The sequence below is a fragment of the Stenotrophomonas sp. SMYL41 genome (genome assembly GCF_036319965.1).
GTDB classification, from domain to species: Bacteria; Pseudomonadota; Gammaproteobacteria; order Xanthomonadales; family Xanthomonadaceae; genus Stenotrophomonas; species Stenotrophomonas maltophilia_R.
On sequence record NZ_JAWIRX010000003.1, the window covers coordinates 1 to 56,709 of the forward strand.

A 56,709-nucleotide genomic window follows, 5' to 3' on the forward strand; every position below is an offset into this window, starting at 1 on the left:
TCGTCCATCTGCACCACGGTCTGGTTGACCTGCTCGATGCCGGCCGACTGTTCCTGCGAGGCCGCGGAGATCTCGGCCATGATGTCGGTCACCCGCTGCACCGAGGCGACGATCTCGCCCATGGTGCTGCCGGCCTGGTGGACCAGGCTGGAGCCTTCGGCGACCTTGCCGACGGAGTCGTCGATCAGGCCCTTGATCTCCTTGGCGGCAGCGGCCGAGCGCTGGGCGAGGGTACGCACTTCGCTGGCGACCACGGCGAAGCCGCGGCCCTGTTCACCGGCACGGGCGGCTTCCACGGCGGCGTTCAGCGCCAGGATGTTGGTCTGGAAGGCGATGCCGTCGATGACGCTGATGATCTCGGCGATCTTCTTCGACGAGGCTTCGATGGCCGACATGGTGGTGACCACCTGGCCGACTACTTCGCCGCCCTGCGAGGCGACGCCATGCGCGCCGATCGCGAGCTGGTTGGCCTGGCGGGCGTGTTCGGCGTTCTGGCGCACGGTGGAGGTCAGTTCCTCCATCGAAGCAGCGGTTTCTTCCAGGTTGGCCGCCTGCTGCTCGGTACGGCGCGACAGGTCGCTGTTGCCGGAGGCGATCTCGCCGGCCGCCGAACTGATCGCGCGGCTGGATTGCTTGATGCGGGTGACGATCTCGCTAAGCTGTGCGGCGGTGGCGTTGGCATCGTCGCGCATGCGGGCGAACACGCCCTGGTAGTCGCCGTGCATGCGCACGGTCAGGTCACCCTGCGACAGTGCGGCCAGCAGGCCGGAGATCTGTTCGATGCTGCCGGCGTTGGCGTCGAGCAGGCCGTTGATCTGCTGGGCCAGCTGCAGGAAGAAGCCCTCCTTGTCGCTGGCATCGATGCGGCCGGACAGGTCACCGGCGGCGGCCTGGGCGATCACGCGCGCCACTTCGGCTTCCACCTGCGCTTCCTGGGTACGGTCGCGCCATTCCACCACGTAGCCGACGGTGTCGCCGCCTTCATTGCGGATGGTCGAAACCACCTGGGCGAACTGGGCATCGCCGTACTGCATCGGGCGACGGGCCACGCCGTGTGCCTTCAGGTTGCCCAGCAGGACCTGGTCCATCTCGCCGCGGTGTTCAAGCACGGTGACCGGCTTGCCGATCAGCGAGGCCTGCGCATCGAAGTCCGGCAGGTCGCGGCGCACTTCGTCCTGGTACTGGCTCAGGGTCTGCTGCAGGGCGCGGTTGCTGTAGACGATGGTGTTGCTGGTGTCGGTCAGGTAGACGCCGGTCGAGCTGTAATCCAATGCCGTGCGGATGCGCAGGTTCTCGCGCGCCACGGCCTGGTCGGTTTCAATGCGCTCGCGCAGGTCGCGCTGCATGCGCTGCATGGCCTGCATCAGTTCACCCACTTCATCCTGGCGGCTGACGTCGATGTGGCCATCGAGCTTGCCGCCGGCAACGTCGTTGGCAACCGATACGGCGCCGCGCACGCTGCCGACCAGGGCGCGGGCGAACAGCCAGACCAGCACCAGGCCGAGCGCGGCGCCGCCCAGCAGGGCGATCACGGTCAGCACGGCCGAGGCGGAGTAGGTGGATTCGGCCTCTTCGCGCGACGCGCGGGCGAGGCGGTTGTCTTCGGCGATCAGTGCTTCCAGCGCCGATGCGGCCTTGCGGTGCTTGGTGCGGGTCTCGCCGACGAAGGTATCGATGGCATCGTCGGGCAGGTCCAGTTCCAGCATCTCGGTGACGCTGTCATAGGAGGCCAGGGCGTCCTTCCACTCCTTGGCGAAGCTGTCGAACAGCTTCTTCTGTTGTGCGTTGTCGACCAGCTTCGGATAGTCCTTGATCGACTTTTCCATGCTGGTACGCAGGTCGACGGTCTGCTTGCGTGCATCGGCCTTGACGTCGTCGCTGGCGCGGATCAGCTGCTGGTAGGCGGCGTTGCGGTATTCCCCCAGCATGCCGCGCATCTCGCCGGCCATGCGGATGCTCTCCATGCGAGAACCCGCCAGCTCTGTGGTGACGTTGTTCAGCGAGTGCAGGCCGCGATAGGCGACGATGCCCTGCAGCAGCATCACCAGCAGGAGGACACCGAAGGTCAGCAGCAGCTTCGGCATCAGTTTCAGGTTGTTGATCCACGGCATGGGCGTTGCGAGCTCCTAAGGCAGACGCGCCCGGGCATCGGGCCCGGTTGCAGCAGAAACCACGCCGGCACGAGGTGCGGCGTGGTTCGACGGACAGCGGATTACTTGATGTTGGCCAGCTTCAGTCCAGCCGGCGAGCTGACTTCGATTTCCGCGCGCGAGGCGTCGCGCTGGATCTTGCCGATCACGCAGACGGTCTTGCCTTCCAGGGTTTCCAGCGGGAAGGAGAACTTGCCGCGGTTCTCACCGGCGATGCGGGCCGAGAAGGTATGGCGCGGGAAGGCGCCGCCCATGTACAGGAAGGTCGGCTGGCCTTCGGAACCTTCTGCGTAGCGGGCCTTTTCGACCTTGCCACAGACCATGCCGTCCTTGCCGACCGAACGCGGCGCCAGTTCCGGCGGGATCATGTCGGCCGACTGGGCGAACGCGGAGGCGGCGGTGGTGGCCAGGACAGCGGCCGAAACGAACGCAAGCAGGGACTTCATCGAGGGGTATCTCCGGGGATGGTAACGGTCGGGCCGGTCATGCGCGCTCCTGCGCGACCGGCGTCTGTCCCCCTATCGGCATCGCCGGGGGGAACTGAAGGGTTTTGTGACTGGAACGTGAAGCAGTTCCGTTTGCTCAGGCAGCGGCGTCTTCGGCGAGGCTGGCCTGGCCCATGTCGGCGCTGTCGAGCAGGGTCTCGATGTCCAGCAGGATCAGCATGCGGTCGTCGTGGGTACCGATGCCGGAGATGAAACGGGTGTCGACGGCAGCGCCGAATTCGGGGGTCGGGCGGATCTGTTCGGCCGACAGCGGGATCACGTCGGAGACACTGTCGACGACGATGCCGACCACGCGGTCTTCCACGTTCAGCACGATCATCACGGTGAAGGCGTCGTAGCGGGCGTTGTCCAGGCGCAGCTTCAGGCGCAGGTCGATGACGGGCACGATGGTGCCGCGCAGGTTGATGACGCCCTTGATGTAGTCCGGGGCATCCGGCACGCGGGTGACGGCGTCGTAGCCGCGGATTTCCTGCACCTTGAGGATGTCCACGCCGTAGTGCTCGGCACCGAGGGTGAAGCTGAGGAATTCGCCACCGGCGCTGGCGGCGGAGCTGGTCTTGTCGTTCATCGAGGGGTCCTGGTTCTGCCGGAAGTCCCGGTGTCAGGCTCGATATCGGCCCCGCTGGGGGGGACTTTAGGTGCCGGGGAAGGCATCCACGCATGGCGTGGATCTACCGGGGAGGGTGCGTGGATGGGGTCAGATCCCTTTTCAGGGAAAAGGGATCTGACCCCGGAATACGTTCCAGGGTTGCCGGCCAGCGGCCGGCACTGCCGGTGGGACGGCCTCAGAGCTCGCCGTTGCGGCGTGCCTTGCGCTGGCGGTCGATGCGGAAGATGTAACGCTGGATCGCGCTGTCGGCGCCGCGCGGCAGGCTTTCAAAGCGCATGCCCACGCGCTTGACCTCGATGCCATTGGGCTGGCGCTGCGGCAGCAGGTTGCAGACCACCAGTTCGATGTCCAGGTCGGGGCCGTCGGGCAGCGACAACCGCGCCGGATAGCGCTTCTGCAGGCCGAACACCGCGCAGTCGTTGGGAACCACTACGGCCAGGCCACCGCCGCTGATGTCCACCACGCGCATCGACAAGGCCTCGGCCCGCGCTTCCCCGGGGGGCAGCAGCAGGTGCGGCGAGTCGGTGACCGGTGTTTCCAGCCGGTAAAGTTCGCGGCGCTGCAGGTGCACCAGTTCGTGCGGCAACGGAGCGCGGAAGGCGACGTGGCCGTCGTTGTCCACGCGCTGCAGTTCGTGCAGGCGGAACCGCACCAGCACGCGTTCGAGCTGGGCGAAGCACAGCAGGTGGTCGGCCTGTTCGGCGGCGCGGTTGGAGGCTTCCTGCGGGCTGCCATCGAGCAGCAGGTAGTCCTCGTCCTCGTCGAGATCAAGCAACGCGGTAGGGAACGAGCGGTCGCGGCCGTCGATATGCGCGTTGATCAGTGATCGCTGGTCGATCAGCGATCGCAGCAGCTGGCGCAGCTGGCGCGGGTTGCGGACCAGGAAGCGTTCGTCGGCGGCATCAGCCGCGTGGACATCATGCACTGCAGTGTCGTTGCCGTCGGACATGGAATCTACGGTCAGGGGCGGGCGCCAGCACGCGTTGGCGCGAGGCTCAATGGGGATATCGGCCTCTGCACCGGATTATGAAGTGAGAATTACATCACTTTCCATGCGTAAGGGGTCAGATCCCTTTCCCGCGGGAAAGGGATCTGACCCCGTGGTTCTGTCAGAATTCCTGCCAGTCGCCGTCGGCGGCCAGTGCCGGTTGCGCTGCCGATGCACGTAGCGGGCGTGCGGGGGCGGGCCTGGCAGCCGGCGCTGCCGCTGCGACCTGGCGCGGTACCGGTGCCGCCAGCGGGCGGGCCGGGATGGCGGTGGTGCCCTGCGATGCCAGCCGGAAGCGGGCCACGGCTTCGCCCAGCTGCACGGCCTGGTCTTCCATCGCACGTGCGGCGGCGGTGGCTTCTTCCACCAGCGCGGCATTCTGCTGGGTGGTCTCGTCCATCTGCACCACGGTCTGGTTGACCTGCTCGATGCCGGCCGACTGTTCCTGCGAGGCCGCGGAGATCTCGGCCATGATGTCGGTCACCCGCTGCACCGAGGCGACGATCTCGCCCATGGTGCTGCCGGCCTGGTGGACCAGGCTGGAGCCTTCGGCGACCTTGCCGACGGAGTCGTCGATCAGGCCCTTGATCTCCTTGGCGGCAGCGGCCGAGCGCTGGGCGAGGGTACGCACTTCGCTGGCGACCACGGCGAAGCCGCGGCCCTGTTCACCGGCACGGGCGGCTTCCACGGCGGCGTTCAGCGCCAGGATGTTGGTCTGGAAGGCGATGCCGTCGATGACGCTGATGATCTCGGCGATCTTCTTCGACGAGGCTTCGATGGCCGACATGGTGCTGACCACCTGGCCGACCACTTCGCCGCCCTGCGAGGCGACGCCATGCGCGCCGATCGCGAGCTGGTTGGCCTGGCGGGCGTGTTCGGCGTTCTGGCGCACGGTGGAGGTCAGTTCCTCCATCGAAGCGGCGGTTTCTTCCAGGTTGGCGGCCTGCTGCTCGGTACGGCGCGACAGGTCGCTGTTGCCGGAGGCGATCTCGCCGGCGGCGAGGGTGATGCTGCCGGCGCTGGCCTGGATCTGGCCGACGATCTGGGTCAGCTGCGCGACGGTGGTGTTGGCGTCGTCCCGCATGCGCGCGAACACGCCGTTGAACTGGCCGTCCATGCGTGCGGTCAGGTCGCCGGCGGCGATCGACTGCAGCAGCTGCGAGAGCTGGCCGAGGTTGCCGTCGGCCACCTGCATCATGCTGTTGAGCTGTTCGATCATCACGCGGAAATCGTGATCGAAACGCTGCGCATCGCCGCGCTGGCTGAAGTCACCGGCGGCGGCTGCCGAGGCCAGCTGCTGGATCTGCGTGTTGATGGCCAACAGGCTGGCCTTGGCCGCATCCATCGACTCGTGCAGGATCGCACGGCTGCCCGGCAGGCGGCGTGCATCCGGGGTAAGGTTGCCGGTGGCGTACTGGTTGAGCACGTCGATGGCATCGCGGATCGCGTCGAGATGTTCGAAGATGACCGTGTTGATACCGCTGGCCAGCTGTCCGTAGACGCCCGGGAAGTCTTCCGGAATGCGATGGCTGATGTCCGGACCGGCGTGCATCTGCGCCATCAGCTGGGTCTGCTCGGAGAAGCGGCGCAGCATCGCGGTCATTTCGGTGGTGGCGGCGAGCATGCGGCCCGCCTCGTCCTTGCCGGTGCTCTGGGTGGTGACGCTGAGGTCGCCGCGTGCGACGGCCTGGATGGCGTTGACCGCCTTGCCGAGCGGCCCGACCACGGCGCGCGAGATGACCACCGCCAGGGTAGCGGCGACCACAACCAGCAATACGATGGCGGCAATGATCGCCAGCATGCTGTTGCGGTGGGTGGCATTGGCGTTGTCGATCTTGCCCTGCATCAGCGAGCTGCTGTACGCACCCAGTGCCTTGAGGTCTTCAAAGGCCTTGCGGCGCAGCGGACGCGACTGGTCGTCGGAGATCTGGCGTGCGACGACGCCATCACCGGCGGTGGCCGCTTCGCGCAGCTTGGCATTGGCTGCAAAGTAGCCATCGATGTCGGCCTGCACGGCACGGTAGAGCTCCCGCTCCTTGGCACCGGCCGGCAGTTTGGCGTACGCGGCCAGCTGCTCGCGCACGACGGCGGCAGTGTCGTCCATTCGCTTGTTGTAGTCGGCCACCTTCTCGGGTTGGTCCAGCATGCTCAGCTGGGCCAGCTCATAGGTGCGGAACTCACCCAGCTGCGAGCGGACTTCGCCGAGGTACTGCACGGACGGAATATCGTTGGACGCCATGGCACTGAGCTGCGCGTTGGCCTCGCTCAGGCGCAGCAGGGCGAATGCGCCCAGCACGACGGTCATCAGGGTGGTGAGAGTAAACCCCACGGCCAGCTTGCGGGCGATGGGCAGATCGTGGAACCACTTCATGCAGGGTGCTCCAGGTGGGCAGGGCGCCGGCGTCGTTGCGTCGGCTGGGGGTGGTTGCAGAGCGAACGGTGGTGCCCGGTGGGGTTCGGTGACGGCCGTCAAAGCGAAATAGCGGCGCGGTTCGGATGGACTTTATGGACGCAGTTCACATTCGGATGCGTAGGGAGTGCAGCGCGAAAGTGCTGCAATGGCGGGCTGTCCGCTTCGGTGGCGTGGTTGCGAACGAAACCAGCGCGGCGACGGAGATCACGGAATGGGTTCGGGCGCGGATTGGGGTCAGATCCCTTTTCAAAGAAAAGGGATCTGACCCCAACCACACATGGCCGGAGCGCGCGCAAACAAAAACCGCCGCCCCGAAGGGCGGCGGTCCAGTGCACGCATGCAGCGTGGATCAGGCGGCCTGCGGCATCCGCAGCGAACGCACCAGCCCGCCGATGTCGACGATCAGGGCCACGCGGCCATCGCCGAGGATGGTGGCACCGGATACCCCGCCGATGCGGCGGTAGTTGTTCTCGATGTTCTTCACCACCACCTGCTGCTGGCCGACCAGCTCGTCCACTTCCAGCGCGATCTTCTGGCCATCGCCTTCGACCACCACCACCAGCGATTCGCTGCCGGGTGCGCGGTTGCCGTAGCCGTAGTACTCGCTCAGCGACAGGATCGGCAGGTACTCGCCACGCACGCGCAGCACGCGGCCTTCGCCGGCCATGCTGCGGATGTCCTCGGCCTGCGGCTGCAGCGCCTCAAGCACATAAGCAAGCGGCAGGATCAGGGTTTCACCCGCCACCGCCACGGTCATGCCATCGAGGATGGCCAGGGTCAGTGGCAGGCGGATCAGCGTGCGGGTGCCGGCGCCGAGGCTGCTTTCGATCTGCACCTCGCCCCCCAGTGCCTGGATGTTGCGGCGGACCACGTCCATGCCGACGCCACGCCCGGATAGGTCGGTCACTGCATCGGCAGTGGAGAAGCCCGGCTGGAAGATCAGGTCCCAGACCTGCGAATCGGTCGGGTTGTCCGGCACCGCCAGGCCGCGTTCGTAGGCCTTGGCCAGGATCTTGGCGCGGTCCAGGCCGCGACCGTCGTCGCTGACTTCGATGACGATGTGGCCGCCCTGGTGCGAGGCCGCCAGGGTGATCGTGCCGGTTTCGTCCTTGCCCGCACCGCGACGCACGTCGGGCATTTCCAGGCCGTGGTCGATCGAGTTGCGCACCAGGTGCACCAGCGGATCGGCGATCTTCTCGATCAGGCCCTTGTCCAGTTCGGTGCCTTCGCCGACGGTGCGCAGGCGCACCTGCTTGCCGAGGCGGCTGGACAGGTCGCGGACCAGGCGCGGGAAGCGGCGGAACACCGCATCGACCGGCAGCATGCGCACGCCGATCACCGCTTCCTGCAGGTCGCGGGTGTTGCGTTCAAGCTGGTCCAGGCCGGCGAACAGGCTCTCGGCGTGGACCGGATCCAGCGCGTGCGAGACCTGCTTGAGCATGGCCTGGGTGATGACCAGCTCGCCGACCAGATTGATCAGCGCATCGACCTTGTCGACGCTGACGCGGATGGAGGTTTCCGCTTCCTGGGCGGCACCACCGCTGGCGGCAGGCGCGGCGGGAGCCGGCGGTGCTGCTGCCGCCGGAGCGGGAGATGCTGTGGCCGGGGCCTGGGTAGCCAGGCTCGGTGGCGCGGCCGGACGGATGTCCAGCTCGCAGTCGTCCAGCACCCAGGCGAACGTGTCTTCGATCTTGCTGCGCGGCACCTTGCCGACCAGGCCCAGGTCCCACGCCAGGTGGGCTTCGAGTGGATCGAGCTGGGCGAAGCCCGGCAGGCGTTCCATGCGCGCGGCGACCTGCAGCGAACCGAGGTGTTCCAGTTCGCGGATGATGCGCAGCGGGTCGTTGCCGCTCATGAACAGTGACGGCGCCGGGGTGAAGCCGATCTGCCAGGCTTCCGGGGTGTCGTCCAGCTTGGCTGCGGCGGCGGTCGGGACGCTGGTGGCGGCCTGGCCGGAGAGCACGGCTTCCAGGCGGGCCTTCACCGCGGCGACTGCGGCGGGATCGGCGGCCTGGCCATGTTCGGCTTCGCGCAGCAGGGCACGCAGCACGTCCACCGAGGACAGCATGGCGTCGACGGCGTGGCCTTCCAGTGCCCGCTTACCGGCGCGCAGCTCATCGAGCAACGTCTCCAGTACGTGGGTCAGGCCGGCGATCGCGTCGAAGCCGAAGGTGCCGGCGCCGCCCTTGATCGAGTGGGCAGCGCGGAACACCGAATTGATGATCTCCGCGTCCTGCTGCCCCGATTCCAGGGCCAGCAGGCCAGCCTCCATCGCGTCGAGGCCTTCGCGGCTCTCCTCGAAGAAGGTGGCGTGGAAGCGTTGCAGGTCCATGCTCATGGCAGTGGTGGTCCGGAAGCGAAGAGGGGGAGCGGTGCCGGGCGATCAGCCCAGCACTTTCTGCACGGTGGCGACCAGCTGTTCGGGATTGAACGGCTTGACCAGCCAGCCGGTGGCGCCGGCGGCCTTGCCTTCGGACTTCTTGTCGGCGGCCGATTCGGTGGTCAGCATCAGCAGCGGAGTGAACTTGTAGTCCGGCAGCTGGCGCAGTTCGCGGATCAGCGCGATGCCGTCCATGTTCGGCATGTTGACGTCGGTGACCACCGCATTGAAGCGTTGGCCCTTGGCACGACCGAGCGCGACCGCGCCGTCTTCGGCTTCTTCGACGGCAAAACCGGCCGAGGTGAGGGCGAAGGACACCATCTGGCGCATCGACGCCGAATCGTCCACCACCAAGATACGTGCGCTCATGCAGCGTTCTCCACAGATTTCAGGTTGTCATGGGTTACGTCCAGGCCCAGGGCCTGGGTGACGCCCAGCAGGCGCGCGGCGTCACGGAAGGTTGCGGTGCAACCGTGGAAGCCGGTGCCCAGGCCTGCCTCGCGGCGCGCCTGCACGAACGCACACAGCACCTGCACGGCGGCGGTGTGGATGCGGGCGACCTGGCTGGCATCCAGGGTCAGCTCGCCTGCCTGCTCCACCAGTGGGGCGAGGCGGTTCTTGAGCTCGGTAGTGCTCTCGATGCCGAGATCCCCACCCAGTTCGACAGTGCTCATCGTTGCTCCGGACAAACGGTTCCGTGATCCATAACGGCACCCCGGTGGGGTTCTTTAGGGGAATCGACGCGGTGCGCCGATGCGGTGCTGTTCGGGTCGCCGTTGAAAAGGGGACGGAGGGAATTAAGTCGCAACTGGCTCGGCGCTTTGCGCCGACGCGGTGCCTGTTGGGGACGCAAGGAGTTGATCCGTTGGATCAATACCTTACGTCCCCACTGCGCGGTCGCCGTTGCCGAGGGGGCTGCAGTAGAGCCAGGTCGATTGCGACTTAATCCCCTCCGTCCCCTTTTTCGTTACGGCTCAGCTCAGCAGCCGGGTGGCGTCGAGCAGGATCATCGGGCGCTGGCTGACCCGGGCCACGCCACGGAACAGATCATTGGAGATCTGGCAGATGCGTGCGGTATCGGGCGGTTCGATCTGCGAATCGGTGAGGTTGGCGACGTCTTCCACTGCAGACACGCGCAGGCCGATGGTCTCGCCGTTTTCTTCCAGGACCACGATACGGGTCTGGGCGTCGTCCTCGGCAGCCGCCGCGCCCAGGTGCAGGCCCAGGTCCATCACCGGGACGACCTGGCCGCGCAGGTTCATGATGCCCAGCATGGCTGCGGCGGTGCCACGCAATGGCAGCAGTGGCACCGGCAGCACGACCTCCTGGACCTTCAGCAGTTCCAGGGCATAGGCCTGGGGGCCGCAGCGCAGGCGCAGCCAGCGCGACGTGCGTTCGCCGGCGCGACGGTTCTGCGGATGCGGGCTGCGGGCCGGTTGCTGGGCTTGCGCCTGCAGTTCCTGCCAGGTGCCGGGGCGGTTGCCTGCGGGGGCGTCGACGGCGACGCGCGGCGGCGGTGTGGCGGCGGCGCGTGCGGCCGGGGCCGGTGCAGGACGTGACGCCGGTGGTGCCACCGGCGCTGCGACCACGGCAGGCGGCGGCGTGGGGACGTCTTCGCCGCCGGCAGCCGCCTCGAACGCGGCCTGCAGCCCGGGGCTGTCGGTGTGGGCGAGGCGCTGGCTGTCAGCCGGATCGGTCTCGTAGATCACTTCGTCCGGCAGATCGTCCCAGGTGGGCTCCGGGCCGGTGCCTGCAGCGGGGGCCGGCGCGGGCTCGTGGATGACGTCGTCAGGCAGGTCATCCCAGGTCGGCTCGCGTTCTGGGGCTGCGGTGCTGGCCGGTGCGGCGGCGGCCTCGAAGGCAGCCTCCAGCGCGGCGCCATCGTCGGCCGGGACTGCGACGAGGGCGTCCGTTTCGTAGATCACTTCGGCGGGCAGGTCGTCCCACGTCGGTTCGCGTTCTGCATCGATCACGCTGACGGGCGCGGAGGCGGCCTCGAAGGCGGCCTCCAGTGAGGCGTTGTCCACGGAAGCGGCAGCGGCGATGGTCTCGGTTTCGTAGATCACCTCGGCCGGCAGGTCATCCCAGGTCGGCTCGCGTTCGGCAGAGGCTTCGCTGGGCTGGTCCGGGGCGGCGCTGACCGGCGCGGGCAGGGGAACGGCGGCCGGGGCGATCGCCTCGCCGAGCAGTTCGTCCAGGTAGTCGTCGAGGATGCCGGTACTGTTCATGCGGCCTGCTCCAGGGCACGGGCATCCTCGCCGAGGATCCAGTTCAACGCGCGACGGTAGGCGGCGAGGCCACGGCCCGGGTAGTCCTCGCCGACGCTCGGCAGGGTCAGGCCGGCGGCGTTGCTGATGCGGGTGTCGATCGGAATCGCGTCTTCCCACACGCGGCTGCCGTGACGATCCTGCATCGTGCGCAGCGACTCGTTGCCCGCGCGGGTGCGGCGGTCGAACAGGGTTGGCAGGATCGAGATCGGCAGCGGGCGGCGACGCGAACGTTCGACCATCTCACCGGTGCGGACCATGCCGTCCAGACCATGCAGGGCCAGCGGTTCGGCCTGGGTCGGGATGATCAGGCGGTCGGCGGCGGCCAGTGCGTTGATCATCAGCAGGCCAAGGGTCGGCGCGCAGTCCAGCAGGATGTAGTCGTGCTGGCCCTGGTGGCGCGCCAGCGCGTTCTGCAGGGCCAGGCCGAGGCCAGGCTGGTTGGCGCTGCGGCGCTCCAGCGTGGCCAGCGCGGATTGTGCGCAGACGTAGTCCAGGCCATGGATGTTGCTGGCATGGCACAGGCTGGCGAGGTCGGCTGGCGGTGCGCCGAACAGTTCCAGCACGCCGGCCGGCGGTGGATCCACCGGCACGCCGAAGGCGCGGCTGAGCGAGGCATGCGGATCGAGGTCGATCAGCAGCACGCGATGGCCGAGCGCGGCCAGGCCGCGGCCGAGGGCGAGGGTGGTGGTGGTCTTGCCGACACCGCCCTTCTGGTTGGCGACTGCCCAGATGCGCATCGGGTTACTCCTTCATTGCCGGGGGAACGGCGGCGCCGACGCGGCTGCCAGCCGGCACCGGCGGCAACGTCACCGGTGCGATGGGGGAGGTGGGAGCGCGGGCCGGCGTTGCGGCGGCCTGTTCGGTGGCGGTGCTGTCAGTGGCGCCGGAGGCCGCGTTCAGGCGTTGCCCAAGCGGATCCACCGAGTGCGAGGTGTCGGCCAGGATGATGACCATCACCCGGCGGTTGCGGTTGCGGCCCTGCGCGCTGTCGTTTTCTTCGCGCGGGCGGAACTGGCCATAGCCGACCATCGCCAGGCGCGATGGCTGCACGCCCTGGTCGGCGAACAGGTGCACCACGCTGGCGGCGCGTCCGGCCGACAGCTCCCAGTTGGACGGGAAGGTGGCAGTGGCGATCGGCACGTTGTCGGTGTGGCCTTCCACGCGCACGCTGTTGGGTACGTCGCGCAGTACCTCAGCCAGGCTGGCCAGGGTTCGCCGCGCGTGCACGTCCAGCGCGGCCGAGCCGGTGGGGAACAGGATGTCGCTGTTGATCTCGACTTCGATCCACAGCTCGGTGCGGCGCACGCTGATCATGCCGCGGTCGATCAGCGGCGCCAGCGCGGCGGTGAGGCGGTCGGCGATGCTGTTGAGCTGGCGCTCGGCGCGCGCGATCTGTTCCTGGTTGTGTACCGAAACCGGCATGCGCATCTGCGAGGCCATCGACGGCAGCAGGGTCGGGTCGTGCGAGGGTGCCGGTGCGGACGGACCGATCTTGGTGCCGGACTTGATCACCGAGGGGCTGTCCCAGCCGCCGCCCTGCACCTGCTTGTTGCCGACCTGCACCGGATTGATCGTGCGCGGCGCGCCACCAAAGGCATCGGTGAGTGCGTCGGCCATGATCCGGTACTTGCCCTCGTTGACCGAGGAAATTGCGTACATGACCACGAAGAAGGCGAGCAGCAGCGTCATCAGGTCGGCATAGGGGATCGCCCATGCTTCGTGGTTGGCATGCTCTTCGTGGTGCTTGCGGCGGGCCATGTCAGTGCAGGAAGCCGGAAAGGTTGGTTTCGATGTTGCGCGGGTTTTCGCCCTGGGCGATCGAGATCAGGCCTTCGATGACCATTTCGCGGTCGCGCGTGTTGTGCGAGATCACACTCTTGAGCTTGGCGGCGATCGGCAGGAACAGCAGGTTGGCCGAGGCGATGCCATAGATCGTTGCGGTGAACGCGGCGGCGATGCCGTGGCCGAGCTTGCTCGGGTCGGCCAGGTTCTTCATCACCGCGATCAGGCCCAGCACGGCGCCGATGATGCCCAGCGTCGGTGCATAGATGCCCATCGCCTCGAACACCTTGGCGCCGGCCTGGTCCTGGTGTTCCTGGCTGCCCAGTTCGATTTCCAGCATGTGCCGCATCGATTCGGGCTCGACGCCGTCCACCAGCAGCTGCAGGCCCTTGCGCAGGAACGGGTCCTGCTGTGCTTCCACCTGCGATTCCAGGCCCAGCAGGCCCTGGCGGCGGGCGATGTTGCTCCACTCGACGATCTGCTGGATCAGCTCGCGGCGATCACTGTGGGGCGGGCGAACCACCCAGCGCACGATCTTGAACGCATGCTTGAACACCGCCGGCGAGGTATGCAGCAGGATCGCGGCAACAGTGCCGACGATGACGATCACGAATGCCGCAGGCGACCACAACGACGCCAGGCCGGCGCCCTTGAGGATGCTGCCGCCGACCAGCGAGGCCAGGGCGAGAAAGAGTCCAATGAGGCTGAGTCTATCCATGGATCCGGTATCGGCTTGTATGAATGGGACTTGAGACACCGGTACGGGCTACTGGTGCGACTTCACAGTTTTTCGGGTTCAGCAAACGGGTCAATCGTGCGGGCTGCGCAGGCCGTCGACATCCAGGATCAGGGCCATGCGACCATCGCCGATCAAGGTTGCACCGGCATAACCGCGCAGGCCGCGCAGCGCTTTCGGCAGTGGCTTGATGACCACTTCCTCGCGCCCACGCACCTGGTCCACCACCAGACCGAAGCGCGCTTCGCCGGCCTGCAGCACCACGATCGTCAGCAGGGTCGACGCAGCGGGCGTCACATCCAGCCACTGGCGCAGATCGACCAGCGGCAGCGTGTGCGAGCGGCGGTCCAGCACGGCGCGGCCATCGAACCAGCCCAGCGAGGTGCGCGGTGCGTGCAGCACTTCCATCACGCGCGCCAGCGGCAGCGCGTAGACGTCCTCGCCGGCCTGCACCAGCAGGGTCGGCAGGATCGCCAGGGTGAGCGGCACGCGGATCAGGAAGCGGCTGCCGCGGCCCAGCTCCGACTGGATCTGGATCTGGCCGCTGAGTTCGCGGATGCGCGACTGCACCACGTCCATGCCAACGCCGCGGCCGGAAATATCCGTGACCTGCTGCTTGGTCGAGAAGCCGGGCAGGAACACCAGGTGCAGGCACTCCTCGCTGCTCAAGCGGGCAGCGGCTTCCGGATCGATCAGGCCCTTCTCGCGTGCCTTCGCACGCAGCTTTTCCGGGTCGATGCCGGCGCCATCGTCCTGCACCTCGATACTGACGTAGTCACCTTCCTGCTGTGCCGACAGCCGCACATGGCCCATCCGCGGCTTGCCTTGTGCTTCGCGCAGGTCGGGCATTTCCACGCCATGGTCGATGGCGTTGCGGACCAGGTGCACCAGCGGGTCGGCCAGCGCTTCGACCAGGTTGCGGTCGAGCTCGGTCTCGGCGCCGATCAGCTCCAGGTCCACTTCCTTCTTCAGCGAGCGGGCGACGTCGCGGGCGACCTTGGGGAAGCGCGAGAACACCTTGCCCACCGGCTGCATGCGGGTGCGCATCACCGCCGACTGCAGGCGTGCGGTGGCGATGTCGAGGGTGGACACCGCACGGTCCAGTTCCTCGTCGCGCAGGCGTGCACGCAGGGTCTTGAGCCGGTTGCGCGACAGCACCAGTTCGCCGATCAGGTTGACGATCGCATCCAGGCGCTTGGTGTCCACGCGCACGGTGTGTTCGGCTTCGGCCAGCGGCTTGGCGGCCGGCTTGGCCGCCGGTGCCGGTGCCGGTGCGGCCACCGGGCGCGGGGCGGCGATCGGTGCCGGCGCCACCGCAGCCACGGGCTTGGCGCCGGGTGCGGCGCCACCATGCAGCTGGTCGAGCAGGGCTTCGAACTCGTCTTCGCTGATCAGCCCGTCGTCGGCCTTCTTTGCCGGCGCCACTGCGGTCGGTGCGTTGCCGCCGTGCAGCTGGTCGAGCAGCGCTTCGAATTCGTCGTCGGTAATCAGGTCGCTGCCACCCGCAGCGGGTGCTGCTGCGGCGGCGGGTGCGGCCACAGCACTGCCATGCACGTCGAACTGAGCGATCAGGTCCGGCGGCGCATAGCCCGGCTCGGTGCCGGAAGACACCGCATCCAGCATCGACTGCAGGTAATCCAGCGATTGCTGGGCGGCGTCGAAGTGATGGGCCTGCAGCACGGCCTGGCCGGCACGCGCGGCGCCCAGCGCTTCCTCAGCGGCATGGCACAGCTCGACCATGGCGGTGACACCCAGGAAGCCGGCGCCGCCCTTCAGCGTGTGGTAGCCCCGGAACACCGCATTGAGCTGTTCGGCGTCCTGCGGTGCCTGCTCCAGCGACACCAGCTGTTCGCCGAGGCGATCCAGGATCTCCTGTGCCTCGATGATGAAATCGGCAGTGATGTCGTCGGATACAGCGCTCATGCTTACAGCCCCAGATCCGACAACAGGTCGTCGGCGTCGTTCTGCGAGACCGCGTGGCGGTCCAGTCCCTTCAGTGCCGGCCCGGCCAGTTCCGGGTCGGTGCGATGCTGTTCCGGCGGCAGGCCGAGCGCGCCGAAGCCTTCGTGCACGCGGCGGACGATGCCGACCACGCGACGGATGATCTGCCCGGTCAGGTCCTGGTAGCTCTGGGTCAGGGCGATCTCGGTGAGGTTGTGGCGGATGCGCTCGAGCTGCGCGTCCTGGCCCGGCTGCAGGCCTTCGGCGCGCAGCTGTTCGGTCAGGCTGCGGCATTCCTCGGCCAGGTCCAGGGTACGGTGGGTGGCCTGTTCGGTCATCGCCACCACGTGGTCCAGGCGTGCGCAGGCATCGTCCAGTTCCCCGGCTTCGCTGGGCACGGTCGGCAGTTCACCCAGTGCCTGTCCCAGCTCGCGGGCCAGCCGCGACAGGCCACTCATCATCGGCTGCGTGCGCAGCGCGACCAGCCCATCGATGCGCTGCCGCCACGCGGCTTCGTCACCGGACTCCAGTGCGTCCAGGGCTTCCTGCAGGCGCAGGGCGAGGGCGTTCTTGTCGACCGTGGTATCCATCAGGCGCTGGCTGCCAGGCGTTCGAAGATCTTGCCGAGCTTCTCTTCCAGCGTCTGCGCGGTGAACGGCTTGATGATGTAACCGTTCACGCCGTTCTGGGCCGCTTCGATGATCTGCTCGCGCTTGGCTTCAGCGGTGACCATCAGCACCGGCAGGGTCTTCAGCTTGGCGTCGGCGCGGATCGCCTTGAGCAGCTCGATACCGGTCATCACCGGCATGTTCCAGTCGGTGACCACGAAATCGAACGACTGGCTCTGCAGCAGCGACAGCGCGGCATGCCCGTCCTCGGCTTCGGCGGTGTTGGTGAAGCCCAGATCGCCCAGCAGGTTCTTGACGATTCGACGCATGGTCGAGAAATCGTCGACGATCAGGATGCGCATGTTCTTGTTCAAAGCAGAGTTCCTTTGTTGTTCATTCCGGGCGGCCGGGGGCAGACGCCTCGGGGATGTTCATTCTTCGAGGCCGGCATCGGCGGCCTCGAATATCTTCAGCCGGCCGCGCAGGCGCAGCACGGCCTGGCCGTGGATCTGGCAGACCCGCGACTCGCTCACGCCGAGCACGGCGCCGATCTCCTTCAGGTTCAGCTCCTGCTCGTAGTAGAGCGAAAGCACCAGCTGTTCGCGCTCGGGCAGGTGGCCGATCGCCTTGCCCAGCTCGCGGCCGAATTCGCCGCGCTCCAGGACCTGCTGCGGGGTCGGGCCGCCCTGGGCGACGGTGTCCAGTTCGCCCTGGTCTTCGATGCGCGATTCCAGGCTCAGCACCTGGCCACGTGCGGCGTCTTCCATCAGCCGCAGGTACTCGGGCAGCGGCATCTCCATCGCGGCGGCGACTTCGGTGGCGCTGGCAGCACGGCCCGTGCTCTGTTCCAGGCGGCGGATGGTGGCGGCGGCGTCGCGTGCACGACGGTGCACCGAGCGCGGCACCCAGTCGCCACGGCGGATCTCGTCGATCATCGAGCCGCGGATGCGGATCGAGGCATAGGTTTCGAACGAGGCGCCCTGGTCGGCGTCGTAGCTGCGCGAGGCTTCGATCAGGCCCATCATGCCGGCCTGGATCAGATCGTCGACTTCGACGCTGGCCGGCAGGCGTGCGGCCAGGTGGTGGGCGATGCGCCTCACCAGGTCCGAGTGCTGGGCGATGACCTCGTTGGCCGCCGAGCGCTGGACTTCCCTGTACTGGGCTGCGCCTTTCATGCGGCCACCCCGCGCTGTTTGAGAATGCGCTCGAGGAAGAACTCGACACCGCCACGCGGTTCGGTCGGTGCCTGCCAGCGCGCGGTGCGGCGTGCGATCTCGGTGATGGCCAGCGCCGATGGGCTGGACGGGTAGGCCTTCACCACCGGCTGCTGGCGCTGCACCGACAGGCGCAGCCAATCATCCTGCGGCACGCAACCCAGGTAGTTCAGCGAGACATCGGCGAGGAACTTCTCGCAGACGCGGGTCAATTTTTCGTACAGCACGCGGCCCTCGTTCGGGTCGCGCACCATGTTGGCCACCACCTGGATACGGTCCACGCCGCGCTCGCGCGACAGCACCTTGATCAGTGCGTAGGCGTCGGTGATCGAGGCCGGCTCATCGCAGACCACCACCACGGTGTCCTGCGCGGCCTGGCAGAAGGTCAGTACGCCATCGGTGATGCCGGCAGCGGTATCGACCACCATGATGTCCAGCTCGCGTTCCAGCTCGGAGAACACATTGACCAGGCCGACATGCTCGGCCGGGGCCAGTTCGGCCATGTGCCGGCGGCCGGAGGCGGCCGGGACCACCAGCACGCCGTTCGGGCCTTCGACGATGACGTCGTCCAGCGAGCAGCGGCCGGCAACCAGGTCGGCCAGCGTAAAGGTGGGGTTCAGCCCCAGGATCACGTCGATGTTGGCCAGGCCGAGGTCGGCGTCCAGCAGCAGCGTGCGCTTGCCCATGCCGGCCAGCGCCACGGCCAGGTTGGCCGACACGTTGGTCTTGCCCACGCCGCCCTTGCCGCCGGTCACGGCAATGGTGCGCACAGGGCCCAGCGGCTCGCTGCGGGTGGCCGACAGCGGGAAGGTCTTGGTCAGCTTGGCGTACTCACGCGACGGCATGGTTCAACTCCGGGTTGCAGGGCATATCGGCCGCTCGGCGCAAATCTTCAAGGCGAAGTACAAGATTGGCTGCACTGGCCCGGTGCAGGTCCTCCGGGACGTCCTGGCCATCGGTCACCCAGGTGATCGGCAGGGCGTGGTCCACGGCCACCGACAGGGCGTTGCCGAAGCGGCCGGTCTCGTCCAGCTTGCTCAGCACCAGGCCCTGCAGGTTGGCCGCACCGAAGCGGCGGACCACCTCGTCCATGTCGCCGAAGCTGGTGTTGGCCGGCAGCACCAGCAGCGTGCGCACCTGGCGGGCGGCGCGCAGCCACTGCAGCTGGGCAGCCAGGGCGCGGTCGCGCGGGCCCAGGCCGGCGGTATCGATCAGCACCAGCTTGTAGTCCTTCAGGCGTTCCAGCAGCTGGTCCAGGTCGGTGCCGCTGTTGGCTTCGTGCACGGCGATGCCGAGCTGGCGGCCGTAGCCATACAACTGTTCGCGGGCGCCGATGCGGGTGGTGTCGGTGGTGACCAGGGCGACGTCACGCGGCGCGTGCTTCTCGGCGAAGCGCGAGGCCAGCTTGGCGATGGTGGTGGTCTTGCCGGCGCCGGTGGGGCCGACCAGGGCGATCACACCGCCTTCTTCCAGCGGGTCGACCGGGGCGATCGGCAGCTTGCGCGAGATCAGCCCCAGCATCAGGCCGCGGCCGCGGTGGGCCTCGGTCTCCAGCGGGATCTGCATGGCCACGTCGCGGGCCAGGCCGGCATCGAAGCCGTATTCGTCCATCAGGTCCAGCGCGGTGGCGCGCACCGGGCAGCCACGCAGGCGCTCGTCGGTGAAGCGGTTCATCTCGCGCTCGATCACCTGGCGCATGCCGGCCACTTCCTGGCGCAGCTGGCGGATCTCGGCGTCGTCCTGGGCGACCACGGTCAGCGTCGGTGCCGGGGCCAGCATGGGGGCCGGGCTGGCGTCGACGGCGGCTTCGGCCGCTGCCGGTTCGCTGCGGGCGACCTCGGGCTGCGCATCGGTCACGGCAGCGGTCGGCAGCGGCGGTGGCTGCACGGCCGGTGCGGCGCTTTCGTGATGCGCCTCGTGCGGCGGGTCGATCTGGAAGCGGGCGCGGTTGGCCGGCGTGGCGCTGGTGGCCGCCGGTGCGACGATGGCTTCGGCAAACGGGGCGTAACTCTGTTCCGGCAGTGCCGGTTCGTTGACGGCGGCGCGCGCCAGGGTGGCGGCGAAGCCGGTGCTGCCGCGGGTCGGCACGATTTCGTCGGCGCTGTCCAGGGTGCGGCCGGTGGCACCGACGGCGGCACGGGCGAGGGCGGCGACGGCCGAGGTGGTGGCGGCGACCGGTTCCGGGGCCGGGGTGCTGCTGCGGCGGCGGGTGACCGCGGCGATCACCGCGTCGGCGGCGGTGCGCGGCCTGGGTGCCGGCGGCGGCGCCACGTCGCGGCGCGAGGCTTCCAGTGCACGCTGCACGGCGCTCTCGTCGTAGTTGGCGGCGGCGACGATCTCGATGCCTTCCTCGATCCGGCGGTTGGACAGGATCACGGCGTCAGGACCATGTTCCTTGCGCACCAGGTTCATGGCCGAGCGCATGTCGGCGGCGACGAATCGTTTGATTTTCATGCTGTGGTCACGGGACGAAGACGGCGGGGTGGCGGTCGGGGAACTCGGGTGGTCGGTGGTCTGCACGGTGCGGGTTCCCCTTGGTATCTGTCTGGTGCGTGGGTTCGAAAGTGGTGTCTGTTTTCTGGCGCATCGGAGGGCGGCGTCAGCTGATCGTTCCGACCAGCTTCAGGCGCTTGTCCTCCGGCACCTCGCTGTAGGCCAGGACCGACAGCGACGGAACGCTGTGGCGGACCAGGCGGGCCAGCGCGGCGCGCACCGGGCCAGGTACCAGCACGACCGCGGGCTCGTTGCGGGCTTCCTGCTTGCTGACACATTCGGCCAGGCTCTGGTGCAGTCGCTCAGCGAGTCCGGGTTCCAGCGCGGCGCCGTTGCCCTGCGTGGACTCCTGCAAGACACGTTCCAATTGCGGGTTGAGGGTGAACACCGGCAGCTCCGCCGACATTCCGGCGATCTCCTGCACGATGAAGCGGCCCAGCGCGGTGCGCACGGCGGCGGTCAGCACGGCCGGGTCCTGGCTGTTCGGAGCGTGTTCGACCAGTGCTTCGGCGATCTTGCGCAGCTGGCGGATCGGAATGCGCTCGACCAGCAGGTTCTGCAACACGCGCACCACCGCCGACAGCGGCAGCGCCTTCGGCGTCAGATCTTCGACGAGCTTGGGCGCGCTCTTGGCCAGGTTGGCCAGCAGGTGCTGCACTTCTTCGTGGCCGAGCAGTTCCGGCGCGTGTTCGCGGATCAGGTGCGAGAGGTGGGTGGCGACCACGGTGGCCGGGTCGACCACGGTGTAGCCCAGCGTTTCGGCCTGGGCGCGCTGGTGCGGCTGGATCCAGGTGGCATCCAGGCCGAACGCGGGGTCCTTGCCGGCGATGCCTTCCAGCGCGCCGAGGGCGCTGCCCGGGTCCAGGGCCAGCTCGCGGTCGGGGTGGATCTCGGCGGTGGCCACCGGTACGCCGTGCACCAGCACGCGGTAACCGTTGGCCGGCAGTTCCAGGTTGTCGCGGATGTGCACCGACGGGATCAGGAAACCAACATCCTGGGTCAGCTTGCGGCGCACGCCCTTGATGCGTGCCATCAGTTCGCCGCCCTGGTTGCTGTCCACCAGCGGAATCAGCCGGTAGCCGACCTCCAGGCCCAGCGGATCGACCGGGCGCAGTTCGTCCCAGCTCAGTTCGGCGGTCGGTGCCGGTGCCGCCGGGCGGCCGAGTGCGTTGAGTGCGGCAGCATCGGTGCCACCGCCTGCCGCGTCCGCAGCCGGGGCCTTGCCCTTGCGGTACACCTTCCAGGCGATGAAGCCGAGGATCGCCGCCAGCGTCAGGAAAGCGACGTTGGGCATGCCCGGCACCAGGCCGACCACGCCGATGATGCCGGCGGTGATCGCCAGCGCGCGGTACTGGCCGAACACCTGGCCGGTCATGGCCTGGGCCATGTCCTGCGAGCGCGATGCGCGGGTAACCAGCATCGCCACGGCGCTGGAGACCAGCAGGGCCGGCAGCTGCGCCACCAGTCCGTCACCGATCGACAGCAGGGTGTAGGTGGCAGCGGCGTCGCCGAACGGCATGCCATGCTGCAGCACGCCCACGGCCAGGCCGCCGAGCATGTTGATGAACAGGATCAGGATGCCGGCGATGGCGTCGCCGCGGATGAATTTGCTGGCACCGTCCATTGCGCCGTAGAAGTCGGCTTCCTCGCGGACCTCCTCGCGGCGCAGCTTGGCTTCTTCGCGCGTCAGCAAACCGGCGTTGAGGTCGGCGTCGATCGCCATCTGCTTGCCGGGCATCGCGTCCAGGATGAAGCGCGCGGTCACCTCCGAGACGCGGCCGGCGCCCTTGGTGATCACCACGAAGTTGATGATGGTGAGGATCGCGAAGACCACGATGCCGACCGCGTAGTTGCCGCCGATCACGAATTCGCCGAACGCGGCGATGACCTTGCCTGCGGCGTCGTGGCCGTTCTGGCCGTTGAGCAGGATCACGCGGGTGGAGGCCACGTTCAGGGCCAGCCGCAGCATGGTGGTGATCAGCAGCACGATCGGGAAGATCGTGAAGTCCAGCGGGCGCTTCACGTAGACCACCGCCAGTAGCACCATCAGCGAGATGGCGATGTTGAAGGTGAACAGCGCATCGAGCACCGGCGCGGCCAGCGGCACCACGACCATGGCCAGCAGGGCCAGCACGATCAGCGGCGCGCCAAGGCCCTGGCGGATCATTTCCAGGGCGCGGCGGGTGTTGAAACCGGTGGCGGGCTGGGCGCTCACGGGCGGCCTCCCTTGCCGAATTCATCCACCTGGATGTGCGGGGCGTCCGGCATCGGGCCAGTGCGCCAGGCGCGCAGCTGGTAGACGTAGGACAGGACCTGGGCGACGGCCGAATACAGTCTCACGGGGATTTCCTTTCCGAGTTGGCCTTCCCGATACAAGGCGCGTGCCAAAGGCGGCGCGGAGACGATCGCCACCTTGTTGCCGTCGGCCACTTCACGGATGCGCAGGGCGGTCTCATCCACGCCCAGGGCGACTACGGTGGGGGCGTTCATGGCGCCGCCCTCGTACTTCAGGGCCACCGCGTAGTGGGTGGGGTTGACCACCACCACGTCGGCGGTGGGCACCGCCTCCATCATCCGGCGGTTGGCCATCTGCTGCTGCAGCTGGCGGATGCGGCCCTTCACCTCGGGGCTGCCCTCGCTTTCCTTCATTTCCCGGCGCAGCTCTTCACGGGTCATCTTCAGCTTGCGCATCCAGTTCCAGCGCTGGTACGGCGCATCGATGGCGGCCAGCACCAGCATCGCGCCGGCGGTGGCCAGCAGCAGGCGCAGGGTGAAGCCCAGGCCATCAGTGATGGCGGTCTCCAGCGGGTGGTGGATCAGCCCGCGCAGGGTGTCGAAGCCGCTCCACACCACCAGCCCGGCGGCGACGCCGACGAAGGCCACGCGCAGCAGCGATTTGGTGAACTCGGCGATGGCTTCCGGGCCATACAGGCGCTTGAGCCCGCTCATCGGGTTCAGGCGGTTGATGTCGGGCAGCAACGCCTTCTGCGACCAGCGCAGGCCGCCCATCACCAGCGGTGCGACGAAGCTGGCCAGCAGGCAGACCAGCACCAGCGGCGCGATCACCAGCATGAACTGCAGCAGCAGGTCGCCGAAATGGCCGAACAGTGCCTTCGGGTTCTGCCGCAGGCTCTGTTCCGGGCTGAGCGCGTGCTTCATCCAGGCCGTGGCGCCACGGCCGATCGAGCCGCTCATGGCCATCACCGCCAGCACGCCGGCGCCGAACACGGCGGCGGTGCCGAGTTCGCGCGAGCGCGGCAGGTTGCCCTGTTCACGGGCGTCGCGCAGGCGTTTTTCGGTTGGTTGTTCGGTCTTTTCGCCGGCGGATTCGTTTTCGGACATCACGGGCACTGCGGCAGGGGATGCCGGGGTGCGTGCAAGAAGTGTTCCGTGGCGGGATGGTCCGGCCCATCCGCGCATGGCGGGGAGCTACCGGGGGGCGCTATCGCTGGGCGGTGGGCTCTGCGCCAGCTCCACCCGCGGCCGCGGCAGGTCGTGCAGCTGCATGAAGCGGGCGGCGTCGACCGGGCGGCCGAGCAGGTAGCCCTGCAGGTAGTCGCAGCCCAGGCGCTCCAGGTAGGCCCGCTGGGCGGCGGTTTCCACGCCCTCGGCCACGATGTCCATGTCCAGCGCATGGCCCAGTGCCACGATCGCCGAGACGATCACCACGTCCTCGGCGCTGTGTTCCAGGTCGCGCACGAACGCGTGGTCGATCTTGATTTCGGTGGACGGCAGCCGTTTCAGGTAGAGCAGGCTGGAATAGCCGGTTCCGAAATCATCGATGGAGATGCCCACGCCCAGCGCAGACAGTGCCTGCAGCAGGCGAAGGCTGGTGTCGGTGTCGCGCATCACCGTGCTTTCGGTGATCTCCAGTACCAGCTGCCGGGGTGCGATGCCATGGCGTTCGATCACCGCGCGCACGTCCTGCAGCAGGTGTGGCGAACTGAACTGCACCGGCGAGAGGTTCACCGACATCGACCAGCCTTCGTGGCCGGCATCGTGCCAGCGCCGCAGCTGCTGGCAGGCCTGGTCCAGCGCCCAGCGGCCGATGTCGTTGATTGCGCCGCTGCGCTCGGCCAGGCGGATGAAGCGGTCGGGCGGGATCAAGCCGTGTTCCGGATGGCGCCAGCGGATCAACGCCTCGGCGCCGGCCACTTTCTGCGTGGCCACGCGGATCTTCGGCTGATAGTGCAGGAACAGCTGCTCGCTGCCGATGGCGCAGCGCAGGTCGGCCAGCAGCCGGAACTGCTGCTCGGCGCTGTCGTTCATCCAGTCGGCGAACAGCACGAAGGCGTTGCGTCCGGATTCCTTGGCCTGGTACATCGCCGCGTCGGCGAAGGCCATCAGCTGGCGTTCGCTGGCGGCGTGGTCCGGGCAGATCGCCACGCCGATGCTGGCGGTCACCTGCAGCTCGTTGTCCGGCAGCAGCGGGCCGCTGCCCACCGCCTGCAGGATGCGCCGGGCCAGGGTCGGCAGGTCCTCGTCGTGCTCGATGCGCACCACCAGTACGAACTCGTCACCGCCCAGCCGGGCCAGCAGGTCGTGCGGGCGCAGCAGCTGGCGGGTGCGTTCGGCCACCGCCACCAGCAGGGCGTCACCGGCCTGGTGGCCATAGGCATCGTTGACCTGCTTGAAGCCGTCCAGGTCCATGAACATCACCGCGAAGCGGTTGCCGCCCTGTTCGGCCTCGGCCAAGGCCTGCACGATGCGCCGCTGCAGCAGCAGGCGGTTGGGCAGGCGCGTGAGCGGATCGTGCAACGCGGCCTGGGTCAGTTCCTGCTGGGCATCGGTCAACGAGGTGCTCAGCATCGAGTTGCGCAGCCGCAGCAGCTGCGCCTCCACCCGCTGGTCCAGCCACGAGACCACCAGCACCACGGCCAGGATCGCCACGGTCAGCACCACCACCAGCATGGCCAGCCACTCGTTCTGCAGGCCATCGCCGACCGCCGCCCCGCAGATGCTGCCCTCCGGGAAGCGCGCGGCGGCCATGCCGGTGTAGTGCATGCCGACGATGGCCAGTCCGAGCAGGCCCGCCGCTGCCAGGCGATCACCGATGCGGGTGCGCTGGGCGCGCAGGCGGAAGGCCACGTACAGCGCGGTCCACGAGGCGGCCACGGCAACCATCAGCGAGAACAGCAGCCAGCCCGGGTCATAGTCGATGCCCGGCTGCATGCGCATGGCGGCCATGCCGACGTAGTGCATGCCAGCGATGCCGGTGCCCATCAGGAGCGCGCCGCCGGCCAGCCGCGAATGGGGCAGGGTGCGCAGCGAGACCAGCCACAGTGCGAACACCGACGAGGCGATGGCAAGGGCAAGCGAGAGCAGGGTGATCGGCAGGTCGTAGCCAAGCGGAATGGGCAGGTCGAAGGCCAGCATGCCGATGAAGTGCATCGACCAGATGCCCAGGCCCATGGCGAATCCGCCCCCCAGGCGCCACCACCAGGCCGCGCCCCTGCCCGGGGCGGTCACCGTGCGCCCGGCCATCGCCAGCGCGGTGTACGAAGCCATCACGGCGACCAGCAGCGAGATCGCCACCAGCCATGGGTTGTACGTGCCTACCAGCATTCGTCAGTCTCCCGGACCTGCCTGTCGACGGAAACCACGGTGGGGCATGCATGAGGCAGGCCGACGCAGGGCGCCGGCCACGTGCGGCATCCCCCCGGTTGCCGCGCATTCACTCTAACGCGCTGACCGGGGGGGACTTCAAGCGGCAATTCGTGATGATCGGCTCAGTGTGTGACCGCGTCCGCAGCCTGGAAGGCGGCGTCGAACAGGCGCTGTACCGGCGGCCCCATTTCCCCGGCCAGCAGGGCCAGCAGGAACAGGCCCAGCAGCAGCGAGACCGGCAGGCCCAGCTGGATCGGATTCAGCGCAGGCGCGGCGCGCGCCAGCACGCCGAAGGCCAGGTTCACGGCCAGCATCGCCACAGTCAGCGGAATGGCCAGTGTCAGTGCACCGCGCAGCACGGTCAGCAGGAAGGTCGGGGCGATGCTGAAGAAGGCATGCGGGTCGGGCAGTGGCGCACCGATGGGCAGCGCGCGGTAGCTGTCCACCAGCAGCGAGATCAACGCGAGGTGGCCGTTGGCGGTGAAGAACAGCAGGCCGAACAGCAGATAGAACCACTGGCCGATCACGCCCGAAGTGCCACCGCGCAGCGGATCGCTCATCTGCGCGAAGGCCAGGCCGGTGCCCTGGGCGATCAGTTCGCCGGCCATCGCACCGGCTTCGAACACCAGCCGCAGCAGAAAGCCGATGGAAACGCCGATGGCCAGTTCGCGGGCGATGCTCAGCACGGTGGCGGCATCGAAGCCGGTCCAGTCCGGTACCGGTGGCAGCAGCGGCGCCAGCGCGATGGCCAGCGTGCCGGCCAGTACAACGCGGACCCGCGAGGGTACCGCGCGGGTACCGACCATGGGCATGGCCATGGCCATCGCGCCGATGCGCAGCATGGTCCACAGCACGGTACCGATCATGCCGAAGGCCTGCAGGCCGTCGGCAGCCATCTGGGTGGCGGCGTCCATCGAGGCGCGTATCCCTAGCCGATCAGGTGCGGAATGCGCTGGAACAGCAGCGTGGTGAATTCAACCAGGTGGCCGATCAGCAGGCTGCCCAGCGCGAACAGCACCGCGGTCAGCGCCGCCGCCTTGGCGACGAAGGCGATGGTCGGTTCATTGAGCTGGGTGGCGGCCTGCACGACACCGACCACCACGCCCACCACCAGTACGGTGAGCAGCAACGGGCCGGCCACCCACAACACGGCGATCAGGCCGCCACGCAGTTCGGTCAAGGCAAGTTCGGGAGACATCGTTTTTCCATCGATAGCGCCAGGCCATGCCCGGCGATGCTTTTGTAGAGCCGAGCCATGCCCGGCTGCCTCCCGGTCACGCCGGATTGAAGCTCGCTGCCAACGTGCCGACAGTCAGCACCCAGCCATCCACCAGCACGAACAGCAGGATCTTGAACGGTGCCGACACCAGCATCGGCGACAGCATCATCATGCCCATCGACATCAGCACGCTGGCCACCACCAGGTCGATGATCACGAACGGGATGAAGATCAGAAAGCCGATCTCGAAAGCGGTCTTCAGTTCGCTGGTGACGAACGAGGCGACCAGCACCGGGAACGGGATCGCATCGGGGCTGGCGTAGGTGCCGTGCCCGGCGATGCCGGCGAAGGTCATCAGGTCGGTTTCGCGGATCTGCGCCAGCATGAATCCGCGCAGCGGCTGCGTGGTCAATGTCCAGGCGGTCTGGAAGTCGATGTCACCGTTGAGATAGGGCGCCATGCCCGCGCTCCACGCCTTGTCCCAGGTCGGCATCATCACCATCGCGGTGAGGAACAGGGCCAGGCCCAGCAGTACCTGGTTGGACGGCGTCTGCCCGGTACCCAGCGCCTGGCGCAGCAGGCCCAGCACGATGATGATGCGGGTGAACGAGGTCAGCACCAGCAGCATCGACGGGATCAGGGTGATCGCCGTCATCAGCAGCAGGGTCTGCAGCGGCAGGCTGACCGGCGCACCCCCGATCTTGCCGACGTTGATGTCCGGCAGCGGGGTGGTCGGTGCGCCGGGCGCGGCGAACGCCAGTGCCGGCAACAGGCACAGGGCGAGCATCAGCAGCCACGGCATCAGGGTGGCAAGACGGGTACGGGTGACACGCATGTCAGGGATCCTTGCGCAGCCGCTGCTGCAGCAGCTGGGCGAAATTCGGCAGGTTCTTGAAGTCCGGCACGCGCACCGGTGCCGGCGGCGGCAGCGGTTCGGGCAGGGTATGCAGGGTGTTGATGCCACCAGCGGTGACGCCCAGCAGCAGTTGCTGGCCGTTGACCTCCACCACCACCACGCGCTCCTTGGCGCCGACGCTGAGGCTGGCCACCAGCTTCATGCCTTCGGCCGGGCGGAAGCCGCTGCCGGGCATGCGCTTGAGCAACCAGCCCAGGCCGATCACCAGCGCCAGCACCGCCAACAACGCCAGCACCGCACCGAACAGGCTGGGTGCAGCGGCCGCGTGCTGGCCGACCTGTGGGCCGATCGGCGCGGCGGCCTTGCCGACCGCCAGCAGGGTGGAGGCCAGCAGGTTCAACGCAGTCTCCGGATCCGCTCGCTCGGGCTGACCACGTCGGTCAGGCGCACGCCGAAGCGGTCATTGATCACCACCACTTCGCCGTGGGCGATCAGGGTGCCGTTGACGAACACGTCCAGCGATTCGCCGGCTCCGCGCTCTAGTTCCACCACCGAACCCTGGTTGAGCTGCAGCAGGTTGCGGATCGGCAGGCGGGCACGACCGACTTCCAGCGACAGGGTCACCGGCACGTCGAGGATCACGTCCAGGTTCAGGTCCGGGCCGTTCGCCTCATCGGCCTGCAGGCTGCTGAACTGGGCCGGGGTCGGTTCGAGGGCGTCGATATCGTTCATTGCGGGTCTTCCTGGATGACGGGTACGCGCGGGCGGGTGCCCGGCGGATGGGTAGCGGTGATCTTCACGGCGTTCATGCCGTTGGCGATGCCGAACTCGCCGGTGAATACCGGGATGTTCTCCACGCACAGCGGCACCTGCGGGCTCAGGTCGATCGGCAGGATGTCGCCGACCTTCAGCTGGGTCAGGTCGCGCAGGGTCATGCGCTTGCTGGCCAGTACGCTGGACAGGGTGACTTCGGCGATGTTGAGCTGTTCACGCAGGGTCTTGCCCCAGCTCTCGTCGCGGTCGTTGCGGTCGCTCTGGATGCCGGCGTCGAGCAGTTCGCGGATCGGTTCCAGCATCGAGTACGGCAGGGTGACGTGGATGTCGCCGCCACCGCCGTCGAGCTCGACGTGCAGGCGGCACACCACCACGTACTCGCGCGGCGTCACGATGTTGGCGAAATGCGGGTTGATCTCCGAATTGATGTACTCGAAGTCGACGTCCATCACCGGTGCCCACGCTTCGCGCAGGTCGGCGAAGGTCTGCTTCAGCAGCAGGTGGATCACCCGCATTTCGGTGGCCGTGAACTCGCGGCCTTCGATGCGGGTGGGGTAGCGCCCGTCGCCGCCGAAGAAGTTGTCGACGATGGCGAACACCAGGGTCGGCTCGAACACGATCAGGCCGGTGCCGCGCAGTGGCTTGAAGCGGATCAGGTTCAGGTTGGTCGGTACATACAGCGAGTGCATGTAATCGTTGAACTTGATCAGTTCGATGCCGCGCACCGACAGCTCGGCCGAGCGGCGGATCAGATTGAACAGGCCGATCCGCCACAGGCGTGCGAAGCGCTCGTGGACCATTTCCAGGGTCGGCATGCGACCACGGATGATGCGGTCCTGGCTGGCGAAGTCGTACGAACGCGCTTCGCCTGACGGGGGTTCCGCATCGGTCTCGACCGCGCCACTGTCCACGCCGTGGAGCAGGGCATCGATCTCGTCCTGGGACAGCAGATCATTCATCGGTGGGCCCTTACTGGGTCACGAAGCTGGTGAACAGCAGATCGTCGGCGCCGTTGCTGCCGGTCTCGGCCTTGAGCACCTTCTGCACCTCGGCCAGTGAGGCCGCCTGCAGCTTCTGCTTGCCGGCGACATCGGCGATCTGGTCCGGGCTGACCTGCGAGAACAGCATCAGCAGGCGCGCACGGATGGCCGGGGCATGGGTCTTGATCGCCTCCAGCGCGGCCGGGTCGCGGGTCATCAGCTGCACTTCCAGCTGCAGGTAGCGCGGGCCGTCGACCGGGCCGTTGAGGTTGACCACGAACGCCGGGTCCAGCGCGAAGTACTGTGCCGGGGCCGGGGTGGCGCTCTTCTTTGGGGCCTGCGCGGTCTTCTCTTCGTGCTTGGACTGGGTGAAGAACCACACGCCGCCACCAGCGGCAGCGGCGGCCAGTACGGCCACCAGTGCGGTGATCAGGATCGGACTACGCGGCTTGGCGGCCTTGTCCTTCTCGGCGGTCTTCTTGGTTTTGTCAGCGGCTGCGGCCACGGGGTGAAGCTCCTGAGGGTTGCTTCACCGGGATATGCAAGGGGTGTGCCGAAGGCGGGGCAGTGGGGTGCGACGGAATTCCGTCGGGGTGCCGGTGGGGCCGTGCGGAGCAGGCTCCGCACCCACCAGCGCGATACTGGCAGGTGCGACTCTACTGCCCCGGTTCCCTGGCGGGTGCCAACCGCCCCGCTCTGGTGGGTGCCAACCTTGGTTGGCACGCCTGTCAGGCGTAGGCGTCCAGCAACCCGCGCTGGCGGATCAACTGTGCGGACGACACGCTGGCGTCGCCCGGCGTCGGTTCTCCGTCGCCGGCCATGCCGCCGCCACCGGGCTGACCCGATGCAGTGCCGCCACCACCGGGCGCCTGGTGGCCGACATCGGCGTGGGCCAGCTGGAAGCCCTGTTCGCCCAGCAGCTCGCGCAGGCGCGGCAGGCTGCTCTCCAGTGCCTGGCGCACGTCCACGTGCGGGCTGCTGAAGCTGGCATGCACCTTGTCGCCGTTCAACTGCAGGCGCACATCGACCGGTCCCATGTCGTCGGGGCTCAGGCGGATGTGGGCGTGGCCGATCTTCTGGTCGGCCAGCCAGCCCAGGCGCGCGCCGATGGCCTGATCGAAGCCGTCATCACCCAGCACGGGCTTCGGCGTGGGTTCGCCATCGAAGATCGCATTGCCGGTGGCGAGCGCGGCCTTCAGGTCCTGCACGGCGGCGGTGGCCAGTCCATGCAGCAGCGGTGCGCTGGCGCGGTCGCCAAGGGGCGCCACGTTGCTGCTTTCGCCACGCTCGCTGCGCTTGCCGGGCAGGATGATCTCCGGCAGTGGCAGCGCGGTGGCGTCGTCAGCGTTGCTCGCCGCCGGCCTGTTGTCGGTCGCCGCTGGGGCTGCGGCCGCCGCCGCTGCCGGGTTGGCTGCAGGCAGTGCCGGGTTCGCGGCCGGGGTAGCGGGCAACGCCGGGCCGTTGCTGGCAGGCAGGGGCGCAGCTGCGCTGGGCAGCGCGGCGGCCGGATCGGCAGGCGCCGGCATCGCCAGCACCAGGCCGGCCAGGCCGAGCGGTGGCCACGGCGCATCGTCGGTCGCGGCGGGCTTGTCCTTGTCGGTACCGGGACCCGCAGGGGCCGCGGCAGCGGGCGGTTGCGGCGGCGTTTCTACGGTTGTCGCTTCGGCGTCCGCGTTGCGTTCACCCGGTGCCTGGCCCTTGCTGTCGGCGGTCGACGGCTGGCCCGGCGTGGATGGCGTCGTCGCCGGCGTGGTGGCGCTGCCGGCAGGGGCGGGTGCCGACGCGGCGCCGCTCTGCAGCAGCTGGCTGAAGTCCTTTCCGCCTTCGCTGCGCGAGGCGCGCGCGGCACTGTTGCTGGTGGTGGGCGTGGCCGGGTTGGCACTGCTGGCGAGCGGAGCGGGCATCACGAGCGGCCTCCCTGCTCGGCGCCGTCCTGGTCTTCGGCCTGCACCAGGCGTGCACGCCGCGCACCAATGTCGTCCATCTCGCGCTGGTCGCGGCGGTCGGTCACCACCTTTTCCTGCGCGCGGTAGCTGGCGGCCAGCTGCTCCAGCACCGCCTTGTCACGGCTGGCCAGGATCAGGCGGGCGCGCTCGGCCTCTACTTTTTCGCGGTTGCCGTCGACCGTGGCCTGCTGCTGTTCGACCGCGCTGTCCAGGCGATCAAGGAAGGCGCGACGGTTCAGCAGCTGCGCCGGGCTGGTCGCGGCCATCTGCGCGTTCGCATACTCCTCGGCATAGCGGCGCAGTTCGTCCAGTCGCGATAGATGGGTGTCGAGCACGCGCTGGCGTTCGGCCAGGTCGCGGGCGACCGCGTCCTCGTGTTCCTGGGCCCGCTTGAGCAGGGGATCGATGCGCTTGGACTGGTTCATGGCTTAACTCTCTTGTTCCACCAGGCGCTGCAGCGCCGCCTGGCTGTGCGGGAGATCTGCGGCCTTGGCAACGTCCTGGCCGAGGAACTCCATGATTTCCGGCCAGCGTTCCAGGGCTTCGTCGGTGGCCGCGTCGTTACCACGCTGGTAGGCACCGATCGCGATCAGGTCACGGTTGGCCGAGTACGCCGAGACCAGTCGCTTCAACTTGCGGATGCGCAGGCGCCACGGTTCGTCGGCGATTTCCGTGACCACGCGGCTGACCGAGGATTCGACGTCGATGGCCGGGTACAGGCCGCTGTCGGCCACCCGGCGCGAGAGCAGGATGTGGCCATCGAGGATCGCGCGCGCGGCGTCGGCGATCGGATCCTGCGGATCATCGCCTTCGGTCAGCACCGTATAGAAGGCGGTGATCGAGCCACGGCCCTTGGCGCCGTTGCCGGCACGCTCGACCAGCGCCGGCAGCTTGGCGAACACCGACGGCGGGTAGCCGCGGGTGGTCGGCGGTTCGCCCACCGACAGGCCGATCTCGCGCTGCGCCTGGGCGAAGCGGGTCAGCGAGTCCATCAGCAGCAGTACGTTCAGGCCCTGGTCGCGGAACCACTCGGCGATGGCGGTGGCACGATAGGCGCCGTGCAGGCGCGCCAGCGGCGGCCGGTCGGCGGGGCTGGCGACCACCACGGCGCGGCGCAGGCCTTCCTCGCCCAGCGTGGTCTCGACGAAATCGCGGACTTCGCGGCCGCGTTCACCGATCAGGCCGACCACGATCACGTCGGCGGCGGTGTAGCGGGTCATCATGCCCAGCAGCGTCGACTTGCCGACGCCGGAACCGGCGAACAGGCCAACACGCTGGCCGCGTCCGATCGGCAGCAGCGCGTTGATCGCGCGCACGCCCACGTCCAGCGGCTGGGTGATCGGTTCGCGCGCCAGCGGGTTGATCGAGACGCCGGCCATGCCGACATGCCCTTCGGCGCGGATCGGGCCCTTGCCATCCAGCGGCACGCCGTCGCTGTCGATGACGCGGCCGAGCAGGCCTTCGCCGACTTCCACGCCACCGCGTCGCGCCGACGGTACCACCCGCGCGTTGGGCAGCAGCCCGTGCAGCTCGGCGCTGGGCATCAGATAGGTGCGCTCGCCGGCGAAACCGACCACTTCGGCATCGACCCAGCCACCATCGACCACTTCCACCTTGCAGCTGGCGCCCAGCGGCGCTTCGCAGCCGACCGCTTCCAGGGTGAGGCCGACCGCGCGGCGCAGTACGCCCTCGCGGATCAGGCCGCGACCATGCGCGGTATCCACGCGCAGGCCATCCAGGCGGGTGGCCAGGCGCAGGTTGCGGGCCACGGCCCAGTCGGCCGCTGGCGCCGGTTGCGGCGCGGCTTGCGATTCCGGGCTCATGCGCCTGCTCCGGTCTGGCGGATCACCGCGTCCAGCGCGCCGCGCAGGCGGGCTTCCAGGGTGCCGTCGATGCGCACCGCTTCAGCGTGCACGCGCAGGTCGCCACGGCTGAGGCTGGTATCGGGTACCAGACGCTGCGCCGGCGACAGGTTCAGCAGCGGGGCGAGGGCGGCGATGTCATCCGGGTGCAGCCGCACTTCCACCTCGCGGGTGCTGCCGCCGACCGCGTCGATCGCTTCACCGACCAGCTGTGCCAGCAGTGCCGGCTCGGCTTCGTAGGCGCGGCCGACCAGCGCGCCGGCGATGCGCACGGCCAGTTCGCCGAGTGCGCCGACCACTTCGTTCTCCAGCCGCACCAGCGGCCGGCTGAAGTTGTCCAGGATGCCTTCGATCTGCGCGGCGAGGCGACGCACCTCGGCCTGGCCCTGGCCGTAGCCGTCGGCATGGCCCTGGTCGAACCCTTCCTTCTCGGCGCTGTCCTGGATGGCCTGGATTTCTTCCAGGGTGGGCAGCTGCAGCGGCGGCTCCGGTTCGTGTTCCGGGTCCGGCTCGGTGAGTTCGAACGCATCCTCCTGATCCAGCGCCGGTTCGGGCTGGGCCAGCAGGTCCGGGGCAAGCCAGCGCACGACGTTGCTCACAGCATGGCCTCCGCGCTGCCACCGATGGTGACGGTGCCTTCATCGGCCATGCGCTTGACGATGGCCAGGATCTCGCGCTGCGCGCCTTCCACGTCGGACAGGCGCACAGGGCCGCGGGCTTCCATGTCTTCCAGCAGGATTTCGGCCGCGCGCTGCGACATGTTGCGGGTGATCTTGTCGCGCACCTTGATGTCGGCACCGCGCAGGGCCAGGCCCAGGCGTTCGCCGCTCACCTCGCGCAGCACCAGCTGCATCTCGCGGTCGTCCAGGTCGACCAGATCGTCGAACACGAACATCAGGTCCTGGATGCGGTTGCTCAACGGCGCGTCGATACGGGCGATCTCGCCCAGGATCGCCTGGTCCTGGCCGCTGTCCATGAAGTTCAGGATATTGGCCGCGCACTGCACGCCGCCGATGTTGGACGACTTCAGGTTCTGGTTGCCGGCGAACTGGCGCTCCATGATCTCGTTGAGTTCATTGAGCGCGTTCGGCGGAATGCCGTCGAGGGTGGCGATGCGCAGCAGCACGTCCACGCGGGTACGGTCGGGCAGCAGCTTCAGCGCGTCGGCGGCCTGGTCGGTTTCCAGATGCGCCATCACGATGGCGATGATCTGCGGGTGCTCGTTGCGCACCAGGTCGGCCACCGCACGCGGGTCCATCCACTTCAGTGCGTCCAGGCCGGTGGTGTTGCGGCCGAGCAGGATGCGGTCGATCAGGTTGCCGGCCTTCTCGCTGCCCAGCGCCTGCACCAGCATGTTGCGGATGTAGTCGTCCGAGCCCACGCCCAGCGAGGTCTTCGAGCCCAGCTCCTGGCCGAACTGGTCCATCACCCGTTCCACCTGCTCGCGGGTGATGTCGGTCATGGTGGCCATGGCGATGCCGATCTTCTGCACCTCCTTGGGTTCCATGTGGCGCAGCACTTCGGCCGCGTCCAGCTCACCCAGCGAAAGCAGCAGTACGGCGGCGCGCTGCACGCCAGTCAATGCGGCCTCAGTCATTGGCCACCCAACCCTTGACCACCTGGGCCACGCGCTTGGAGTCGGTCTTCACGGCTTCACGCGCCATCCGCAGTCGTTCCTCATACGAATCCACCGGCAGGGCCAGCGTATCCGGCCCGCCCAGGCTGGCCCGGTCGGCGCCCAGCGCCGGCAGCGGGATGCCATCGTCATCGACCAGCTGCACGTCCGCGGTGTGCGGTTCCAGTGCCTGTTCGTCGTTCTTCTTCCCCTGGCCGGTGATCGCGCGCAGCGCCGGGCGCAGCACGCCGAACAGCAGCGCCAGCACCACCACCGCGCCCAGCAGCATGCGGCCGGCATCGTGCACCCACGGCAGTTCCCACCAGGCCGGCCCTTCGACCGGCGTGGTGTCACGCACGAACGGGGCATTCATCACCGACACGGTGTCGCCACGCTCGGCGTTGAATCCGACGGCCTGCTTGACCAGCGCTTCGACGCGGGTCAGTTCGGCAGCCGACAGCGGCTGCGGGCTGACCTTGCCGTTGGCACCGGCGCGCGGCACGTTGTCCACCAGCACCGCCACCGAGACGCGCTTGATGCGGCCGGCCGGCTGGCGGGTGTGCTGCAGGGTGCGGTCCAGCTCGTAGTTGCGGGTCGCGTTCTTGCTGCTTTCGGTCGGGGCCTGCGCGGTGGCCGGCGCGGCCTGCTGGCCCGGCGGGCTGTTGCTGGTCGCGCCCGGCACACCCTGCGGACCCGGCGTGCTGGTGGTGTTCTCGCTCATCTGCTCGCTGCGCAGCTTCTGCGGCTCACCGTTGTAGAGTTCGCGGGCTTCCTCGGTCACCGAGAAATCCATGTCCACACTGACTTCCGGATTGACGCGGCCCGGGCCTGTCATCGGTTCCAGCAGTTCGCGGATGCGCTGGTTGAACGAGGTTTCCTGGCGTCGCACCTGCTCGAACTGGGCGGCGTTGACCGCCGCCTCGCTGTTCGGATCGGTGATGCTGAGCATGCGCCCGCTCTGGTCGACCACGGTCACCCGTTCCGGGGCAAGGTCCGGAATGCTGGCCGCGACCATGTGCACGATGGCGTCCACCTGGCTGCGTTCCAGCTGCTGGCCGCCACGCAGTTCCAGGGTGACCGAGGCGCTGGCCACGTCACGCTGGCGGGTGAAGGCGCTGGGCTTGGGAATGGCCAGGTGCACGCGCGAATCACGCACCGGGCGCAGCGTGTTGATGGTGCGCGACAGCTCGGTTTCCAGCGCATGCTGGTAGCGCGCGCTTTCCACGAACTGGCTGACGCCGAAGCCCGGGTCGCGTTCCATCAGCTCGAAGCCGAGCTTGCCGCTGTCGGTCAGGCCCGAGCCAGCCAGCTTCAGGCGGGCGTCGTGCAGGTTCTTTTCCGGCACGGTGATGCCACCGGTGGCCGGGTCGAGCGCGAACGGAATCTGCGCGGCGCGCAGCAGGTCGGTCGCTTCAGCGGTCGCCTTCTGGTCCAGGCCGGTGTACAGCGGGACCATGCCCGGCTTCTGCGACCAGAAGAACACGGACAGGCCTGCCGCCACCGCCACTGCGATCATCGCCATCAGGCCCAGCCGACGGGTGATCTGCAGACTCTGCAGGCGGTCGAACCATTGCCCGGCCTTCTCGGCGTTCAGGCTGTCCTTGGAGAGCGTCAGTGCCATGCGTCAACGTTCCTTACAGCGGCATGTTCATCACGTCCTGGTAAGCCTGGACGAGACGGTTGCGGACTTCCACGGTGGCGCGGAAGGCGATCTGGGACTGCTGCGAGGCGACCATCACCTTGGCCAGGTCGGCGCTGGGGTCGCCCATTTCGAAGGCCTTGGCGAGGGCGCCGGACTTCTGTTGCGCATCGTTGACGCCGGCAATCGCACCACGCAGGGTTTCGGTGAAGCTGGCCGGCTGCACCTGCGGCGCATCCAGCACCGTGCCCGGCAGGGCATTGCTGCGCGGCGTTTCGCCCAGCGGGTTGAGCGCCGGCTGTCCCATCTGGGTCTGATAGGAGCGGATCTGCGAAAGGATCGAGGTGACGGAGTGGGACATCTGCAACGGTTCCAGAAACAGGGATGGGGTTGTCTGCTGGAACCAGTGCAAGTGCCGTGCCGAAACCGGTTTTCGATTCAGTGAAGTGAGGAGGTTGGAAGCGTACTGGCAGGGCTGCGCCCTGCACGCGCAGAGGCAACGGCACCGTCAAAGGCGGGCTGTCCGTGGGGTGGCGGAGTGGGGCCGGTTGCGGGGGACGCCGTAAATCCGTCCCTGGAGGCTCGGTCGCGCCATCCCGCAACCGGACCCACCCCGTCTTCGACAGTTGGCCGCGATCTGTTGGAACCTGTTGCTGATGGTGGGTGCCGACCGTTGGTCGGCACGGGCGCTTACCGCATTGGCGGCGCCATTTATCCGGCGTCGGTTTTCCGGCCTACGGCTGCAGGGTCCAGCGGCCGGAATTCTGGCGCTGGCGCGGCGCGATGGGGCCGTCGTGCTGGGTGTAGATGAAGCGGCCCTGGTGGTCGGTCTGGCAGGTCAGCAGCAGGCTGTAATGGGCGGGGCCGGCCGGGTGGGCTTCGGTCATCCGGATTTCGGCGATATGCGGGGCCAGGCGCTGGTAGCGGTAGCTGCCGCCGATGCGCAGCTCGGTGCCGAGGATGTCCAGCACGTACTGGTTGCCGGCAAAGCTGACCTGCACCATGCGCCCGGCATTCGGGTTGTCGGGTGCGTACAGCGGATCGCTGAGGTTGGTGAACTGGCGTTGGTCCAGCGTGGCGGGCAGGGTGCAGTTGGCAGCGATGGCAATGCCGGGGCTGAGCAGGACGGCAAGCAGGGGGATGCGGTGCATGGTAGGGCCTCCTTGGGGTGTCCTTGCCATGCTCCGCAGTGCGGCGGCGTTGTCTTTGGGAAAACGTGCAAATGAAACGGGGTCAGATCCCTTTCCTGCGGAAAGGGATCTGACCCCAGGCACTGGAAACACCAACGCCCGGGCAAGCCCAGGCGTTCGTGCCCCCTTCATGCTGGTAACGCGGTTCAGCCGGCCAGTTCGGCCTGCTCGCGTTCGATGCCGTACTTGCGCAGCTTTTCCACCAGGGTGGTGCGGCGCAGGCCGAGCAGTTGCGCGGCGTGGGCGACCACGCCCTGGGTGCGCTCCAGAGCTTCGTTGATCAGGCCCAGTTCGATGTTGGCCATGTGGTTGCGCAGGTCCAGGCCGTCATCGGGCAGTGCCGCCGGGACGGCAGCGCGACTGACCGCGATGCCGTGCTCCAGTGCCGGCTGGCTGCCGCTGCCCGGGGTGTGGAACGAGAAGCTGCGCAGGTCCAGGCGTTCTTCGCTGGCAACCGGCGCTGCCGGTGCCGGTGCGGCCACCGCTGCCAGTGCCGCATCGCCGCGGTAGCGGGCCGGCAGGTCCTGCACGCGCACCGAGCCACCCGGATGCAGCACCGCCAGGCGCTCGACCAGGTTGGTCAGCTCGCGCACGTTGCCCGGCCATTCGTAACCGGCCAGGGCCTGCAGGGCTTCCGGGGTGAAGCGCACTTCGCCACGGCCGGTGCGGGCCAGCTGCGCGGCGATGGTTTCCACCAGCGCCGGCAGGTCCTCGCGGCGCTCGCGCAGGGCGGGCACGTCGATCGGGAACACATTGAGGCGATAGAACAGGTCCTCGCGGAACTTGCCTTCGGCGATGCGGGTTTCCAGGTCGCGATGGGTCGCGGCCACGACGCGCACGTTGCAGCGGATGGTCTGGTTGCCACCGACGCGCTCGAAGCTGCGTTCCTGCAGAACGCGCAGCAGCTTCACCTGCATCGGCAGGCTCATGTCGCCGATTTCGTCGAGCAGCAGGGTGCCGCCCTCGGCCATTTCGAAACGGCCCTTGCGGGCGGTCAGCGCACCGGTGAAGGCGCCCTTTTCGTGTCCGAACAACTCGCTTTCCAGCAGGTCGGCCGGAATGGCGCCGCAGTTGATCGCCACGAACGGGCCATCGCGGCGCGGCGAGCGCTGGTGGATCGCGCGCGACACCACTTCCTTGCCGGTACCGGATTCGCCCAGCACCAGTACGGTGGTATCGAACGCGGCCACCTGTTCGATCATGGTGCGCAACGCAGTCACCGCCGGGCCGTTGCCGGTCGGGCCTTGATCCTGCGCGGCGCCGGCCTGGTGCTCGGCATCCAGGCGCTTGAGGCTGGCGCGGCGCAGCAGGGCTTCCATCTGCGCATGGCGCAGCGGCGTTTCCAGCGGCCAGATGTTGGCTTCGTGCAGGCCGTGCTGCTGGGCAAACGCAGTGGCATCACCATCGGCCAGCAGCACCGGCGGCGGCAGGCTGCTGCCGCCCAGCCAGTGGTACAGCGCGGTGCTGGCGGCGCTGTCGTCCAGGCTGCCGACGATCACGGCCATCCAGTCGTTCTGGCGCTGGCGGCCCAGGTCGAAGTCGGCCGCGTCGGAAACCCAGCGCGGGTTGAAGTCCATGAATTCCAGCAGGGCAACGGTGCGCTCTGCGCGCACGGCGTCGTTGTCCAGCACCAGGATGCGCGATTCGCTCACGATCGATCCTCCCTGAGGCCTTCCAGGATCGGCATGACTTCCTGGATGTAGGACAGCTTGCTGACAAAATTGTCGGCGCCGGCACGCAGCGCGTGTTCGCGGTGTTCGGCGTCGTCGAAGTGGCTGGCGATCACGATGTACGGTGCATCGTCCTGCGACTTGATCAGGCGGGTGGCCTGCAGGCCGCCCATTTCCGGCATCGCAAGGTCCATCAGCACCACCTGCGGGCGCAGTGTTTCCGAGCGTTCGATCGCTTCCAGGCCGTTGCCGGCACTGCCGACGATCTGCAGCCAGTCGATCTTGCGGAAATGGCGCATCGCCGCGTTGATGAAGCCCTCGTGGTCATCGACCAGCAGGACCGTGAGCTTGTTCATGTCCAACATCCTTTTCAGCCCACCCGGGCCAGCTGGGGTTGCCTGGCGCTGAGCCGGCGCCGTTCGCGGGCCGGGGCGATATCCAGTTGTTCTCGGTATTTTGCGACGGTTCGGCGGGCAATGTTCACCCCCTGGCGTGACAGCAGGCCGGCAATGGCCTCGTCGGCCAGCGGCCGGCCGGCCGGTTCGGCGTCGATCAGGCGGCGGACCATGGCCTTCACCGCCTGGCCGGAGACGCTGGCGCCTTCCAGGCGCACGGCGAAGAAGTGCTTCAGTTCGAAGGTGCCGCGCGGGGTCTGCAGGAACTTGCCGGTGGTGATGCGCGAGACGGTGGACTCGTGCATGCCGATTTCCTCGGCCACTTCCTTCAGGGTCAGCGGGGCCATGGCCTCTTCGCCACGGACAAGGAAGGCGGCCTGGCGCTCGACGATCACCCGCGCGGTGCGCAGCAGGGTGTCGTAGCGCATCGACAGGCCGCGGCTGAACCAGCGCGCCTCCTGCAGCATCTCGCGCAGCGCCGGCGCGGCTTCGCTGGTTTCGGCCAAAGCCTGTTCGTACTGGCTGTTGATCGACACGCGGCGGCTGGTGGCCGGGTTCAGGGCGACCTTCCACTGCCCATCGGCATGCCAGGCGACCACGTCCGGCACCACCACGGCGTTGCGTTCCGGCAGCAGGCTGTCGCCGGGGCGCGGCTGCAGCGAGAGGATCAGGCGCACCGCTTCGCGCACGTCGTCGATCTCGGCGTCGTGCTGGCGGGCGAGGGCGGGGTAGTCGTGGGCGGCCAGCGCGTCGAGCGCGCCATCGAGAATGCGTGCCGCCAGGTGGCGGGCGGGGACTACGCCGTGCAGGCTGCGCAGCTGTGCCTGCAGGCCTTCGCGCAGGTCCTGCGCGGCCATGCCCGCCGGTTCACCGTGCAGCAGCTGCTGGCGGATGGCTTCCACGCCGTCGGCGGCGATATCGAACTGGGCGCTGGCCAGAAGCTGCAGCTGGTCCAGTGGCGCCTGCAGGTAGCCGGCCTCGTCGCAGTGGTCCAGCCAGAATGCTGCGACGGCCAGCTGGCGGTCGTCCATGTCCAGCGACAGGCGCTGCAGCACACGCAGCTGCGGGTCGGTCGATTCGCCGGCGGCGATGCGTGCCATGCGGTCGTCGTCGCCGTCCTGCCAGCTGGCACCGGCCACGTCCCACATCGACGACTCGGGCAGCTCGTCGAAGGCGGCAGTGTCGAGGGTGGTGGCACTCGCTTCGGTGGCCTCGGCCGCGGGCGCTTCGGCCTCTTCGATCTCCAGCAGCGGGTTGGAGTCCAGCAGGCGCTGGATTTCCTGCTCCAGGTGCAGGCCATCGAGCTGCAGCAGCCGGATCGACTGCAGCAACTGCGGGGTGAGGTGAAGTTGTTGGCCCAGCTGGGTCGAGAGTGCTGCCTTCATCGTGGTTCCCCGGCACCGCTCCCCGGCACCTTGTGGAACGCATCTTGCTTTTGATCCGGCGGGGGCGGAATCGGGGGGTTCCTGAGGGCTTTCGTGGATATCCCGACAGGATGTAAGGATTTCCCCTACATCGGCGCGGGATGTTGACGAAGATCACCGCCAAGTTGTTGATTCGTGGTGCCGGATCGGCCCTGTCCTGGGCGCGCCGTGTACGGATTCCTGTCAGGGCCTGTCAGGGTGACGGGAATTCGTCGCCGATGCAGGGTGTCGCGGGGGGGGGGGGGCGGGGCGGGGGCGGGGGGGGGGGGCCCCCCAGCGGGCGGGGCAGGGCGCGGGGGGGGGGGGGGCCTTCCCCGTTCCCGGTGAACTGGTATCGCACCCCGATACCGGCGCTTACTCGAGCTCGTGCTGGTGGCGCGCGGCCAGCAGCAACAGGTCATTGGCGCGTCGGCAGCCCAGCGACTCCATCATGCGTGCACGGTGGGTCTCCACCGTCTTGACGCTGATGCCGAGATCGGCGGCGATTTCCTTGTTGCTTTCACCCTTGCCGATGCGGCGCAGGATCTCGCGCTGGCGTGGCGACAGCGCGGCGATGCCGGTGGGTTTCTCGCGGCCCAGCATGGGTGCAAGCATCTTGGCCGAGATCTGCGGGCTCAGGAACACCTGGCCGGCATGCGCAGCGCGCAGCGCCAGTTCCAGCTCCTGCGGTGCCGCATCCTTGACCACGAATCCAACCGCGCCACGATCCAGCGCGTCGCGTACGTGCGCGGCATCGTCGTGCATGGTCATCATCACCACCCGGGTACCGGGCGCGCGCAGCCGGATGTCGCTGAGTGCTTCCAGGCCAGTGCGGCCGGGCAGCGAAAGATCCATCAATACCACGTCCGGTGCGTGCTGCAGGGCCAGCTGCAGTGCCTGTTCGGCGTTGCTGGCCTCGGCGACCAGCTGCACGTCGGCAAACCCCTGCAGCAGCCGCGCCAGGCCGGCGCGGACGAGGGTGTGATCGTCGACGATGAGAACTCGCACAGGCACGCAACGGATCCGTGTAGGGGAGTCCACCTTAACTTAGCTGAACGGGCGCGCCAAGGGTCGGCCGTGCAGTGCCGGGGTGGCGGGTTTCAACGTGCGCGGCGCGCCTCGGCCACCTGGCGGCGGTGCAGGCGGAACAGGTGCCGCTCCATCGCCATCTCCAGGCCATCGCCCAGGCGCTGGAAGCGCAGCCACAGGAAGTGGCCGCCGCTGCCGTCGGCCGCCTCGGCGATGACTTCCACCGGCAGGTCGATGTGGTCGGGCAGCCAGTCGCTGGGCTGCAGGCGCACCACGCCGGCCTGGCCGGGGGTGGCGCTACTGCGCGGGCCCAGCTGCAAGCGGATGCCACGGCGCGACCAGCGCACCGGGCGCAGGGTCAGCTCCTGGCCCTGCTGGCGAACCAGCCGGCCGAGCAGCACCATCGCCAGGTCCAGCTTGGCTTCCAGGCGCTGCAGCTGCAGGCTGGATTCGTTGCGTTCGTCGTGTTCGTCGACGCGGCTGTCCTCGACCAGCGCCAGGCTGCGCAGCAGGCCTTCGGCACTGCTGGTGCGGCCGGCCGCGCTGCCCGCCTGGAATTCGGCGGGCAGGGCCAGTTCGCAGCTGAGCGTCTCGTCGAACAGCTCGCTTTCGGCCGGGTGGTGCAGCGAGGTGGTCGGCAGCGAGGTCATGCCAGCGATTCTGCCTGCAGGTAGGCATGCGCCGCGCGAAGGGAGCGCTGGCCGTCGTTCATCAGTGCGGCCACGGCATCACGGCGCTGGCGCAGCAGGCCGAGCAGATTCTGCTGGCGCTCGAACAGGGCCGTCAGAGGAGCGTGGTCGGCGGCGGTCAGCGGCTGGCTGAGCAGGGCGTGCAGGGTGCTGTCGTGGCCGTCGAGCAGGCTGTCGGCCTGGTCGAGGGAGTCTTCGCCCAAAGCCTTCTCGAAGGCATCCAGCTGTGCATGCAGTTCGTGCAGGCTCATGGTGCCACCGCGGCCGGGCGGCGCTGTTCGTGCGGGATCGCATTCCAGGCGCTGTCGATCTCGCCCAGCAGCTGCAGTGATTCATCCAGCGCGGCACGGTCGTTGTGCAGGTTGGCCTCGGTCAGGCGCTGCAGCACGTAGTCATAGAGTGCCGACAGGTTGCCGGCGATCTCGCCGCCGGCCTCATGGTCCAGCGAGCCATTGAGGTGGCCGACGATCGCGCAGACTTCGCCGATGGCCTTGCCCTTGCCGGCCTGGTCGCCACGCTCGAGGCTGGCCAGGGCGCGCCGCACGCGCTCCAGCGCACCGGCCAGCAGCATCGCCACCAGCTTGTGCGGATCGGCATCGGCGACCGCACTGGTCACTCCTACCTGGCGGTACTGCTCGGCATATTGACGGCTGGAACCGTACATTCGTGATTCTCCTTGCGCGGGGTGCCGCCGGTGATCGTGGGGATCGGTGCCGACGGCGCGGCGATGATTGCTGTTGCGTCCGTTATCGGTGCGTTGCGCGGCAAACTTGAGTGCCGCGCACGCATCGTCAGCGGTTCAACTGTGCCAGCTGCTGCTGCAGCGCGGTATTGCTCTGCTGCAGCTTGCCCATCAGGCTGTCCAGCGCCAGGAACTGTTTCTTGTAGCGCTCTTCCACGCTCTTCATGCGCGTGTCGAGGTCCTTGCGGCGCTTGTCGATGTTGTCCAGCGTGGTGTTCAGGCCCTTGGTACGGGCGACGAACGCGCCCTCCTTGCCGACCGTGGTGCTGACGTAGCCGTCGACCATGGTGTAGAGCGTGCCCGCACCGCCGGTGTCGCCGGTAATCGCCGAGCGGATCTTTTCAGGCTGGCTGGCCAGTGCCGCGGCAAACTTGGTGGTGTCCAGCACCAGGGTGCCGTCGGCGTTGGGATAGCCGCGGGTCTGCAGGCCCAGCACCTTTGGGTCCAGGCCGTCGGCGGATAGTTCCTTCAACACGCCCGACATCACCGAGCGCAGCTGGCTGGAGGCGCCACGCATCTGCGCATCGCCGGTCAAGGTGGCCGCTTCCTTGGTCTTGGCGTCGTACTTGGTTTCGGTATTGATCGCCGCGATCGCCGCGTTGTAGGCGGTCACGAACTCCTGCATGACCTTGGTTGCGGCGGCCGTGTCGGTACTGATCACCACCGTGCTCTTGCCGGGAACCTTGAGGTTCAGGGTCAGGCCCGGCACGGCATCGGTCACCGTATTGCTGGCACTGACCACCTTCACGCCGTCGATGGTCAGTTCGGCGTCCGCTGCAGGCGTGTTCTCTTTCAGGCTGCCGACCAGCGCGCCCAGCTTGGGGTCACTGCCCGCATATTCCAGCTTGATTGCATTGGCGGCACCGGTCTTTTCCTGGGCGATCGACAGGTACTGGTTGTCGCCGGAGCTGATCAGCGTCGCCTGCACGCCTTCCTTGCGGCCCGCGGCATCGATCTTGTTGCGGATGGTGGTCAGCGTGTCGCCGTCCTCCACTGCCACGTTCATGGTCTTGGCCTTGTCGCCAACGCCAACGGTCAGCGTCAAGGTTCCGGCGCCGAAGGTGTCGGTCTTCGGGAACGAGGTGTCGGCAATCAGCTTGTGCGCGGTGGCGAGGGATTTCACTTCCACCTGGTGCGTGCCGTTGGAAGCCGCTGCCTTGGTCGTGCCGAGGTCGTACAGCGCTACCGACGCGGTCAGCACATCGTCGGCATTGTTGGGGCCGGACTTACCGGTGGCGGTGACGGTGCGGGTGTCGAAGGCCGTGGTGGCCTTGAGCGCGGTCAGCGCGGTCTTCAGCTTGTCGAACGCCGCAGTGACGGTGCCGATCGACGACAGCTGCATCTTGGCCTTGGACTGCTGCAGGTTCAGCGCATTGTCGGCGGGCTTGCGGTCAGCTGCGACCAGCTGGTTGACGATGCTGGAAATATCCAGGCCCGAGCCAATGCCACCGTATCCAAAGTCTGCCACGTCGTTTCTCCTGGTATCCGGGCCTGGCCGCCATGCGGTGGCCCGTCGTCAACGAAAATAGCGGCCTGCGCCGCTGGGTCTTGAGGACTTCGTTGATGCATGTGCCGTGCCAGAGGTCTGGCGCAGGTTCTGGCACGCAGGTTGCAGGAGGGTTGGGGCAGGGTGCGGGTGGGTTCACCGCGGGCTGCCGGGAGTCTGCAAAAAGCCCTCCCCCAATGCAGGGGAGGGATCAGGCTACTGACAATCGGGGGGAGACGAAGCCGCCCGGTACGTACAGTCAAAGGTACAGCGCTGAAAGAGAGGTCCGCAGGAGCGGGCGATGCCAAGCCGGTTCGGGAGTGATCCCGGGCCGGGCATGGCCCGCGCCTTCGTGCATCGTGGCTTCCGGGTTGCCGCTACCGCCGGTTTGACCCGACGGTAGCGGCGCTTCTTGCCGTGGATCAGCGCAGCAGGCTGAGCACGCCCTGCGGCACCTGGTTGGCCTGGGCCAGCATGGCCGTACCGGCCTGCTGCAGGATCTGGGTGCGGGTCAGTTCGGCGGTTTCCTTGGCGAAGTCGGTGTCCTTGATGCGGCTGCGCGAAGCCGACAGGTTTTCCGACGAGGTCTGCAGGTTGGCCACGACCGAGGTGAAGCGGTTCTGGACCGCACCGAGGTCGGCGCGGGTGCTGTTGATCGCACCCAGGGCCTTGTCGACGATTTCCATCGCCTGCTGGGCGCCCTTCACGGTGCTGACGTCCAGGTTGCTGGCGTACTTCGCAGCCGGCGCTGCAGCAGCGGTGGTGGCGGTGAAGGTCGGCGCGGTGGCGCCGGTCCAGGTGCCCGGAGTCGCGGTGATGGCCTTGAACGAGCCATCGGCGTTGACGCTGTCCTTGACCGAGGTCAGGGTCACGCCGGTGGTGCCGTTCACTTCAGCGTAGACGCCGGTCTCGCCGATCTTGGCGTTGATCGCGGTCACCAGCGCTTCACGCGAGGCCTTGCCGGTGGCAGCAGCATCGGCGCCCTGCTTGACCGAGACGTCGGCAATGGCCACGCCGTTGATGGACAGGCCGCTGGTGCTGAAATCAGCGTTGGTGCCCGGGTCGGCCAGGGCCAGCGAGTTGGTGTCGAACTTGGCGCCACCCAGGGCATTGGCCTTGGCATCGATGGTCTTGTCGATGGCGATGGCCTGGCCGGCGTTGGCGCCGACCTGGAACAGCTGGCTGGAGAACGAACCGTCCAGCAGCTTGGTGCCGTTGAAGTCCGACTGCTTGGCGACGCGGTCGATTTCCGAGACCAGCTGGGTCACTTCGGCCTGCAGCGCCTTGCGGTCGCTGGCCGAGTTGGTGGCGTTGGAGGCCTGCACCGACAGCTCGCGGACGCGCTGCAGGTTGTTGCCGATTTCGGTCAGCGAGCCTTCGGCGACCTGGGCCAGCGAGATGCCGTCGTTGGCATTGCGGATGGCGACGTCGGTACCGCGGATCTGCGTGCCGAAGCGCTCGGAGATCGCCAGGCCGGCGGCGTCGTCCTTGGCGCTGTTGATGCGCGAACCGGAGGACAGGCGCTGGATGGTGGTAGCCAGCGAGCTGCCGCTGGTGCTCAGGTTGCGCTGAGCATTCAACGACATCGTATTGGTGTTGATGACTTGTGCCATGAGGAGAGGTCCTTGAGCGGTTGCACGTGAGTTGGGTTAGACGCCCCCGACGTGCACCGGGGGCGGCTCATGTCAGCGCTGCAACAGGCTGAGCACGTTCTGCGGTACCTGGTTGGCCTGGGCCAGCATGGCCGTGCCGGCCTGCTGCAGGATCTGGGTGCGGGTCAGTTCGGCGGTTTCCTTGGCGAAGTCGGTATCGCGGATGCGGCTGCGCGATGCGGACAGGTTCTCCGAGGAGGTCTGCAGGTTGGCCACCACCGAGGTGAAGCGGTTCTGGATCGCGCCGAGGTCGGCGCGGACGCTGTTGACCGATTCCAGGGCCTTGTCGACGATCGACATCGCCTTCTGTGCGCCTTCGGCGGTGGTGACGTTCAGGTCCTTGACGAAGCTGGCCGCTGCACCGGTCAGGGTGCCGCCGTTGGTGCTGGTCTCGGTCAGGCCCAGGCCGGCGATGGTCGCGGCGGTGACACCGGCCGGCGGGGTCGCCGCGCTGACACCCAGGGCGAAGGTCTGGCCATCCTTGACCGAGGCCAGGCTGATGACGCCGGCATTGACCGAGGCAACCACGCCGGTTTCACCCAGCTTGTTGTTGATCGCCGCCGCGGTGGCCGAGGTGATCGACTCGCCGGCCTTCACGGTGAAGTCGCTGATGGTGACCGTGGTGGCGGTGCCGCCCGGCGGGGTCACCGAGACCTGCAGGCCGGAATAGGTGGTGTCGGCGGTGGCCTTGTCGGCCGCTGCCAGGCTGGTGCCGGTGTAGCCGTTGGCGAAGGTGGCCGCGCCCAGCGAATCGGCTTTTGCGTTGACCACGCTGTTGATGGCGATGGCCTGGCCGGCGTTGGCGCCCACCTGGAACAGCTGGCTGGTGAAGCTGCCGTCCAGCAGCTTGGTGCCGTTGAAGTCGGCCTGCTTGGCGACGCGATCGATTTCCGAAACCAGCTGGGTCACTTCCGCCTGCAGGGCCTTGCGGTCGCTGGCCGAGTTGGTGGCATTGGAGGCCTGCACACCCAGTTCGCGGATGCGCTGCAGGTTGTTGCCCACTTCGTTCAGCGAACCTTCTGCGACCTGGGCCAGCGAGATGCCGTCGTTGGCGTTGCGGATGGCCACGTCCAGACCGCGGATCTGGGTGGTGAAGCGCTCGCTGATGGCCAGGCCGGCCGCGTCGTCCTTCGCGCTGTTGATGCGCAGGCCGGACGAGAGGCGCTGGATGGTGGTAGCGAGCGAGCTGCCGCTGGTGCTCAGGTTGCGCTGAGCGTTGAGCGACATCGTATTGGTGTTGATTACCTGTGCCATGGGGTCGTCTCCTCTTATATGGAACCCGTTGGTGAATGAAACGAAGCGCCGCCTGTTTTTTTGTGTGGCTGTGTGCTTCGCCGTTGCCAAATGAATAACGGCGCTTTGTCAACAACCTTTAGGCGTGAATTCCGCTGGAGCAAAAATTCGCTGCCGGAGGCTGTTTTTCCGGGGTTTTCCAGCCTTGGTCGGGCGTGAAGGCGACCCCGGAAGGGGCGGTTGGGCATGCCCAACCAGCGCTGATGAAGGTATCGGCGGGGCAGGGCCGGGCTTGATGGGAAATCACGGAAAATGCACCGGGGCATCTTTCCGGTAGCGCCGTGACACGCCCGGCGAGCGCGAGGGAATGGGCACGCAGGAACGAAAAAGGCCGCGGTGCAGGGCATCGCGGCCTTCAGAGGGTGGCGCTTGGGAAGCGTCAGCGGAGCTTGTTGAACAGCGACATCGACTGCATCTGCGAGAAGATCGTCTGTGCCGCCTGCAGCGCGGTGCTCTGCAGCTGGTACTGGCTCAGCGCATCGGCGTAATCCAGGTCGCGCATCTGCGACAGCGTGGTCTTCAGCGTCACGCCATTGGCCTCGCGCATGTCGGCCGCATTGTCCAGGGCCTTCAACTGCGCACCGCCGGCAGCGCGTGAGTCGATCATCCGCTCGGAGGCGCGTGCCACGTCGCGCAGTGCACTCTGCAGCTGGTTCTGCTGCGCGGTCATCTGCGCGGTGGTGCCGGTGTCGGCACCCAGCGCTGCCACCAGGTTGTCCATGGTGGCGAAGATGTCGCGGCTGCTGGCGGCCTGCACGCTGAAGCTGTCGCCCGCCGCCGGTGCGCCGGTGATGCGAAGGCGGACACCATTCACTTCCAGATCGTCGCCGGCCTTGTAGGTGCCGGTGCCGGTCACGTTGCCTGCGCCGTCCACCACTTCGTACTGGTTGCCGGTGGTGAAACGGACGCTGAAGCCCTGGCCGTTCCAGCTGTCGCTGCCGTCGCGGGTGACGTTGGTCAGCACGCCGTTGCCGGTGTTGCCGGCCGCGGCGCTGCCGTCAACGAAGCCATCGCCGGTGGGAATGCGCATGAAGATCTCGCTGCCGGGCAGGGCATCGCGCACATAGGTATCGGGGCCGACTTCGATCTGGCGCTGGGTCTGGTCGCCACGGTAGACCACCTTGCCGTTGATCTTGGCAAACGGCGGGTCACCGTCGTTGGTGCCGCCGAACACGTAGCGGCCGGTGCCATCGTCGGCGTTGGCCAGCGACAGCAGGCCGTCGCGGATCTGGTTGACCTCGGTGATCAGCGTCTTCTTATCGGCCGCGCTCAGCGCTGGATTGCTGGCCTGGATGGTCAGATCGTTGACGCGTGCCATCAGGTCGTTGACCTGCGCCAGGGTGTTTTCCTGTACCCCCAGGCGGTTCTGCACGTTGCCGGCGTTGAGCTTCATGCGATCCAGTGCGGCCAGGCTGCGGTCAAGGCCGACCGCGGTACCGGCGGCCACCGGGTCGTCCTTGGCGCTGACGATCTTGCTGCCGGTGGCGATCTGCTGCTCCAGGTGGCTGAGCTTGGCCTGCTTGGCCATCATCAGCGACACGGACTGGTTGAACATCATGCTGGTGGAGATGCGGCTGCTCATCGGCGGACGGCTCCCAGGATGGTCTGGAACATGCTGTCGGCGGTGGAGATCAGCTGCGAGGCGGCCTGGTAGGCCTGCTGCAGCCGCAGCATGTCGGCGGCTTCCTCGTCCAGGTTCACGCCGGACACTTCATCGCGGGCTTCCTGCGCCTTGTCATTGATCACCAGCTGCGCGTCGAGCGAGTACTCGGCCGAGCGCGCGGCGGCGCCAACCTGGGTGGTCAGGCCACCGAGTGCACCGTTCAGTGTCACCGTCCCGGCATTGAACGCCTTTGCGCTCTCCACCTTGGCCAGCTTGGAGGCGTTGCTGTTGTCCGATGAGCCGGCCGGGGTCGGGGTGATGTTGAAGGTATCGCCCACCTTCGGCGCGCCGTCCAGCACGAAGCTCCAGCCGTTGGCACTGATGGTCTGGCCGGGCGTGTAGGTCTGCGGCGGGCCACCGTCGATGGTGTAGGTGGTGGCCGAGGTGAACACGATCGCCGAGGGATTGCGCAGGTTGGCGTTGGTCGAATCGGTGACGGTAACGCCGCTCAGCTTGCCGGTGCCGGTGTTGGCGGTGGCGGCCGCGCCCTTCACCGCAGCGGCCGCAGCGATGCGCGACGGATCGGTGATCGCCATTTCCAGGCTGCCGGCCACGCCGGCGGTCGGCTGCAGCAGGAAGCGGTCGTTGGCCGCCGGCGTGCCGCCCACCACCAGCTGCACACCGTTGATCACCAGCGGGTCGGCGGCGGTGCCGGTACCGGTCAGCGGAATGCTGGCGCCGGTGTCGGCACGGCTGGCCTTCCAGTTGGTGCCATCAAATTGCAGCACCACGTTCTGCGCATCCAGCTTGCCCAGGTCGCCATAGGTTGCGCTAAGGCTGGCGGTGCCGGCATTGCTGTTGTTGGCGGTGACACGCGGGTTGCCGATGTTGAAGAAGTCGCCGCCCATCTGGCCATACAGGTCCACGCCCTGGTGGTGCGCCTGGTTGAAGCTTTCGGCCAGGCCCACCGCCAGCTTGCCCAGTTCAGCCTGGGCAGGAGTCAGCACGGTGTCGCGGAACTCCAGCAGGCCGCCGATCTGGCCGCCGACCGCCTTCGGGTCGAGGCGGATGGTGTTGCCCTGGGTTTCCAGTGCCAGCTGCAGGCGCTCGGGCTGGTACGGATCGGCCACGGTGGTGACCTTGGTCGCCGTGGTACCCACCACCAGCGCGTTGCCGCCGGCGGTGTAGACATTCATGATGCCGCCGTCCTGGATCACCGCCGTGCCACCGGTGTAGCCGATCAGCTGGGTGATCAGCTGGTCGCGGCGGTCGAGCAGGTCGGGTGCGGCAGAGGCGATGTTGGTGCCGATGGCGCCGTTGATCTGCGCGATTTCCTGCGCCAGGCGGTTGACCTCGGTGGCACCGGCCAGCAGGCCGTTGTTGACCTCGCTGTTGAGGTTGTTCAGGTGCGTGTTGAGCTGCACGAAGCGGTTGGCCAGGGCCTTGCCGCCGTCGAGCATGTTCTGGCGGTCGGCGGTGCCGGCCGCGTTGGACGACAGTCCGCTGACCGAATCGAAGAAGTTCGACCAGACGCCGGCCACGTTGGTTGCCGCATCGGAGAACAGGGCATTGACCCGGTCGGCCATGCCCGATAGCTGCTTCAGGCGCGCCAGTTCACCGCTGCTGTCGAGGAGGCGCGAGATCGCCAGCTGGTCGGCCGTGCGGCGGATATCAGTGATGCGGGTGCCATTGCCGACCGTGCCATAGCCGTAGTTCTGTGGATCGGCGGTGGCGAAGTTGACCTTCTGCCGGCTGTAGCCGGGCGTATTGAGGTTGGCCACGTTGTGGCTGGTGGTCGCCAACGCACGCTGGAAGGCGAGCAGGGCACCGGTACCGGTGGAAAGTACGCTGGACATGGTGTTCCTCAACGACGAGTGATACCCAGCGCCGCGGTCGCGGTGCTGGCGAAGGTCTGGCCAAGGCGCGAGCCGGCGTCGGCCACGGCGGCGACGGCGCGCTCGATGGTCGGGCCACCGGCGATCGCGGCGATCTTGGCGGCGTAGCGCGGGTCGGTGGCATAGCCGGCGCGCTGCAGGCCACGGGCGAAGCCCTGCACGTCGGTGCCGGCCTGCAGGGCCTGCTGGTAGCGCGGGCTGGTCTTCAGCAGGCGCACGTAGTCGGCGAAGCTTTCGGCCGGCGAGCTGTAGGCGCGGAAGCTGGCGGTCTCGTTGCGGCGCACGCCATCCACATACTCATGGGTGCCGGACGTGGCGCGCTGGCCGTTCCAGCCATTGGCCTTGATGCCGAACAGGTTGTGCGAGGTGCTGCCGTCGGCATGCTTGATGTGCCGCTTGCCCCAACCGGTTTCCAATGCCGCCTGGGCGACGAGCGCACGGGCGTCCACGCCCAGTTCCCTGGCCGCGCTCTGTGCGTGCTGCCAGATGCTGGCGACGAAACCTTCCGGCGTGTGCGCGCCCAGCTGAGCGACGGCGGTGCGGGTCGCCATCGCATCGGCCGGGCTCATGGCCGTACCGCGATTGCTGGCCGTCGCCGACCACTGGTCGCTGTTGGCGGACCAGTCCTCGCCCTGCAGGTTGCCGATATATGGATCCTCGGTGCCCAGCGAGCGGTGCAGGCTGCTGCTTTCGCGGCCGGCGATCAGGTCCAGTGCCTGCTCCATCGGTGCCAGTGCGGCCTGTGCGCCGTGCTGTGCGCCGGCTGCCATCTGCTGCAGCATGCGCACGGCCTGGCTGCCATCTTCCAGCGGCAGCGACGGTGCGGGCTTTGCCGGCGCGTTGAGTTGATAGGCGCGGCTGGCCTTGGCCGGGTCCACGCGCGTGTCCAGCGCCGGGCCGTCGGCGGGCTGACCGGACAGCTGGCGGGTGATCATGCCGGACAGGCCCAGACCCTTGCCGCGGGTCATGGCCTCGGCGATCTTCTGGTCATACATGTCGCGGAACATCTTGTTCTCGCCGGGAAACAGCGAGTCGCCGAAGCTGGCATCGCGCATGCTCTTGACCAGCATCTGTGCGAACTGGCCTTCCAGCTGGCGCGCGACCTTGTCGATCCTGGCCGGGTCGTTCTGCTGCGCCGGGTGCAGATCAAATGCGGGATTGATGCGCATGTCAGATCACCTCGAGCTCGGCGCTCAGTGCACCGGCCTGCTTCAGGGCTTCCAGGATCGCGATCAGGTCGCCCGGTGCCGCGCCCACGGCGTTCACCGCGTGCACGATCTCGTCCAGGGTGGTGCCGCCGCTGAACTTGAACATGCGGCTGCCATCGTTGGTGGCGGTAATGGTCGACTGCGGGCTGGCCACGGTACGGCCGCCGGACAGGGCATTGGGCTGGCTGACGTTGGTGTTTTCCTGGATCGTCACCGTCAGCGAACCATGCGAGATGGCGGCCGGGCCGACCCGTACCTGCTGGCCGATGACCACGGTGCCGGTGCGCGAATTGACCACTACCTTGGCCGGGGCGCTGCCCGGGGTCAGCTCCAGGTTCTCGATGCGCGCCAGCAGGCCGATGCGTGCGCCGGGATCGGTCGGCGCAGTGACCGCCACGGTCACGCCGTCAACCGCGCGCGCGGCGCCTTCGCCGAACGCGTTGTTGAGCGCGGCGACCATGCGCGAGACTGTAGTGAAATCGTTGTTGTGCAGGTTCAGGGTGATGTCGCCGCCATTGGCGAGCGGATCGGGCAGGGCACGTTCAACGGTGGCGCCATTGGGAATGCGACCGACGCTGGGCACGTTCACCGAGACGCGCGAGCCATCCTTGCCCTGCGCGCCAAAGCCGCCCACGATCAGGTTGCCCTGCGCGATGGCATAGATCTGCCCGTCGGCGCCGCGCAGCGGGGCCATCAGCAGCGAGCCACCGCGCAGTGACACCGCGTTGCCGATCGAGGACACGGTGATGTCGATCGGCTGGCCCGGCTTGGCGAACGGCGGCAGCTCGGCATGGATCGCCACGGCTGCCACGTTCTTCAGCTGCGGGTTGACGTTCGCTGGCACGTTCACGCCCAGCTCGCCGAGCAGGTTCTTCAGGCTCTGCACGGTGAAGGGCGCCTGGCTGGTGCGGTCGCCGCTGCCGTCCAGGCCGACCACCAGGCCGTAGCCCACCAGTGCATTGCCGCGCACGCCACCGACCTGGGCCAGGTCCTTGATGCGTTCGGCGCTGGCCGGGGCTGCCATTGCCAGCAGCATCAGTGCGACGAACGACGCCACGCGGCGCTGCCAGGAAGAAGAGAGGAAGAGTTTCATGGCCATGCTCAGAACGGCGTCAGGCCGGAGTTGAAGAAGCGGCTCAGCCAGCCCATTGCGTTGGACTGCGCGACCGGGCCGCGGCCGCCATAGACGATGCGGGCTTCGGCCACGCGGCTGGAAGGAATGGTGTTGTCCTGGCTGATGTCACCGGGGCGCACGATGCCCTGCACCTGCACCAGTTCATCGCCCTGGTTCAGGCGCAGGTTCTTCTGCCCCTGTACCACCAGGTTGCCGTTGGGCAGGCGCTGGATCACCGTGACCGTGACGTTGCCCTGCAGGCGGTTGCTCTGCGCGCTGTTGCCCTTGCCGGTGAAGTCACGCGCGCCCTTGGCCGTGGCACTCAGGATGTCCTTGCCGCCCAAGGTGACCGGGGCGCCGAGGATGGACGGGGTGCCCAGGCTCAGGTTGGATTCCTTGTTGGTGGCGGTGTTGGCACTGGTCTGCGCGGTGGTGTTTTCCAGCAGGGTGATGGTCAGCAGGTCGCCGACGTCGCGCGCGCGGCGGTCCGAGTACAGCTGCAGGGTCGGGCCGGCGGCGTAGATCGCGCCGGCGGTCGGCGCGGCCTGCGGCGGCATGATCGGCTGGATCGGCGCCATCGCCGGATAGGGGCGCACGTCGCCCGCGATCACGCAGCCACCGAGCAGGGCGGGCACGACGCAGGCAAGGGCAGTGCGGGTGAGTTTGAAGAAGGGCGACATGGCGGGTTCCCGGTTGGGCCGGTCAGATCTTGTTGTTGAGGTAGCCGAGCATCGAGTCGGTGGTGGAGATCGCCTTGGCATTCATCTCGTAGGCGCGCTGGGTTTCGATCATCGACACCAGCTCTTCGACCACATTGACGTTGCTGCCTTCCAGCGCACCCTGTACCACGGTGCCGAGGCCGTTCAGTCCGGGGTTGCCGTTCTGCGCCGGGCCCGATGCGGTGGTTTCCAGGAACAGGTTCTCGCCGCGTGCCTGCAGGCCGGCCGGGTTCACGAAGTCGGTCAGGGTCAGCGCGCCCACTTCCACCGATGCGGCGTCGTCGGCCATCTTCACGCTGATGGTGCCGTCGCTGCCGATGGTGACCGACTGCGCGCCCTCGGGAATCTGGATGCCCGGCTGCACCGGGTAGCCGCTGTTGGTGACCAGCTCGCTGTCCTGGTTGATCTTGAACGAGCCATCACGGGTATAGGCCGAGCTGCCATCCGGCATCTGCACTTCGAAGAAGCCGCGGCCGTTGACCATCACGTCCAGCGCGCGGCCGGTCTGCTGCTGGCCACCCTGTTCGAAATTCTTGGCGGTGGCGACCACGCGCACACCGGTACCCAGCTGCAGGCCGGTCGGCAGCTGGGTCTGCGCCGACGAAGAGCCGCCGGGCTGGCGCACCTGCTGGTACAGCAGGTCCTCGAAGCTGGCACGGTCCTGCTTGAAGCCGGTGGTGTTGGTGTTGGCGAGGTTGTTGGAAACCACCGACATGCGCATCTGCTGCGCATCCAGTCCGGTTTTCGCGATCCACAATGCCTGGTTCATCTTCGGTGTCCTGTCTGGGTGAAGCCGGCCGCGCGATGCGGCCCTTGGTAGCGGGTGTGCAAGCGGTGTGCCAGCGCCGCGTCCGGGCGGCGCCGGAATTCCGTCAGCTGCCCAGGCGCAGCAGGCTGTTGGCACTGCGCGCGTTGTCGTCGCCGTGCTTGATCACCTGCACCTGCATTTCGTACTGGCGCTGCAGCTGGATCATCTGCACCAGTGCACCGGCGGCATCGACGTTGCTGCCTTCCAGCTGGCCGCTGTGCACGGCGGTGCCCTGCGCCGGGGCGAACGGCTGGCGCGGGTCGGTGTTGCGGAACAGGCCATCCAGGCCACGCTCGAGGCGCTCGTCCGGTGCCTGCACCACCTTGATCCGGCCGATCTGCGCCATCGTCTGCGGGCCTTCGCCCTGCGGGATGATCGAGATCGTGCCGTCGCCGCCGATCTCCATCGCCTGGTAGGGGGGAATGGCGATCGGGTTGTTGTTGTCATCCAGTACCGTGCGGCCGCCGGAGGTCACCAGCTGGCCGTTGGGTGTCACCGACAGCGCCGCGCCGCGCGTGTACGCTTCGCTGCCGTCGCTGGCCTGCACCGCCAGCCAGGTGCCGCTCTGCAGGGCAAGGTCCAGCGGCTTGCCGGTGATGTGCTGCGCGCCGGGCCGGCGGTTGAAGCCGGCGTCGACGTGCAGCGCATCCACCCGCGAGGCAAAGCCCGGGCCCTTGATCGGGAAGGCTTCGGTGTTGGCCAGCGCTTCCTTGAAGCCAGGGGTGTCCGAGTTGGCGAGGTTGTGGCTGAGCGTTCCCTGCGCCTGCAGGGAGGCGCGGGCACCGGTCATCGCCACGTAAAGGGCTTTATCCATGCGGGGAGTTCCGTGACAGGGTCAGCCGCTCATCAACGGATGTTGATGACGGTCTGGGTGATCTGGTCCTGGGTGGTGATCATCTGCGCGTTGGCCTGGAAGTTGCGCTGCGCAGTGATCATGTTGACCAGCTGCTCGGTGAGATCGACGGTGGACGCTTCCAGCGAGCCGGCCTGGATCTTGCCGAGGTTGGAGGTGTCCGGCATGCCGGTGCGCGGCGTGCCCGATTCGAAGGTCTCCACCCACAGGTTGTTGCCCTTCGATTCCAGGCCCTGCGTGTTGTTGAAGGTGGTCAGTGCGACCTGGCCCAGCGGCTTGTCGTCGCCGTTGGAATAGCGGGCGTAGACCACGCCGGATTCGGACACGGTCACTTCGTTGAGCTTGCCCGCGGCGTAGCCGTCCTGCTGGGT

Annotated in this window: 53 protein-coding genes and 1 pseudogene (1 of these 54 only partly in view); all 54 read right to left on the reverse strand. The window is 67.8% G+C overall.

All coding sequences use genetic code 11. The features are described from left to right. Positions 1–2,111, reverse strand: a 2,111-nt coding sequence (locus V3B30_RS04090; RefSeq protein WP_329809638.1) for a methyl-accepting chemotaxis protein, incomplete at its 3' end; no start/stop codon positions are given. Positions 2,112–2,212: 101 nt separating this feature from the next. Continuing rightward, positions 2,213–2,596 (reverse strand): hypothetical protein, encoded by a 384-nt coding sequence (locus V3B30_RS04095; protein WP_005416411.1) that lies wholly within the window; start codon positions 2,594–2,596, stop codon positions 2,213–2,215. Positions 2,597–2,732: 136 nt separating this feature from the next. Beyond that, a complete protein-coding gene (locus V3B30_RS04100; RefSeq protein WP_005409516.1) occupies positions 2,733–3,224 on the reverse strand; it encodes a chemotaxis protein CheW in 492 nt (163 codons plus the stop codon). 217 nt (positions 3,225–3,441) lie between these two features. Beyond that, positions 3,442–4,215: a flagellar brake protein gene (locus V3B30_RS04105; RefSeq protein ID WP_100472182.1), complete on the reverse strand. Its 774-nt coding sequence runs from the start codon at positions 4,213–4,215 to the stop codon at positions 3,442–3,444. A 160-nt stretch (positions 4,216–4,375) separates the two neighbouring features. After that, positions 4,376–6,625 (reverse strand): methyl-accepting chemotaxis protein, encoded by a 2,250-nt coding sequence (locus V3B30_RS04110; RefSeq protein ID WP_100472183.1) that lies wholly within the window; start codon positions 6,623–6,625, stop codon positions 4,376–4,378. Between the two features lie 391 nt (positions 6,626–7,016). After that, positions 7,017–9,005, reverse strand: coding sequence for a chemotaxis protein CheA (locus V3B30_RS04115; RefSeq protein ID WP_262083872.1), 1,989 nt, complete (start codon positions 9,003–9,005; stop codon positions 7,017–7,019). A gap of 45 nt (positions 9,006–9,050) precedes the next feature. After that, positions 9,051–9,416 (reverse strand): response regulator, encoded by a 366-nt coding sequence (locus V3B30_RS04120; RefSeq protein WP_005409521.1) that lies wholly within the window; start codon positions 9,414–9,416, stop codon positions 9,051–9,053. Beyond that, a complete protein-coding gene (locus V3B30_RS04125) occupies positions 9,413–9,721 on the reverse strand; it encodes an STAS domain-containing protein (RefSeq protein ID WP_014647026.1) in 309 nt (102 codons plus the stop codon). Before V3B30_RS04125 ends, V3B30_RS04120 begins: the two co-directional genes overlap by 4 nt. Before the next feature lie 300 nt (positions 9,722–10,021). Beyond that, entirely contained in the window at positions 10,022–11,275 is a 1,254-nt protein-coding gene (locus V3B30_RS04130) for a chemotaxis protein CheW (RefSeq protein ID WP_262083871.1), read from the reverse strand. Then, a complete protein-coding gene (locus V3B30_RS04135; protein ID WP_014037094.1) occupies positions 11,272–12,054 on the reverse strand; it encodes a ParA family protein in 783 nt (260 codons plus the stop codon). Before V3B30_RS04135 ends, V3B30_RS04130 begins: the two co-directional genes overlap by 4 nt. Positions 12,055–12,202: 148 nt before the next feature. Continuing rightward, positions 12,203–13,075: pseudogene (motD, locus tag V3B30_RS04140) on the reverse strand (flagellar motor protein MotD); the annotation flags it as partial. Between the two features lies 1 nt (position 13,076). Continuing rightward, complete coding sequence (locus V3B30_RS04145) at positions 13,077–13,817, reverse strand: flagellar motor protein (RefSeq protein ID WP_005409527.1); 741 nt, start codon at positions 13,815–13,817, stop codon at positions 13,077–13,079. 90 nt (positions 13,818–13,907) lie between these two features. Beyond that, positions 13,908–15,758: a chemotaxis protein CheA gene (locus V3B30_RS04150; protein ID WP_100472188.1), complete on the reverse strand. Its 1,851-nt coding sequence runs from the start codon at positions 15,756–15,758 to the stop codon at positions 13,908–13,910. A 2-nt stretch (positions 15,759–15,760) separates the two neighbouring features. Then, positions 15,761–16,366, reverse strand: coding sequence for a protein phosphatase CheZ (locus V3B30_RS04155; protein ID WP_006442968.1), 606 nt, complete (start codon positions 16,364–16,366; stop codon positions 15,761–15,763). Next, complete coding sequence (gene cheY, locus V3B30_RS04160; RefSeq protein ID WP_019659592.1) at positions 16,366–16,758, reverse strand: chemotaxis response regulator CheY; 393 nt, start codon at positions 16,756–16,758, stop codon at positions 16,366–16,368. The genes V3B30_RS04155 and cheY overlap by 1 nt, the downstream gene beginning before the upstream one ends. 57 nt (positions 16,759–16,815) lie before the next feature. After that, the gene (locus tag V3B30_RS04165; RefSeq protein ID WP_058980011.1) at positions 16,816–17,559 is read right to left on the reverse strand and encodes an RNA polymerase sigma factor FliA; all 744 of its coding nucleotides are present in this window, start codon (positions 17,557–17,559) and stop codon (positions 16,816–16,818) included. Then, a complete protein-coding gene (locus tag V3B30_RS04170) occupies positions 17,556–18,443 on the reverse strand; it encodes a P-loop NTPase (protein WP_005416424.1) in 888 nt (295 codons plus the stop codon). The genes V3B30_RS04165 and V3B30_RS04170 overlap by 4 nt, the downstream gene beginning before the upstream one ends. Then, positions 18,430–20,052, reverse strand: a complete 1,623-nt coding sequence (flhF, locus tag V3B30_RS04175) for a flagellar biosynthesis protein FlhF (RefSeq protein ID WP_262083870.1) — start codon at positions 20,050–20,052, stop codon at positions 18,430–18,432. Before flhF ends, V3B30_RS04170 begins: the two co-directional genes overlap by 14 nt. Positions 20,053–20,197: 145 nt before the next feature. Next, positions 20,198–22,258, reverse strand: a complete 2,061-nt coding sequence (gene flhA / locus V3B30_RS04180; RefSeq protein WP_262083874.1) for a flagellar biosynthesis protein FlhA — start codon at positions 22,256–22,258, stop codon at positions 20,198–20,200. 44 nt (positions 22,259–22,302) lie between these two features. Continuing rightward, positions 22,303–23,433: a flagellar biosynthesis protein FlhB gene (gene flhB / locus V3B30_RS04185; protein ID WP_100472191.1), complete on the reverse strand. Its 1,131-nt coding sequence runs from the start codon at positions 23,431–23,433 to the stop codon at positions 22,303–22,305. An 87-nt stretch (positions 23,434–23,520) separates the two neighbouring features. Further along, positions 23,521–25,656: a bifunctional diguanylate cyclase/phosphodiesterase gene (locus V3B30_RS04190; RefSeq protein WP_262083869.1), complete on the reverse strand. Its 2,136-nt coding sequence runs from the start codon at positions 25,654–25,656 to the stop codon at positions 23,521–23,523. A 164-nt stretch (positions 25,657–25,820) separates the two neighbouring features. Next, a complete protein-coding gene (fliR, locus tag V3B30_RS04195) occupies positions 25,821–26,612 on the reverse strand; it encodes a flagellar biosynthetic protein FliR (protein WP_262083868.1) in 792 nt (263 codons plus the stop codon). Positions 26,613–26,626: 14 nt separating this feature from the next. Next, positions 26,627–26,896, reverse strand: coding sequence for a flagellar biosynthetic protein FliQ (locus V3B30_RS04200; RefSeq protein WP_100472194.1), 270 nt, complete (start codon positions 26,894–26,896; stop codon positions 26,627–26,629). Positions 26,897–26,972: 76 nt separating this feature from the next. Then, positions 26,973–27,752, reverse strand: coding sequence for a flagellar type III secretion system pore protein FliP (gene fliP, locus V3B30_RS04205; RefSeq protein ID WP_100472195.1), 780 nt, complete (start codon positions 27,750–27,752; stop codon positions 26,973–26,975). A 1-nt stretch (position 27,753) separates the two neighbouring features. Next, positions 27,754–28,152 (reverse strand): flagellar biosynthetic protein FliO, encoded by a 399-nt coding sequence (gene fliO / locus V3B30_RS04210; RefSeq protein ID WP_171956126.1) that lies wholly within the window; start codon positions 28,150–28,152, stop codon positions 27,754–27,756. Between the two features lie 17 nt (positions 28,153–28,169). After that, entirely contained in the window at positions 28,170–28,505 is a 336-nt protein-coding gene (fliN, locus tag V3B30_RS04215; protein WP_005409543.1) for a flagellar motor switch protein FliN, read from the reverse strand. After that, positions 28,502–29,506, reverse strand: a complete 1,005-nt coding sequence (fliM, locus tag V3B30_RS04220; RefSeq protein ID WP_014037106.1) for a flagellar motor switch protein FliM — start codon at positions 29,504–29,506, stop codon at positions 28,502–28,504. Before fliM ends, fliN begins: the two co-directional genes overlap by 4 nt. Positions 29,507–29,516: 10 nt before the next feature. Further along, positions 29,517–30,032 carry a flagellar basal body-associated FliL family protein gene (locus V3B30_RS04225; RefSeq protein ID WP_005416435.1) on the reverse strand — a complete coding sequence of 172 codons (516 nt, stop codon included), beginning with the start codon at positions 30,030–30,032 and terminating at the stop codon, positions 29,517–29,519. A gap of 223 nt (positions 30,033–30,255) precedes the next feature. Then, positions 30,256–31,431, reverse strand: coding sequence for a flagellar hook-length control protein FliK (locus V3B30_RS04230; protein WP_262083867.1), 1,176 nt, complete (start codon positions 31,429–31,431; stop codon positions 30,256–30,258). After that, positions 31,431–31,898 (reverse strand): flagellar export protein FliJ, encoded by a 468-nt coding sequence (gene fliJ, locus V3B30_RS04235; protein WP_100472198.1) that lies wholly within the window; start codon positions 31,896–31,898, stop codon positions 31,431–31,433. The genes V3B30_RS04230 and fliJ overlap by 1 nt, the downstream gene beginning before the upstream one ends. Positions 31,899–31,901: 3 nt before the next feature. Continuing rightward, complete coding sequence (locus V3B30_RS04240; RefSeq protein WP_262083866.1) at positions 31,902–33,296, reverse strand: FliI/YscN family ATPase; 1,395 nt, start codon at positions 33,294–33,296, stop codon at positions 31,902–31,904. Next, positions 33,293–33,934, reverse strand: coding sequence for a FliH/SctL family protein (locus V3B30_RS04245; protein WP_087922477.1), 642 nt, complete (start codon positions 33,932–33,934; stop codon positions 33,293–33,295). Before V3B30_RS04245 ends, V3B30_RS04240 begins: the two co-directional genes overlap by 4 nt. Beyond that, positions 33,931–34,917, reverse strand: coding sequence for a flagellar motor switch protein FliG (gene fliG, locus V3B30_RS04250; RefSeq protein ID WP_024958226.1), 987 nt, complete (start codon positions 34,915–34,917; stop codon positions 33,931–33,933). Before fliG ends, V3B30_RS04245 begins: the two co-directional genes overlap by 4 nt. A gap of 7 nt (positions 34,918–34,924) precedes the next feature. After that, positions 34,925–36,571, reverse strand: coding sequence for a flagellar basal-body MS-ring/collar protein FliF (gene fliF / locus V3B30_RS04255; RefSeq protein WP_100472199.1), 1,647 nt, complete (start codon positions 36,569–36,571; stop codon positions 34,925–34,927). Between the two features lie 13 nt (positions 36,572–36,584). Beyond that, the gene (fliE, locus tag V3B30_RS04260) at positions 36,585–36,950 is read right to left on the reverse strand and encodes a flagellar hook-basal body complex protein FliE (protein ID WP_014037113.1); all 366 of its coding nucleotides are present in this window, start codon (positions 36,948–36,950) and stop codon (positions 36,585–36,587) included. 373 nt (positions 36,951–37,323) lie between these two features. Beyond that, positions 37,324–37,740, reverse strand: a complete 417-nt coding sequence (locus tag V3B30_RS04265; RefSeq protein ID WP_262083865.1) for a hypothetical protein — start codon at positions 37,738–37,740, stop codon at positions 37,324–37,326. A 185-nt stretch (positions 37,741–37,925) separates the two neighbouring features. Beyond that, positions 37,926–39,431 carry a sigma-54 dependent transcriptional regulator gene (locus tag V3B30_RS04270; RefSeq protein WP_262083864.1) on the reverse strand — a complete coding sequence of 502 codons (1,506 nt, stop codon included), beginning with the start codon at positions 39,429–39,431 and terminating at the stop codon, positions 37,926–37,928. Then, complete coding sequence (locus V3B30_RS04275) at positions 39,428–39,805, reverse strand: response regulator transcription factor (protein WP_010485922.1); 378 nt, start codon at positions 39,803–39,805, stop codon at positions 39,428–39,430. Before V3B30_RS04275 ends, V3B30_RS04270 begins: the two co-directional genes overlap by 4 nt. A 14-nt stretch (positions 39,806–39,819) precedes the next feature. Next, positions 39,820–41,229 carry an RNA polymerase factor sigma-54 gene (gene rpoN / locus V3B30_RS04280; RefSeq protein WP_262083863.1) on the reverse strand — a complete coding sequence of 470 codons (1,410 nt, stop codon included), beginning with the start codon at positions 41,227–41,229 and terminating at the stop codon, positions 39,820–39,822. Between the two features lie 393 nt (positions 41,230–41,622). Then, positions 41,623–42,255 carry a response regulator transcription factor gene (locus tag V3B30_RS04285; protein WP_005413261.1) on the reverse strand — a complete coding sequence of 211 codons (633 nt, stop codon included), beginning with the start codon at positions 42,253–42,255 and terminating at the stop codon, positions 41,623–41,625. Positions 42,256–42,347: 92 nt separating this feature from the next. Further along, positions 42,348–42,926 (reverse strand): PilZ domain-containing protein, encoded by a 579-nt coding sequence (locus V3B30_RS04290; protein ID WP_100472203.1) that lies wholly within the window; start codon positions 42,924–42,926, stop codon positions 42,348–42,350. Then, complete coding sequence (locus tag V3B30_RS04295) at positions 42,923–43,216, reverse strand: hypothetical protein (protein ID WP_262083862.1); 294 nt, start codon at positions 43,214–43,216, stop codon at positions 42,923–42,925. The genes V3B30_RS04290 and V3B30_RS04295 overlap by 4 nt, the downstream gene beginning before the upstream one ends. After that, positions 43,213–43,629 carry a flagellar export chaperone FliS gene (gene fliS / locus V3B30_RS04300; protein ID WP_005416447.1) on the reverse strand — a complete coding sequence of 139 codons (417 nt, stop codon included), beginning with the start codon at positions 43,627–43,629 and terminating at the stop codon, positions 43,213–43,215. The genes V3B30_RS04295 and fliS overlap by 4 nt, the downstream gene beginning before the upstream one ends. Positions 43,630–43,756: 127 nt before the next feature. Continuing rightward, entirely contained in the window at positions 43,757–45,175 is a 1,419-nt protein-coding gene (fliD, locus tag V3B30_RS04305; RefSeq protein WP_100472205.1) for a flagellar filament capping protein FliD, read from the reverse strand. A gap of 440 nt (positions 45,176–45,615) precedes the next feature. Continuing rightward, on the reverse strand, positions 45,616–46,806 hold the full coding sequence (locus V3B30_RS04310) for a flagellin (RefSeq protein WP_100472207.1): 1,191 nt from the start codon (positions 46,804–46,806) through the stop codon (positions 45,616–45,618). Positions 46,807–46,878: 72 nt separating this feature from the next. Beyond that, a complete protein-coding gene (locus tag V3B30_RS04315; protein WP_100472208.1) occupies positions 46,879–48,099 on the reverse strand; it encodes a flagellin in 1,221 nt (406 codons plus the stop codon). 418 nt (positions 48,100–48,517) lie between these two features. Continuing rightward, positions 48,518–49,720, reverse strand: a complete 1,203-nt coding sequence (gene flgL, locus V3B30_RS04320) for a flagellar hook-associated protein FlgL (protein ID WP_087922486.1) — start codon at positions 49,718–49,720, stop codon at positions 48,518–48,520. Beyond that, positions 49,717–51,597, reverse strand: coding sequence for a flagellar hook-associated protein FlgK (flgK, locus tag V3B30_RS04325; RefSeq protein ID WP_100472209.1), 1,881 nt, complete (start codon positions 51,595–51,597; stop codon positions 49,717–49,719). Before flgK ends, flgL begins: the two co-directional genes overlap by 4 nt. An 8-nt stretch (positions 51,598–51,605) precedes the next feature. After that, positions 51,606–52,805 (reverse strand): flagellar assembly peptidoglycan hydrolase FlgJ, encoded by a 1,200-nt coding sequence (flgJ, locus tag V3B30_RS04330; RefSeq protein WP_262082669.1) that lies wholly within the window; start codon positions 52,803–52,805, stop codon positions 51,606–51,608. Position 52,806: 1 nt separating this feature from the next. After that, complete coding sequence (locus V3B30_RS04335) at positions 52,807–53,943, reverse strand: flagellar basal body P-ring protein FlgI (RefSeq protein ID WP_100472211.1); 1,137 nt, start codon at positions 53,941–53,943, stop codon at positions 52,807–52,809. Between the two features lie 2 nt (positions 53,944–53,945). After that, positions 53,946–54,638, reverse strand: a complete 693-nt coding sequence (gene flgH, locus V3B30_RS04340; protein ID WP_087922490.1) for a flagellar basal body L-ring protein FlgH — start codon at positions 54,636–54,638, stop codon at positions 53,946–53,948. 22 nt (positions 54,639–54,660) lie between these two features. Further along, positions 54,661–55,446: a flagellar basal-body rod protein FlgG gene (gene flgG, locus V3B30_RS04345; protein ID WP_087922491.1), complete on the reverse strand. Its 786-nt coding sequence runs from the start codon at positions 55,444–55,446 to the stop codon at positions 54,661–54,663. Positions 55,447–55,549: 103 nt separating this feature from the next. Continuing rightward, a complete protein-coding gene (locus V3B30_RS04350) occupies positions 55,550–56,299 on the reverse strand; it encodes a flagellar basal body rod protein FlgF (protein WP_087922492.1) in 750 nt (249 codons plus the stop codon). 32 nt (positions 56,300–56,331) lie between these two features. After that, positions 56,332–56,709, reverse strand: the end of a protein-coding gene (gene flgE / locus V3B30_RS04355; protein WP_087922493.1) for a flagellar hook protein FlgE. The gene runs 846 nt beyond the window's last position; 378 of the gene's 1,224 nt are visible here — the last part of the coding sequence; its start codon lies off the right edge, out of view; its stop codon occupies positions 56,332–56,334.

What these genes read in the sequence shown, in the direction of transcription:
- V3B30_RS04095 (WP_005416411.1), bottom strand. Translation starts at nt 2,596, where the DNA reads ATGAAGTCCCTGCTTGCGTTCGTTTCGGCCGCTGTCCTGGCCACCACC.
- V3B30_RS04100 (WP_005409516.1), bottom strand. Translation starts at nt 3,224, where the DNA reads ATGAACGACAAGACCAGCTCCGCCGCCAGCGCCGGTGGCGAATTCCTC.
- V3B30_RS04105 (WP_100472182.1), bottom strand. Translation starts at nt 4,215, where the DNA reads ATGTCCGACGGCAACGACACTGCAGTGCATGATGTCCACGCGGCTGAT.
- V3B30_RS04110 (WP_100472183.1), bottom strand. Translation starts at nt 6,625, where the DNA reads ATGAAGTGGTTCCACGATCTGCCCATCGCCCGCAAGCTGGCCGTGGGG.
- V3B30_RS04115 (WP_262083872.1), bottom strand. Translation starts at nt 9,005, where the DNA reads ATGAGCATGGACCTGCAACGCTTCCACGCCACCTTCTTCGAGGAGAGC.
- V3B30_RS04120 (WP_005409521.1), bottom strand. Translation starts at nt 9,416, where the DNA reads ATGAGCGCACGTATCTTGGTGGTGGACGATTCGGCGTCGATGCGCCAG.
- V3B30_RS04125 (WP_014647026.1), bottom strand. Translation starts at nt 9,721, where the DNA reads ATGAGCACTGTCGAACTGGGTGGGGATCTCGGCATCGAGAGCACTACC.
- V3B30_RS04130 (WP_262083871.1), bottom strand. Translation starts at nt 11,275, where the DNA reads ATGAACAGTACCGGCATCCTCGACGACTACCTGGACGAACTGCTCGGC.
- V3B30_RS04135 (WP_014037094.1), bottom strand. Translation starts at nt 12,054, where the DNA reads ATGCGCATCTGGGCAGTCGCCAACCAGAAGGGCGGTGTCGGCAAGACC.
- V3B30_RS04145 (WP_005409527.1), bottom strand. Translation starts at nt 13,817, where the DNA reads ATGGATAGACTCAGCCTCATTGGACTCTTTCTCGCCCTGGCCTCGCTG.
- V3B30_RS04150 (WP_100472188.1), bottom strand. Translation starts at nt 15,758, where the DNA reads ATGAGCGCTGTATCCGACGACATCACTGCCGATTTCATCATCGAGGCA.
- V3B30_RS04155 (WP_006442968.1), bottom strand. Translation starts at nt 16,366, where the DNA reads ATGGATACCACGGTCGACAAGAACGCCCTCGCCCTGCGCCTGCAGGAA.
- V3B30_RS04165 (WP_058980011.1), bottom strand. Translation starts at nt 17,559, where the DNA reads ATGAAAGGCGCAGCCCAGTACAGGGAAGTCCAGCGCTCGGCGGCCAAC.
- V3B30_RS04170 (WP_005416424.1), bottom strand. Translation starts at nt 18,443, where the DNA reads ATGCCGTCGCGTGAGTACGCCAAGCTGACCAAGACCTTCCCGCTGTCG.
- flhF (WP_262083870.1), bottom strand. Translation starts at nt 20,052, where the DNA reads ATGAAAATCAAACGATTCGTCGCCGCCGACATGCGCTCGGCCATGAAC.
- flhA (WP_262083874.1), bottom strand. Translation starts at nt 22,258, where the DNA reads ATGATCCGCCAGGGCCTTGGCGCGCCGCTGATCGTGCTGGCCCTGCTG.
- flhB (WP_100472191.1), bottom strand. Translation starts at nt 23,433, where the DNA reads ATGTCCGAAAACGAATCCGCCGGCGAAAAGACCGAACAACCAACCGAA.
- V3B30_RS04190 (WP_262083869.1), bottom strand. Translation starts at nt 25,656, where the DNA reads ATGCTGGTAGGCACGTACAACCCATGGCTGGTGGCGATCTCGCTGCTG.
- fliR (WP_262083868.1), bottom strand. Translation starts at nt 26,612, where the DNA reads ATGGACGCCGCCACCCAGATGGCTGCCGACGGCCTGCAGGCCTTCGGC.
- V3B30_RS04200 (WP_100472194.1), bottom strand. Translation starts at nt 26,896, where the DNA reads ATGTCTCCCGAACTTGCCTTGACCGAACTGCGTGGCGGCCTGATCGCC.
- fliP (WP_100472195.1), bottom strand. Translation starts at nt 27,752, where the DNA reads ATGCGTGTCACCCGTACCCGTCTTGCCACCCTGATGCCGTGGCTGCTG.
- fliN (WP_005409543.1), bottom strand. Translation starts at nt 28,505, where the DNA reads ATGAACGATATCGACGCCCTCGAACCGACCCCGGCCCAGTTCAGCAGC.
- fliM (WP_014037106.1), bottom strand. Translation starts at nt 29,506, where the DNA reads ATGAATGATCTGCTGTCCCAGGACGAGATCGATGCCCTGCTCCACGGC.
- V3B30_RS04230 (WP_262083867.1), bottom strand. Translation starts at nt 31,431, where the DNA reads ATGCCCGCTCCGCTCGCCAGCAGTGCCAACCCGGCCACGCCCACCACC.
- fliJ (WP_100472198.1), bottom strand. Translation starts at nt 31,898, where the DNA reads ATGAACCAGTCCAAGCGCATCGATCCCCTGCTCAAGCGGGCCCAGGAA.
- V3B30_RS04240 (WP_262083866.1), bottom strand. Translation starts at nt 33,296, where the DNA reads ATGAGCCCGGAATCGCAAGCCGCGCCGCAACCGGCGCCAGCGGCCGAC.
- fliF (WP_100472199.1), bottom strand. Translation starts at nt 36,571, where the DNA reads ATGGCACTGACGCTCTCCAAGGACAGCCTGAACGCCGAGAAGGCCGGG.
- fliE (WP_014037113.1), bottom strand. Translation starts at nt 36,950, where the DNA reads ATGTCCCACTCCGTCACCTCGATCCTTTCGCAGATCCGCTCCTATCAG.
- V3B30_RS04265 (WP_262083865.1), bottom strand. Translation starts at nt 37,740, where the DNA reads ATGCACCGCATCCCCCTGCTTGCCGTCCTGCTCAGCCCCGGCATTGCC.
- V3B30_RS04275 (WP_010485922.1), bottom strand. Translation starts at nt 39,805, where the DNA reads ATGAACAAGCTCACGGTCCTGCTGGTCGATGACCACGAGGGCTTCATC.
- rpoN (WP_262083863.1), bottom strand. Translation starts at nt 41,229, where the DNA reads ATGAAGGCAGCACTCTCGACCCAGCTGGGCCAACAACTTCACCTCACC.
- V3B30_RS04290 (WP_100472203.1), bottom strand. Translation starts at nt 42,926, where the DNA reads ATGACCTCGCTGCCGACCACCTCGCTGCACCACCCGGCCGAAAGCGAG.
- V3B30_RS04295 (WP_262083862.1), bottom strand. Translation starts at nt 43,216, where the DNA reads ATGAGCCTGCACGAACTGCATGCACAGCTGGATGCCTTCGAGAAGGCT.
- fliS (WP_005416447.1), bottom strand. Translation starts at nt 43,629, where the DNA reads ATGTACGGTTCCAGCCGTCAATATGCCGAGCAGTACCGCCAGGTAGGA.
- V3B30_RS04310 (WP_100472207.1), bottom strand. Translation starts at nt 46,806, where the DNA reads ATGGCACAAGTCATCAACACCAATACGATGTCGTTGAATGCTCAGCGC.
- V3B30_RS04315 (WP_100472208.1), bottom strand. Translation starts at nt 48,099, where the DNA reads ATGGCACAGGTAATCAACACCAATACGATGTCGCTCAACGCTCAGCGC.
- flgL (WP_087922486.1), bottom strand. Translation starts at nt 49,720, where the DNA reads ATGAGCAGCCGCATCTCCACCAGCATGATGTTCAACCAGTCCGTGTCG.
- flgK (WP_100472209.1), bottom strand. Translation starts at nt 51,597, where the DNA reads ATGTCCAGCGTACTTTCCACCGGTACCGGTGCCCTGCTCGCCTTCCAG.
- flgJ (WP_262082669.1), bottom strand. Translation starts at nt 52,805, where the DNA reads ATGCGCATCAATCCCGCATTTGATCTGCACCCGGCGCAGCAGAACGAC.
- V3B30_RS04335 (WP_100472211.1), bottom strand. Translation starts at nt 53,943, where the DNA reads ATGGCCATGAAACTCTTCCTCTCTTCTTCCTGGCAGCGCCGCGTGGCG.
- flgH (WP_087922490.1), bottom strand. Translation starts at nt 54,638, where the DNA reads ATGTCGCCCTTCTTCAAACTCACCCGCACTGCCCTTGCCTGCGTCGTG.
- flgG (WP_087922491.1), bottom strand. Translation starts at nt 55,446, where the DNA reads ATGAACCAGGCATTGTGGATCGCGAAAACCGGACTGGATGCGCAGCAG.
- V3B30_RS04350 (WP_087922492.1), bottom strand. Translation starts at nt 56,299, where the DNA reads ATGGATAAAGCCCTTTACGTGGCGATGACCGGTGCCCGCGCCTCCCTG.